This is a genomic window from Agrobacterium sp. T29, from assembly GCF_006970545.1.
Taxonomy (GTDB): domain Bacteria; phylum Pseudomonadota; class Alphaproteobacteria; order Rhizobiales; family Rhizobiaceae; genus Agrobacterium; species Agrobacterium leguminum.
This window is the reverse complement of the sequence record NZ_CP040641.1, coordinates 969665-1027335: the sequence shown is the minus strand read 5'-3', so window position 1 is coordinate 1027335 and position 57671 is coordinate 969665. Positions and strand designations below refer to the sequence as shown.

Genomic DNA, 57671 nt, shown 5'->3' with positions numbered 1-57671 from the left:
AGATGCCTTCACGCCGCTCGCAAACCAGATCGGCGGCGATCTGGCGCTGACAGTCAACAAGGTATCGCCGATCAAGACCGCCAGGGAATTCGTGGAGGCGGCCAAGGGGAACCCGGTCGTCGTCGGCGTGACGGGTATCGGCCATCCAAGCCAGATCACCGCTTTGCTGTTTGAAGAGGCGGCGGGCGTGAAGCTCAATTTCGTGCCCTTCAATGGTGGCGGGCCGGCACGGCTTGCCATGCTCGGCAACCACGTGACGCTCGGTTTCATGAACCTCAACGAGGTCTTTGCCGACAATCGTTCCGGCGCGCTGCGTGTGCTTGCGACCTCCGGTGCCGAGCGTTCGCCGCTTTCGCCTGATGTGCCGACCTTCAAGGAAGCCGGCTACAATGTTCAGTTCAGCCTGCTGGCGGGCTTCGGCGCGCCGAAGGGCTTGCCGGCGGATGTGGAGGCGAGGCTGGTCGATGCCTTCCAGAAGGCGCTGAAGGACCCCGACTATCTTGCCGAGGCCAAAAAGCGCGAGCTGACGATGCTGCCGCTGACACAGGCCGAATTTGCCGAGGCGCTCAAGAAGGGCAACGCCAATCTGGCCGAGCTTTGGAAAAGCAAGCCCTGGACAAAATAAGCGGCCGGTACCGACCGCTTTTCTCACCCTTAACCAAAATGACGCCTGGGCCGGCCTGCGGCCCGGCTATGACCCACTGTTGAAAGGAATCCGGCCAATGGCCCATGTCATCCGCAATTTCCAGCGCCCTTCCAGAGCCGATATCGAGGCGATCAGCAAATTCAGCCCTGCCACCATTCACGAGGCGCAGGGCAAGCTCGGCGCTCTCGATTATCGCATCAAGCCGATCAAGCCCGGCCTGAAAATCTGCGGCCCGGCAATCACCGCGAAATGCCATATCGGCGATAATCTGATGATCTTCGAGGCCATCAATCTGGCAAAGCCCGGCGATGTGCTGGTCATCGATGGCGGTGACAATCCCAATCAGGGCGGCTTCGGCGATGTGCTGGCTGCCGCCTGCATCGGCAAGGGCATTGTCGGTTTCGTGGTCAGTGCCGCCGTGCGTGATGGCAAGGGGTTGCGCGAGATTGGTTTCCCGGTGTTCTCGCTCGGCCTTTGCATGAAGGGCACCTCCAAGGACACACTCGGCACCATCAACCATCCGGTCGTGGTGGGCGGTGAACTGATCAGCCCCGGCGATATCGTCTGCGGCGATGATGACGGCGTTGTCGTCGTTCGCGAGAAGGATATCCCGAAGCTCGTCAAGGCCTGCCAGGAGCGCGACGATCACGAGAACCACATGATGGAACTGCACCGTCAGGGCAAGATGGATATCGAGGATCGCTATGAAATGATGCGCTCGAAAGGATGTGTCTGGGCCGATTGAGCCAGTGATCAAACGTTGGATACGCCGTGTCGGGAGGCGCGGCGTATTTCCGATGAGGAGGGGAGATAATCATGGCCGAAAACGGCTCGAAACTAACGGCGAATATTCTGTCCGGGGCTTTCTTTCTGGTGGCCGCCGCCGGGCTTTATTATGGTGCGCGGCCGCTGAGCATGGGCACCAATTTCCAGCCCGGGCCCGGCTATATGCCGACGGTCATCGCAGCCTTGATGTTTACACTGGGTATCGCGCTGCTCTTGCAGGATCTGCTGGGAAAGACACCGTCCGAAGCCTGGGTGGCGCCGAAAATGCGTCCGTTTCTGGCGGTCGCCGGCATTGCCGGTTTTGCGCTGCTGATCGAGCCATTGGGCTTTATCGCCGCTGCCTTCGTGCTCATCGTGCTCGCCTGCATCGCTTATGGCAGGATTCGGCCGGTTGAGGTTCTGCTGCTTTCCGCCGTGCTCATCTTCGCCTGCATCCTCATTTTCGTTGTCGGCCTCGGACAGAGGATACCGCTGCTGCCATGACCGATCTTCTTTCCAATATCGTTCTCGGTTTTGGCGTGGCCGTCACACCCGTCAATCTTTTCTATTGCCTGCTTGGCGTCACGCTCGGCACGATGATCGGTATCCTGCCGGGCATCGGCCCTTCCGCCACCGTCGCGCTGCTTCTGCCCATCACTTATACGATGCCGGATACGGCGGCGCTGATCATGCTCGCAGGCATTTTTTATGGCGCGCAGTATGGCGGCTCGACCACGGCGATCCTCGTCAATCTGCCGGGTGAATCCTCATCCGTCGTCACCTGCATCGATGGATATGCCATGGCCCGGCAGGGCAGGGCGGGTGTGGCGCTGGCCACGGCGGCGCTCGGGTCGTTTTTTGCCGGCACGGTGGCGACCGTTCTGATCGTCGTTGTCGCAAAGCCGCTTTCGGCCATTGTGCTCGCTTTCGGCCCGGCCGATTATTTCAGTCTGGTGATCTTCGGGCTGCTATTTGCCGTGTTCCTGTCCAGCGGATCGCCGGTCAAGGCGGTCGGCATGGTCGCCTTCGGTATCGCGCTCAGCCTCGTCGGCATCGATCCGACATCGGGTGAGCAGCGCTTCACATTTGGCATGGCGGAACTGTTCGACGGTATCGATTTCGTCGTTCTCGCCATCGGGCTTCTCGGCGTCAGCGAAATCCTCTTCAATCTGCAGCAGGGCGTGGAGCGCGATGCGGGAGCGGTAAAGACCGGATCGCTGATGCCGACCCGGCAGGATTTCAAACAGGCCTTTCCGGCCGTGCTGCGCGGCACGGCGCTCGGCTCTTTCCTCGGCGTGCTGCCCGGCGGCGGTGCGATTATGAGTTCTTTCGCGAGCTACGCGCTGGAGCGCAAGATCGCCAAGGATCCATCCCGTTTCGGCAAGGGCGCAATCGAAGGGCTGGTGGGGCCGGAAAGCGCCAACAATGCCGGCGCGCAGACCTCCTTCATCCCGCTTCTGACGCTCGGTATTCCCGCCAACGGCCTGATGGCGCTGATGGTCGGGGCGATGATGATACAGGGCGTTACACCGGGACCGGAAGTCATGCAGTCGCGGCCCGATCTCTTCTGGGGGCTGATCGCCAGCATGTGGGTGGGCAATCTTTTGCTCCTGGTGCTGAACCTGCCGCTGATCGGCATCTGGGTCCGTCTTCTTGGCATTCCCTATCGCTTCTTGTGCCCCGCCATTCTGATGTTCTGCGCCATCGGGGCCTATGGCCTGTCCTACAGCGTCGTCGACGTTCTGTTCTGCGCGGTCTTCGGCATTGTCGGCTTCTTCCTGCGCAAGATCGGCTGCGAGCCGGCACCGCTGGTGCTGGGCTTCGTTCTCGGTCCGCTTCTGGAGCAGAACATGCGTCTCGGGCTGCTGATTTCGCAGGGCAAATTTTCGACATTCGTCACCCATCCGATCAGCGCCACCCTGCTCGCCTTGTCCGGCATGGTCGTTATCATGATGGCGATGCCGGCGATCATGCGCCGTCGCGAGGTGGTGTTTCAGGGTGACGACGACTGACGATCAATCGAGCCGGCGCGATCGGCCAAACAAAGGTGAAACAATGCATATTCTGATAATCGGCGCGGCCGGAATGATCGGCCGCAAATTGACGCAACGTCTCGCTTCTGACGGAGCGCTTGGCGGTGTGAAGATCACCGAAATGACGCTGACGGATGTTTTCGAGCCGGCCGCGCCGAAAGGCTTCGGCGGCGCAGTGACCGTCGAGCGCAGCGATCTTTCGAATGCCGGCGTCGCCGAAAAGCTGATCGCCAAGCGACCGGATGTGATCTTCAACCTCGCCGCTGTGGTTTCGGGCGAGGCGGAGGCCGATTTTGAGAAAGGTTATCGCATCAATCTCGATGGCGGGCGTTCGCTGTTCGAGGCTATTCGTCTGGAGCATCAGAAGGATGGATACCGGCCGCGTGTGGTCTTTTGCTCGTCGCTCGCGGTTTTCGGATCGCCATTCCCCAAGGTGATCGGCGACGAGTTCCTGCCGGCGCCGTTGACCAGCTACGGCACGCAGAAGGCGATCGTGGAGCTGTTGCTTGCGGATTATAGCCGTCGCGGTTTCTTCGATGGCGTCAGCATCCGCCTGCCCACCATCTGCATCCGCCCCGGCAAGCCGAATGCGGCCGCCTCCGGCTTCTTCTCCAATATCCTGCGCGAACCGCTGGTGGGCCAGGAGGCGGTGCTACCCGTCGCCGATACCGTACGCCACTGGTTCGCCAGCCCGCGCTCGGCCGTCGCCTTCCTGTTGCGCGCCGCGAGTGTTGATCTCTCCGGGCTTGGCGTTCGCCGCAATCTCATCATGCCGGGACTTTCTGCCACGGTGGCCGATGAAATCGAGGCCCTGCGCGCCTTTGCCGGGGAAAAGGCTGTGGCGCTTATCAAGCGCGTTCCCGACGAGCGGATCATCCGGATCGTCGATGGCTGGGCCGAGGATTACGATCCGCAACTGGCTCTGTCGCTCGGCTTCCGGGCGGAAACGTCCTTTGCCGAAATCATTCAGGCGCATGTGGAAGATGAACTGGAGGGGAAAGCAGCATGAGTGATGGAAAGATCGCGCTCGTTACGGGCGGAGGAACAGGAGTCGGCAAGGCGATTGCCAAAGCGCTTCTTGAAGATGGTTACAGCGTTGCTATCACCGGGCGGCGGCGTGAGGTTCTGGACGCCGCCATCGGCGAATGGCGCGAACATCGAGACCGTGTTCTGGCCGTCGCGGCCGATATTTCCGTTCCGGCCGATGTCGAACGGCTGTTTGCGGAGGCCACCGGACGTTTCGGCCGTCTCGACCTTCTGGTCAACAATGCCGGCGTGTCGGCGCCGGCTGTCCATATCGAAGATGTGCCGTTCGAAACCTGGAACGCGGTGGTCGGGGCCAATCTCACGGGCGCCTTCCTCTGCACCCAGGCGGCATTTCGCCAGATGAAGGCGCAATCGCCGCAGGGCGGGCGCATCATCAATAACGGCTCGATTTCGGCCACCACGCCGCGGCCGCGTTCAGCGCCCTATACCGCGACCAAACACGCGATCACCGGCCTTACCAAGTCGGCCGCGCTGGATGGCCGAGCGTTCAACATTGCCTGCGGGCAGATCGATATCGGCAATGCCAGCACGGAAATGACGCGCGCCATGGCAACCGGTGTGCTGCAGGCGGATGGCAGCACCGCCATCGAACCCACCATCGATGCCAGCATCGTTGCCAAAGCCGTGGTGCATATGGCCTCGCTGCCGCTGGAAGCGAATGTGCTGACCATGACGGTGATGGCGAGCGGCATGCCTTTCGTCGGTCGCGGCTAAGGAGCGCGCATGAAGCCCGATCTTCTGCAAACCTACCCGCTTCAGCCACAGATAGAAGCCGAACTGCAAAAGCGCTTCCGGGTCCATCGCTGGCACGAAATATCCGACAAACAGGCGTTTCTGCAGGCGGAGGCGGCTTCGATAAAGGCTGTCGTCACCGGTGGCCATATCGGCCTCGCCTCCGATCTCGCCGCCTGCCTGCCCGCTCTCGAAATCGTCGCCATCAACGGCGTCGGTTTCGACAAGGTCGATCTCGATCAGGCCCGCGCGCGTGGCTTCAGGGTGACGAACACACCGGACGTGCTGACCGAGGATGTCGCCGATCTCGCCATCGGCCTTTCCATCATGCTGCTGCGCCAGCTTGTCAGCGCGGATCACCATGTCCGCTCGGGGGAGTGGAAAAAAGCCGAGATGCCGCTTGGCAACAAGGCCTCGCGGCGGCGTTACGGGATTTACGGGCTTGGCCGTATAGGCCGCGCCATCGCGGCGCGGCTGGAAGCCTTCGATGCGGAGATTTCCTATTTCAGCCGGCGGAAACAGGACGTGGCCTATGGCTATCATTCAACGGCAGTGTCGCTCGCAAGCGCCTGCGATGTCCTGATCGTCGCGGCGGCGGCGACGCCGGAGACCACACACGTGATCAACCGCGAGGTGCTGGCGGCGCTGGGGCCGGACGGCGTGCTCGTCAACGTCGCCAGAGGATCGCTGGTGGATGAAAAGGCGCTGGTTGATATTCTTCTGGTAGGCGGGCTGAAGGGTGCGGCGCTCGATGTTTTCGAGAACGAGCCGCATGTTCCCGAGGCCTTGATCGGCATGCGCAATGTCGTTCTCGCTCCGCATATCGGCGCTGCGACCCATGAGACGCGGCTTCAGATGGGCGCTCTGGTTCTCGCCAATCTGGATGCGCATTTCGCAGGACAGGACCTGCCGACGGCGGTGGTCTAGAATGTACCTGTGGCCGGCACGGGGAACATATGCCCTGCCGGCCGGATTGCCGCATCGCTTAAAGTGGTGCAATCGCCATCCATACAAGTTGCTTATTACTCCAAAAAAAATCGGTCTTAGGCAAGCGATGAAAGCTTCACTAATGTTTGCTCAACGATAGGGGACAAACATGCCATTCTCAGACTACAAGACCGCACTCGTAACCGGCGCATCTTCCGGAATTGGCGCTGCCGTCGTCGAGCGCCTTTGCCGCGAAGGGCTGGAAGTGCATGCGGTTGCCAGAAGCGCGGACGCTCTCAACAAGCTGGCGAAGCGCACGGGCTGCTTCGCACATGCCATCGATGTGACGAACCGGCCGGCGCTTGCAAAGCTGACGAGCGAAGTTGCGTTCGATGTCCTCGTTAACAATGCCGGCGTTGACCGCCCGAAGAAGTTTCTGGAAGCGGATGAGAGCGATATCGATCTCCTGATCGACGTCAACCTGCGCGCCGTGCTGCATCTGTGCCGCATGGTGGTGCCGGGCATGGTGGCGCGCGATCGCGGCCACGTCATCAACATCTCCTCCATTGCCGGCAATTATAATTTCGGCGGCAATTCCACCTATCATGCCAGCAAGGCCGGCGTGGCGATGCTGTCCAACCAGCTGCGCATCGATGCTTTCGGCAAACGCGTGCGGGTGACGGAAATCTGCCCCGGCCGCGTCGCGACCGATATTTTCAACCATGTGCATGGCGATGATCCGAGCATTCGCGAACGTTTCATCGATGGTTTCGAATTGCCGCAGGCATCCGATATCGCCGATGCGATTGCCTTTGCCATCGCCGCACCCGTGGCCATGAATATCGGCCACATGGAAATCACCCCGACGCTTCAGGTCATGGGCGGGCTGCAGACGGCCAAGCCCCAAACGGTTGAAAATCGGCCGGCTGAAAAGGTCGCGGCGGGCGGAGCCGGAGGAAAAGTCGCGTGAGCGGTTTTGACCTCGGCGCAATTTTGAACAATGCGGACTACGTCTCGATGCTTTTGCATGGCATCCAGATGACGTTCATCATCTATGCCGGCTCGTGGCTGCTCGCCATGTCGCTCGCCATCGTGCTTCTCGCCATCCGCCTCTCGCCCTTCCGCTTCGGCGATCCGCTGGTGGCGGCCTATGTGTCCTATCACCGCAACGTGCCGACGCTGGTGCAGCTGATGCTCTGGTATTTCGGCGTCTTCACGCTGCTGCCGAGCGGGCTGGCCAGCTGGCTTTCCAGCCATAATGCGGAAGCGATCTTCGCCATTATCGGCCTCGGTCTTTGTCAGGCGGCCTATTTCAGCGAGGATCTGCGTTCGGGCGTTCGCTCCATCAATCCCGGCCAGATGGAGGCCGCACGTGCACTCGGGCATAGCTATGTCTCGGCCATGCGGTTCGTCATCATGCCGCAGGGCGTTCGCAACGCGCTGCCGCCGCTCATCAACCACAGCACCTCGCTGTTCAAGAACAGCAGTCTCGGCGTTCTGATCGGCGCACCGGAACTGACCCATGCGGTCAAGGAAGTCGAAAATCTGAGTTTCCGGACGTTTGAGGTCTATCTGGTCGCCACCGTGCTTTATCTGTTCTTCTCGCTGCTGATCATGGGTCTTGGAGCCTATATCTCCATGCGTGCCGATCCTCTGCGGAGGGCGCGGGCATGATCCACGACATGATCGCAATCATCCAGGATTACTGGCTGCTGCTCCTGATCGGCCAATATCCCAACGGTCCGCTCGGCGGCCTTGCCAACACGCTCATCCTGTCGGCGCTCAGTATTGCGCTCGCCTTTCCCGTCAGCATTCTGATGGCGCTGGCGCGGCTGTCGAAATGGCGAGCCCTGCGCTGGCCGGTGACCGCGGTGGTCTATTTCACCCGTGGCGTGCCGCTGCTGATGCTCATTCTCTGGAGCTATTTTCTCGTTCCGCTCTGGACCGGCGCCGATGTGCCGAGCTTCGTCACCATGCTCACCACGCTCGTCATCTATCAGGGCGCTTTCATGAGCGAAGTCGTCCGTGCCGGCATCGTATCGCTGGGCACGGGGCAGATGGATGCGGCACGGGCGCTCGGCCACGGTTATTTCGGCGCGATGCGCTATGTCATCCTGCCGCAGGCGCTCTACAACATGATCCCGAGCCTGATCTCGACTTTCGTATCCACCATCAAGGATACGACGCTCGGTTACGTCATCAATGTGCCGGACCTGACCTTTGCGGCAAACCAGGTGAACAACCAGCTCCTGACCCAGCCCTTCCAGGTCTTCCTCATTCTGGCGCTGGTTTATTACATCATCTGCTGGTCGCTCACCCATGTCGCCAATCTTCTCGAGCGGCGTATCGCCCGCCGCCGGGCCGGCCCGCGCGGCAAGCTTGCCGCAGACACGGCACCGGCCCCCGCCAATATCGCTACGGAGCAGCTATGACCGCGCCAGTTTCCGCCACTCAGGACGCCTATACCATCACGCTTTCGCAGGTCTGCAAAAGCTATGGCGATTATCAGGTGCTCAAGGATGTCAACGAAAACGTCACCCGTGGCGAAGTCGTGGTCATCTGTGGGCCGTCGGGTTCCGGCAAGTCCACCCTCATCCGCACGATCAACCGGCTGGAAGAGATCAGCAGTGGTTCGATCATGCTGGATGGCAAGAACATCCATGCCCAGATGCGCGCCAGGGAACTGAACGCGCTGCGCAGCCGGGTGGGTTTCGTCTTCCAGAGCTTCAACCTTTTCCCGCATCTTTCGGTGGTGGAGAATGTCTCGATGTCGCCGATCCGCGTGAAGGGTGTTTCCCCGGCGGTTGCGCATGACAAGGCGCTGAAACTTCTGGATCGCGTCGGCCTTGCCGACAAGGCCAATTCTTATCCGGCCCAGCTTTCCGGCGGCCAGCAGCAGCGCGTGGCGATTGCGCGAGCGCTTGCCATGGAGCCGCCCGTCATGCTGTTCGACGAGCCGACCTCCGCCCTTGACCCCGAAATGGTCGGTGAGGTGCTCGCCGTCATGAAAAGTCTCGCCGCTGAAGGCATGACCATGCTCTGCGTCACCCATGAAATGGGTTTTGCCCGCGAAGTGGCCGACCGCATCTGGTTCATCGATGCCGGGCGCATACTCGAAACGGCAAAACCGGACGAGTTTTTCAAAAATCCGCAACATCCGCGTGCCCAGCGGTTTCTTGCCGATCTTAGACACTAGGACCCAACCTCTATAATAACAGGGAGAACTGAAATGAACTGGAAGTGCATTACTCTTACCGCCATATTGGCGACCTCGGCTGCGGTCATTCCGGCCAAGGCGGACCAACTCGATACGATCATTGCGAACAAGACGCTGCGTTGTGCGACATTCGCAGACGTGCCGCCTTTTGCCTCGCCGGATCCGAAGACGCGCGAAATGGCCGGCTTCGACGTCGATCTGTGCGGCGCCATCGCCAAGGAACTGGGCGTCAAGGCCGAGATCAAGCCGGTGTCGGTCGAAGCGCGCGTTCCCGAAGTCAAGCTCGGCCGCGTCGATCTCTCAGTTGCCAACCTCGCTTACACCCAGAGCCGCGCCGAACAGATCCAGTTCAGCGATCCATATTATCTGGCTAAGGAAATGCTGATCGTTCCCGTTGATGACCCCGGCACCAAGAAGTCCGATTTCGTCGGTCAGCGCATCGCGTCCAGCAAGGGCTCGACATCGGAACTCTCCGTCAAGCTCAACAAGTCCGAGCCGCTGACATTCCAGGATACGGCATCCGCCTATCTCGCCGTGCAGCAGGGCAAGGCGCGCGGCATTGTCGGCAACACCATGACGATGACCAAGTTCGTCAACGAATCCAAGACCAAGGGCAAGCCGATGCGCATGATCGAAGAGCCGATGCTCTTCCAGCCCATCGGCATCGGCATGGCCAAGGACAACCCGGCGCTGACCGCGAAGATTAACGAAATCCTGCGCAAGCTCGATGCGGATGGCGAAATCAACCGCATCTGGGACAAGTGGCTTGGCCCGAACACCGAATACAAGATGACACGCACCGACAAGGTCGTGCCTCTGTCCGAACTGAAGTTCGACCCGATCCCCTGAGCTTCGGCTCAGCCTCGGCAATTTCCAACTCTTCAACACTATCGGTCGGCGAGACGCTCTCGCCGACAGCTTCAACGTGGGAGGTTTTCATGATCCACATTAAAGATATCGCGCAGCGTCCGGCCAAGGCGGATGTCGACGCCCTTGCCAAATTCTCTCCCGCCACGATCCATGAGGCGCAGGGACGCCGCGGCGCATTGTCCTCGCGGCTGAAGCCGGTCGATTATCGCATGAAGCTCTGCGGCCCGGCCTTCACGGTCAAATGCGCGCCGCGCGACAACATCATGCTGCAGCTTGCCATCAACTATGCCAAGCCGGGTGACATCATCGTCGTTTCCGCCGGCGAATATGAAGAAGCCGGTTCCTTCGGCGACGTTCTCGCCAATGCCTGCCTCGCAAAAGGCATCGGCGGCCTGGTGACGGATACCGGCGTGCGCGACACGCTGCAACTGCGGGACCTCGGCTTCCCGGTCTTCTCGCTCAGCGTCTGCATCAAGGGCACGGTCAAGGAGACCATTGCCGCGGTCAACGATCAGGTGATCGTCGGCGGCGAGATCATCAATCCGGGCGATATCATCGTTGGTGATGCCGACGGTCTCGTCGTCGTCAGGCGCGAGGAAGCGCAGGAAGCGGCCAAGCTTTCGCAGGCCCGCGAAGATGCCGAGGCCGGCTACATCGAAGCCTACAAGCAGGGCAAGTCGGTGATCGAGGTCAGCAAGCTGGAGCCGGTTCTGAAAGCCAAGGGCCTCGTGGTCGATATCTGAGACAAGTCCGGGGACAATGGGCAACGGCGGCGACTGCCGCCGTGTGAGCCTTATGGGAGGAGAGACTATGAAAGCGGTTGTCATCCACGCGGCGAAGGATCTGCGGATCGAGGAACGGGAGACCGAGCAGCCCGGTCCGGGGCAGGTCGAGGTCGCCATCGAAGCGGGTGGCATCTGCGGCTCCGACCTGCATTATTACAATCATGGCGGCTTCGGCACCGTGCGGGTGCGGGAGCCGATGATTCTCGGCCATGAGGTGGCCGGCACCATCAAGGCTTTGGGAGAGGGTGTCTCCGGTCTCGCCGTTGGCGACCGCGTTGCCGTATCGCCCAGCCGGCCCTGCAACCATTGCGAATTCTGCCTGAAGGGCCAGCAGAACCAGTGCCTGAACATGCGCTTTTATGGCTCCGCCATGCCCATGCCGCATATTCAGGGCGCGTTTCGTCAGCGTCTCGTCGCCGAGGCGTATCAGTGCCACAAGGTGCGGGATGGCATCTCCATTCATGAAGCGGCCATGGCCGAACCCTTCGCGGTAACGCTGCATGGCGTCAACCGTGCCGGCGCATTGACCGACAAACGCGTTCTGGTCACCGGCTGTGGGCCGATCGGTGCGTTGGCGATCATCGCCGCCCGCGCCCATGGCGCCCGGGAAATCGTCGCGACTGATGTCATGGATGCGGTTCTGCAAAAGGCGCTCGCCATCGGCGCCGACCGTGTCATCAATGTCGCCGATGACCCGGATGCGCTCTCCTCCTATTCGGCAAACAAGGGTTATTTCGATGTGCAATTCGAGGCGTCCGGCAATGAAAGAGCCGTCCGTTCTGGTCTTGAAGCGCTGAAACCGCGTTCCACGGTGGTTCAGCTCGGTCTTGGCGGCGATGTGTCCATTCCGCAGAATATGGTGGTTGCCAAGGAAATCGAGATGAAGGGTACCTTCCGGTTCCATGAGGAATTCGGACTTGCCGTCGATTTCATCAATCAGCGCCGTGTCGACCTGAAGCCCCTTTTGACCGGAACCTTTCCGCTAGAAGAGGCGGTTGCGGCATTCGAAGCCGCCGGCGACCGAAGCAGGTCGATGAAGGTTCAACTCGCCTTTTAACGGGTGCCGGCACCTGATTTCGAAACGGCCGCAGGACGATTCCGATTGCGGCCGTTTATATGTGGTTGAAAGATCATTCGGGCCTTGGCCGGACAAAGCGCTGTTCCAGAACCTGGCTTCCCCACTGGCTGCCCGGATGTTCCTCGACGCATTTGAAGCCATGGGCTTCGTAAAGGTGCCGTGCGGCCAAGAGGCCGTTGAATGTCCAGAGATGGGTTTCGGCAAAGCCTTTTTCATCGACGAAGGCCAGTGCGGTTTCCAGCAGTCTGCGTCCGACACCGCCACCGCGCACGCCGTCATCAACGATGAACCAGCGCAGATGCGCAATATCCGCGCCGAGATCTTCGCCATCGATAGCGACGGAGCCGATGATCTCCTGTCCGCGCATTGCGACCCAGATCGCATTCTTCGGGCTTTCGAGCCGGTTGCAAAAAGCCGCGAGGCCTTCGGCCACGACGGATTCGAAACGCTGGCCGAAGCCGGATGTCCGGGCGTAATAGAGCGCATGCATCTGCGTGATCCGGGCAATGATGCCGGGCCTATATCCCTCCAGGATCTCTATGGAGGGAGCAACGGCATCGGTCCTGTCTCCCAGCGCATCGGCGTAAAGACGAAGCCCCTGGAGGATCGTGTGGGCATCCGCTGACGTAAGCTGCGTCAGGGCGTCGGAGACCTGCCGGTTCGCGAAGCCATGAATGGCGCCCACCTGTTCTTGTCCCTGACCCGTCAGACGCAGCCGCTTGATGCGGCTGTCCCCTTCATCCGTTTCTTCGCGAACATCGCCCGACAGGACGAGCTTGCGTAGCATGCGGCTGACACTCGATTTTTCAAGCCGCAGAAGTTTTCCCAGATCCCGCGCCGTGATGTCGGGGCGCGCCTCAATCTCGATCAGGGCATGCACGGCGGAGGGCGGCAGATCGGTGCCGGCAAAGTCTCCCCCCATGAAGCCGAGTTCGCGGACGAGCCGGCGGGAGGTGGAACGGATATCGTTTATGGGGAAGGGCTGTTGGGGCACGTTCAATCCATTATGGTTGCATCGTGCAACCATAATCATATTCAGCCTGACTTGCCAAGATCGCCCCCGACGTAAAAGGCTGGCTTTCTCAGCAAAAGCGGGCAATCTGCTCTTCCGGTCGCCGACAATGGCGGCTAAACCGATATTATCGGCAAGATGGATATTCGCTCAGATCGCGCGGCGGGACTTTACCTGCGCCGTTTGCGGCAGTTGATTATCCGGCTATGGAGCAGGCATGCCCGACACGCCCCGATTTTTCCGTTACGCGGTTTTAGCGGCCATGTTTCCCGTGGCCGTCCTCGGTCTGGTGGCAACCCCGAATGAATATCGCGCCATCGGCGTCGAGGCCGTCGATTGCGATGGCCCCATATCCGTTCTGATTGCCGCCGTGCCGGCGCTTGCGGCCTATGCAATTATCGGCTGGATGTTTCTCTCCGGAGCCAAACGCCATCGCTCGCTGATTTCAGCCTGTTTTTGCGGGCTTGTTTGCTTGGCGCTCGTCTGGAATATCGGCATGGCGCTTCAGGAGCAGCGACGAAACGCTGCTGAAATGGCATGCGGTTTCAGTAGTCGATTGTGACCGCGCTCCGCTCAAGTCCTTCTGTAACCGTCCTGTCGGCTCAACGGAACCGAAGGTTTCGGCGTGTAAGCTGATCGACGGAGGTGCAGCCCATCAGCTTCATGCCGCGCTCGATTTCGATACGCATCAGCTCGAGCGCCCGTTCCACGCCCGGCTGCCCGGCGGCGGCAAGGGGGAAAAGGTAATACCGGCCGAGCCCCACGGCTTTTGCACCGAGGGACAGTGCTTTCAGAACATGGGTGCCGCGCTGCACGCCGCCATCCATCATCACATCGATCCGGTCGCCAACCGCATCGACGATCTCGGCCAGTTGATCGAAGGCGCTGCGGGAGCCATCCAGCTGGCGCCCGCCGTGATTGGAAAGCACGATGCCGCTGCAGCCGATTTCCACGGCGCGTCTGGCGTCATCCACCGACATGATGCCTTTAAGGCAGAACGGCCCGCCCCATTCGCGTACCATCTGCGCCACATCGTCCCAGTTCATCGAAGGGTCGAGCATGTCGGTGAAATAGCGGCTGATGGAAAGAGCGCCGCCGTCCATTTTAATATGGTCGTCGAGCTGCGGCAGGCTGAAGCGCTCATGCGTCAGGTAATTGATGCCCCAGGCCGGCTTGATGGCGAATTGCGCGATGCCGGAAAGATTGAGCTTGAACGGAATGGCAAAGCCGGTGCGTTTGTCGCGCTCGCGGTTGCCGCCCGTAATACTGTCCACCGTCAGCATCATCGTCTCGACACCGGCGCTCTTGGCGCGCGCCATCATATCGCGGTTGAGGCCGCGGTCCTTGTGGAAATAGAACTGATAGACCTGTGGGCCGCCGCTGATCCGACGCGCTTCTTCAAGGCTCGTGGTGCCGAGCGAGGAGACGCCGAACATCGTACCGTATTTCCCCGCCGCTGCCGCAACCGCCCGTTCCCCCTGATGGTGGAAGAGGCGTTGCAGCGCCGTCGGCGAACAATACACCGGCATGGACAGCTTCTGCCCCATGACGGTGACCGACATATCCACATCGGCCACGCCACGCAGCACATCGGGAACGAGATCGCATTTTTCGAAGGCGGCCGTGTTTCGCCGATACGTCACCTCGTCATCGGCGGCGCCGTCTATATAATTGAAGATCGGTCCGGGCAGACGCTGTTTGGCCATGCGGCGAAAATCGTGGAAATTATAGCAGTCTTTGAGTTGCATCTTTTACTCGACCGGTCCGGTTTGAAAGCTTTCAAAAGAGTGTCGGAAACCTATACCGGAGATTTAGAGCGGGCAATCAGGCCACGGACGATTTCCGCAGGCTCGAAGCGATGGATGCCGCGAGGTCGGAACGGCAGGAGATGTTCCGCACCGAGAAGCTTCGCTGAAAGCCAGAGAACCGACATCCACATTTCCGTGCCCTGTAGCCCGGCCGGATGCCCATCCGCGAAGGCAAATCCCCTGTTTCTTTGCCAGCGCCCCTCATTTCGGCGCAGGATTTCGCGGGCGATTTCCTTCGCCTCGTCTTGCCGGTGATCCGTCTGTTTCAGGCACAGAAGAAGCGGATGGATCGTATCGAGCAGGTTGCAGGCATTAAAATCCTCGCCATGGAAACCGCCATAGGCACGATAGTTGGCGATAACGGAGTCTATTGCTGCTTCCGGATGGGGAAGGGGCAGGCCGAACTGTGCGTAAGAGCCGCGGGTAAGCCGGTAAAAACCGTTGACCGGTTGCAGCAGGCCCTGCGCGGCAGTCGGCTCACCCCAAAGCCCGGTGGTTTTATCCACATTCATCGCCAGCCAGCCGAAGAGAATGGTGAGGTTGTCGCCGGATGTGAAATAGCGCCTGTTGAAATAAAGCGCGGTGGCGATGGCGTCTATGGTGGCGCCGCAATGCCATGCCCGGCTTTGCCACGGCAATTCTTCCAGCAGGAGGATGAGTTCTTCGGCGCGCAGACACTCCACGAAAGCGATTGGCTGTTTCGGCGCAGCACCGAAACATTCAAGCGCATATCCGACAGCCAGAATAGTATAGAGGACGGCAGGGTCCTTCTCGGGAGGCGTCGAGGGGCGGTGGTGACGGTTAAGAAACAGCCCCGTTTCCCGATCCTGCAGGGCCTGAAGAGTGGCCACGGTTTTTACGGCATCGAAAGCGATCTTTTCCTGTCCGAAGGCTGCTGCGATCTCGATGGCATCGCATAGATGCCTGACGCTTACGACCTCACGTCCGGATGCATCGGCGGAACGATAGATGCCATCCTCGCCATAGGAGCGGATGGCGGCAAGCCAGTCGTCGGCAATCTCCTTGCCGAGTTCTTGCAGCAGGCCATCGGGTTCCATCAGCGTCGGCGCGGACGCTTTTTCTCCGCGATATCGCAGAACCCGGGCGGGAACGCCGCCGGCAATGGCCATGGCGGGAATGTCCTTCGCCACCACCGCGCCTGCGGCAATAATTGCGCCGCGCCCAATCTTCACGCCATCCAGCACAACCGCATTGGCGCCGATCCAGACGTCGTCACCGATCTCTATCCCGAGCGAGGTCAGCGGTTGGCGATAGATCGGAGTTTCAATGTCGTCGAAGCCATGGTTGAAGCCGACGATGCTGACATGTGAGGCGATGCGCACGCCATTGCCGATTGTCACCTTTCCGGAAAGACAGGCATAGGGGTTGATCGAGACATTTTCGCCGAGTTCGATATCGCCGCGCACGATTGCGTAACCGGCGATCCAGGACTGCGCACCCATAAGGAGTCTATCCGTATGCACCTCGGCCCTGGCGGCGATGTAGACGCCCTGCCCGAAAACGGCGTTTCCAGAGCGCTCGAGGCCACGCAGCCGCGCCTGATGGTCGGGGCTGTCGATATCCTCCCCTCTCCGCTCCCAGGTCAGGATGTTCAGCCTATCCGACCTTTGGGAAAAGCTCGATACTTCGTCGGTCATCTCCGTCAGCCTGCGCGGTTTTCATCGAGAGCATAGGCGGGAACGCGCCGCCCCTCCCGTTTGAACATCTCTTCCAGCCTCGGGAGATCGGGACTTTCGGGGAGGGCAGCCAATGCGGCCTCTGCCTCTTTGCCGGCCGGCAGTGCCATGGCCGCCGTCACCAGCAGCGTTTCGCCGGAGGCGATGGCGCCGCGCAATTGCGGAACAAGGGTTCTGGCGTGAATGAGGTTGGTATTGGCGATTGCCTGATGGCACACGCCTTCGCGCTGAATGCCAGCCGAAAGATCGACGATGAGGCTGGTGTCAGTCTGCCCGTAACAGACGGCGCGACCTTCTACTGCCTCGGTGCGGTCGCTGTTGAAATCGGCGCGTTCTATGGCAAATCCGCCTTCTGATGTTTGCAGCGGGCGCGGTGTGCGGATGCGGTGCAGCCTTATGTGCCACGGGTTTTGCGGCACGAGCCAGGTCTCGATCTCGACATCCGCCCATGGCCGCCAGCGGGAATAGAGGCAATCCTCGGCGATCAACGCCTCTTCCATCGTCTCGCGGGTACGGAAGTGCACGCCGTCGTCGGAAAGGCCGAGCATGCCATCGAAACTCGCGGCGGCGAAATGCCGGTCATCCGCCTCGATATTGAAGGCATAACGGGTGGAATAGACGAATTTCGAATATTTTTCCTGCGCGCCGCGCATCCTGTCGTGCTGCTGCCCGGAGGACAGGACCACGATATTGCCCGGCGTATGAAAGGCCACCATGCCAGGCTCCGCCAAGGGAACCGGTTCGGCAAATTCCTGCGGTTCGGCTTCTTCAGCGGCCCAGAACGGGTGATCGGCGGGCAGCGCCAGCGGCAGGAAAAATTTGAGCGCCCAGTAGGGAGAGCAGGGAGAATTGTAGCTCTCGCTCATCAGAAGGTTTGGATAGGCGTATCCGACCGACAGGACGCCGTCGCGGTCCGCGATAGGCCGCTTCGACCACCAGCGGATATGGCGCATGTAATAGCCCTTGATCTCCGGCCACGGCAGCGCTTCCAGACCGGAAAAGGAAAGAGCGCCCCAGAAACCGCCAGCCGCAAAACGGTAGGTCTGGCTGCGCCCGAAGGCGAGCGACGCCCCGTCAGGCCCGAACCAGTGGCGTATGTCACGCGCGAAAATGCGGGAGCGTTCGAGCAAGCGTGTCTTTCGCGTGTCGTCACCTTTTGCCAGCACCGTATAGATCAGGCCGTAAAAATGCATGGCGAAGGGAATATAATGGTCGACCCGGCGCACCGGCCCGTCGCGATACCAGCCGTTGCCGATATCGAAAGCCTCGAGTTCATCGAGATAGGTTTGGGTCTTGGTCCGGTCGAATTCCACGCCGACCCGCTCCAGCCCAAGATCGATCAGAACGCGGAAGAATTTCCAGTTATTGTCTACGAATTCCCGCTCGCGGGCGGCGAGAAGATAGGCGGCGACAGCCTGCCTGTCCGTTTCGGCAAGCGGCTCCCAGATAAGTTCGGGAACCATGGCGAGCGCAAATCCTATCGCCGCCAGTTCGACCAGCCGCTGGTGCCGATCAGCCGTATCGCCCCAATATTCGGGGTGGGCGGGGTTGGCGCCATTGGCCAGTCCACGTCTGTAGAGATCCCAGTGGGGAAAGTCATAACCGCCGGCGGCAAGTGGAACGATGCCCCATAATGGCCGGGCAAAACCTTCCAGTTCCGCCGCAGGAAAATCGAAAATCGCCCCCGTTGCTCCGAGCTGGACACGCGCGCCGCCCGGTGAAAAACAGGCAAGCAGCGGGTTGAAGAGATCGATCACCGCCTTTGCGAGATCGTCCCTGCCGAGAAGCGGATTGTGAAAGAGCGGATTGGCTGTGGCGGTCTCGTGAGGCACGGGTGCAAATGTCCGGAATTTATGATCAAAGGAAAGGGCCGCAAGCTTCCCGCCCGCGGCCCTGTGGCAATTATTTGATGGCCTTGACGCCGTCATTCATGTCCTTGATGCCGTCATCGATGGAGATATTGTCGGTCATCAGCGCGTCATGCACGCGGTTCAGAACGACTTCGATCTTGGCCGCATTCGGGTTGACCGCCATTTCCAGATAGGCTTTGCCCGCCTGCAGCGCGTCCTTGCTGTTCTGGTCCTGCGGGAAGCCCGGCAGCGCCGCGATCTTCTCGGCCACATCATCGGTTCTGAGTGCAGGGAAAGTGCCGGTGGAGGCGATGATCGCCGCCCCCTCAGGTCCGGTAACGAAGTGGATGAAGTCCAGCGCGGCTTCCTTGTGGCCGGAATTGGCATTGACCGACAATCCGGCGATCTGCGCGGCCGTCGCGCCTGCCGCCACACCATCCGGATGGGGGAATTTCACGATGCCCCAATTGACGCTTTTCGACTCGCCGGATTTCACCTTGGCGATCTGGGTGCCGACAAACCATGTTCCCATGGGCAGCATGCCGATCGTTCCGTTGAAGAACAGAGCGGAATAATGGGTGTTCGAGGTTTTCAGCGAGGCATAGGACGGTATCGCGCCGCTCTTCTGCAGGGCAAGCGCACGCTCATACCAGGGTTTCAGGAATTCATAATTGCCGTCCACCAGCGTATGCTTGCCGTCCTGAATACCGGGCAGCTGCACCGTCGAACGCCAGGTGTGCAGCAGCGCGCCATAGGTGCGGTTGGCGCCCATGCCGCCCTTCAGCTTGCCGGCGATCTCATCGAACTGCGCCCAGCTCATGTCGTTGGTGGGGTAAGGCACGCCGGCCTTGTCGAAAATATCCTTGTTGTAATAGACCACCCAGAAATCCGAGCGGAACGGCAGGGCGTAAATCTTGCCGTCGATGGTCAGCTCCTCAATCAGGCCGCCATAGGGTGCCGTTTCGATCTTCTGGTCCTTGATGAAGCCGCTGAGATCGGTGATGTTGCCGGCGCGTACCAGATTGGCGTAGCCGGGCACATCCTTGATGGTGACGACATCGATATCCTTGGAGCCGCCGGTGAGCTGCGTGGATATCATTTGCGTATAATCCTGCGAGCCGAGGTCGACCACCTCGAACGTCACATTCGGATGCTTCTGCTTGTAGGCCTCCATCAAGGGCTTGAAATATGCGCCCTTGTCCAGATCCCACAGCGCCCATTTCAGCGTGACGGGCGCATCGCCCGCAGCGAACGCCGTTCCTCCCATGCCCATGGCAATGCCGAGACCGGCGGTTGCGAGAGCGAATGCACGTCTGGTTGTCTTAAACTCCATAGCCCGTTTCTCCTTCCCTGACTGATGTCGTTTTGATTTCGGTCTGTTTTAGGCGCCGCTCCCTGCCGGTTCGGGCATCCGCGCGCGTGTTTTCGCAGTAGCGTTTCTCGCTGCGAAACAGAGGGCGAACATGCCGAGCGAAAAATTGATGGTGACCGGCATGAACACCGACACCGGATAAAAGAGGATATGCGCAATCCAGAGCGCTGCGATGAAGCCGAGCGCCGCAAGCATCGGCAATGGCCTGGTGAGCGCCAGAAACGCCGCCTGCCGCAGGGTGTCCGAAAGCGGCAGGTCCCGCTTGGCCAGAACAACGCTGGCATAGGCGCTGAGGAGGATGAGGAATATTGTTACTGCAAGGCTGATCGCAAAAGGCAGGCTATAGACGAGCTGAAGCCGGGCGGCCCCGGCATAGCTGACAGCCGCGTAAACACCGGCGCTCACCAGCAGAGCGCTTAAAACCACAAGCGCGGTGCCGCGCAGGGCGAATTTCCGCAAGGCCTCGAGAAAGTCGCGCAGCAGATAGGTATTCTCGTCATTTGCGAAGGAAACAGAGACACGGGCCATGGCCAGCATCGCCGCCGGCATCGTCACCACCGGCAGGCTGGCGATGATGAAGAGGAGGTTGAGCTTCACCATCTCCCACCATTCGCGCTTGATGATATCGAGGAAAAGGGCAAGGCCGGTCAGCGGCGGGGCGTTCTTGTCGATCCCGGCCCCTTCCTTTGTCCATAACCCTTCCAGCCATTGCATCGCGTTTCTCCCCGTCGCCTCAATAAAGGATCGATCGCTCGGTTGCGGGATCGAAAAGCTGCGCATTCGTCAGATCGGCCACCAGTTCGATGGGATCGCCGATCTTCGCCCTGAAACGCGGTGAGACGCGCGCAACAAGGTTTCTACCGCCGGAGACGAGGTTGAGATGCACCTCCGATCCCATCGGCTCCGCCAGTTCCACCGTCGCCCGGAAGGGTGCGACATTCGCGGCATCGATATCCGCCGGGGCGAATTCGTGGAAATTTTCCGGCCTGATGCCGAGAACGATGTCCTTTCCTTCATGGGGGAGCAGGCGTGCGGTATCGATGCCTGCCGGCAGAGGCAACGGATTGCCATCGAACAGGGCGGTGAAGCGGTCGCCGTCGCGGCGCAGCGTGACTGGCAGCATGTTCATCTGCGGCGCGCCGATGAAACCCGCAACGAACATGTTGATCGGCCGGTCGTAAAGATTCTGCGGCGTATCCACCTGCTGGATATGGCCGTCCTTCATCACCACGATGCGGTCCGCCATGGTCATGGCTTCCACCTGATCGTGGGTGACATAAATGAAGGTGGCGTCCAGCCGCTTGTGCAACTTGGAGATTTCCGAACGCATCGTGCCGCGCAGCTTGGCGTCGAGATTGGAAAGCGGCTCATCGAGCAGGAAGACTTCCGGGTTGCGCACCATGGCCCGGCCGAGCGCGACACGCTGGCGCTGGCCGCCGGAGAGCGCTTTCGGCTTGCGGTTCAAGAGATGGGTGATGTCGAGAATTTTCGCCGCATCCTTGACCTTGGTGTCGATGAGATCGCGCGGCGCCTTTCTGAGTTCCAGACCGAAGGCCATGTTCTTGTAAACCGTCATGTGCGGATAAAGCGCATAGTTCTGGAACACCATGGCGATGTCGCGATCCTTGGAGGGCACATCGTTCATCACGTCCTCGCCGATGCGCAATTCGCCGCCGGAGATTTCCTCCAGCCCGGCGATCATCCTGAGCGTCGTGGATTTTCCGCATCCGGAAGGGCCGACCAGAATGATGAATTCCTTGTCGGCAATATCCAGATCGATATCGTGAACGACCTTGAGCGCGCCGAAGGTCTTGTTGAGTTTTTTCAGGGAAATGCTAGCCATCTGCTCCTCGCGCTCACCAATAGGAAGACCAGTTGCGCGAAAGCCGGATCAGCGCTTCCAGATAATAATAATCGCCCCAGGAGACGCACTCGTCGACGCCTTCGCCCCGGCAGGTATTATGGGGCGTCTTCTTGGAATAGGTGCCGTGCAGAAGCTGCCCGTTGGAGATCGCGGGATCGCGAACCGAATAGATATCGGCGAGGCTTTTCACCATGCGCCTTGCCAGATCGCGATATTCCGACGCCTTTTCCGGCGTCTCCAGCTCCGCCATTTCCAGGAGGCCGCAGGCGACGATGGCCGCCGCCGAGCTGTCGCGCGGTTCGCCATCGCCATCCGCAAAAATCAGATCCCAATAGGGTACGAGATCGTCGGGCAGGCGTTTGAGATAGAAGGCGAGAAGTCGCTCGAAGGTGTCGCGATAGGCGGGCAGGCGCTCATATCGATAGGAAATGGCCATGCCGGCAATGCCCCAGGCCTGTCCGCGGGCCCAGTAGCTCTCATCGCTGTAACCCTGTTTTGTGACGCCGCGCACCGGCGCGCCGGTCTGCGGGTCCATGTAAAATGTATGATAGGTGGAATCGTCAGGCCGGACGGAGTGGGCAAGCGTGGTGCGGGCATGGGCAAGCGCCACGGTGCGGTAGTCTTCCCGGCCCGTTTCGCGGCTTGCCCAATAAAGCAGCGGCAGGTTCAAAAGGCAGTCGATGATATAGCGATATTCGTTGGGATTATCCCTGCGGCCCCAGGCCTGGATGAATTGCCCGACTGGCTGGAACCGCTCCATCAACTGGTCCGCCGCCATCAGCGCCGCGCGTCTTCCATCCTCATCGCCCACCAGTTTCCATGCGGCGATGCAGGAGGGCGAGTAGAGAAAGCCCATATCGTGATGATCGGTCTCGATGCGGTTTTCGATACGGTGCAGGAAACTCTGCACCTGAATTTGCGCCGCGTGTTGGAAGGTCCTGTCGCCGGTGTGCTCGAAGGCGAGCCATATCTGGCCGGGCCAGAAACCGGCGGTCCATTGGTCGTTGGCGACTGCCGGGTAAAAGTTCTTCACGCTCGAATGGTTCTGCGCCGCATAGGTAAATTGCGGCAGGTTGCGCCTGACCTGCGCGACGGCCACAGCCAGCGCAGCATCGATTTCGGCGTCTGTGATCGCGGTTGGGAGGGACGTGGTCAAATCGAGCATGAAATCAACCCTTGAGGCCGGTGGAGGCGACGCCTTCGACGAAGAAGCGCTGCAACGCCAGGAAAACAACGAGAACCGGGACAAGCGCCACGACCGAGGCGGCCATGATCAATCCGTATTCAGCCGAATATTGCGAAATGAACATGCGCAGGCCGATCTGGATGGTCTTCAGCTCGGTCTTGGTGAGATAGATCATCGGACCCATGAAGTCGTTCCAGGTCGTGACGAAGGTGAAGATCGTCAAGGTGGAGAGCGCCGGTTTGGAAAGCGGCAGCATGATCTTCGCCCAGATCTGGTATTCGTTCATGCCGTCGATGCGCGCCGCCTCGCAGAGCTCGTTCGGGATCGACATGTAGAACTGTCGCATCAGGAAAACGCCGAAGGCGGTGAAGGCCTGCAGGAAAATCAGGGCGAGATGGGTATTGTTGAGCCCGAATTCGCGCATCAACAGAAACTGCGGCACCATATAGACCTGCCAGGGCATGGCGATGGTGGCGATATAGCCGAGAAACAGCGTGTTCTTGTAGGGAAAATGCAGCTTGGCGAAGGCATAGGCCGCAAAGCTTGAGGTCAGCAATTGCAGCAGTGTGACGATGATCGTCAGCTTCGACGTGTTGTAGATGAATAGCGCCAGCGGGATTTTAGTCCAGATTTCCACGTAGTTTTCCCAGCGCGGCTGCGAGGGGATCCATTCGATAGGAAACGCGAAGACATCGCGGCTGAGTTTCAGCGATGCCGACAGCATCCATGCGAAGGGCAACAGCATGACGATGGTGACGACGATGACCGTCAGATAGATGCCGATCGTGGCGGCGGGGATTTTGCGGCCCATGATGCGCATGGATCAATCCTCCCGCTGCCGTTTGAACTGAACGATGGTGACCATCAGGACGAGGAAGAAAAGGACGAGCGCGATCATGCTGGAATAGCCGAGATCCCAGGAGATGAAGGCCTCATTGTAGATGTGATAGACGAGAACCAGCGTCGAAGTGCCGGGACCGCCCTGCGTGATCATATAGACCTGATCGAAAACCTTGAAGGACTGGATCGTCAGCATGACGGTGACGAAAAAGGTCGTCGGCGCAAGCTGCGGCAGGGTGACGTGGATGAATTTCTGCCAGGCATTGGCGCCATCCAGCCCCGCGGCTTCATAAAGCTCCGAATTGATGCCCTGCAGCCCGGCGAGATAGATGACCATGTAATAACCCATGCTCTTCCACACGCCGAAGAGAATGACCGTGACCATGGCCCAGTGCCGGTCCGCCGCCCATCCCGGCATGTCGGCGGGATCGAGGCCGAGCGTATAGAGCAGCATGTTGACCGGACCCATCTCCGGATTGAAAATCATGTTCCAGACGACGGCCACGGCGACCAGCGATGCGACATAGGGAAAGAACATGGCCGTGCGGAAGAAGTTGCGGCCGAGGATTTTCTGGTTGAGCAGGATCGCAAGCCCGAGTGCGCAGGCGAGCGTGGCCGGCACCGACGCGACGGTGTAGATGACCGTGTTCCAGAACGCCGCGATGAAGGCCCTATCCTCGAAAAGCCGCCAGAAATTATCGAGACCGGCAAAACGCATGGCATTGGAGCCGTCCCAATGCATGAAGGCCAGCGCAAAGGCAAAGAGGATCGGTCCGAGCGTGAAAATCGCAAAGCCGAGAAAATTGGGCGCAATGAAGGAATAGGCGACGAGCGCATTTTCTATTCTGCGCCGCCGTTTGGAGACGATGCGGAGTTTTTTCCTGCGATACGGAGTCGCCTGCTTGTCGGACATGGTCGCGGTTGCGATTGCCACAGCATATCTCCCATTGCCGCCGTTTCACTGTTTCATCGGTGCCGGCTGCCTGCATTTTCCATTGCGGTCCGGGTCTTCGCCCTGCCGCCTCCCGCGCTCTGGATAACACAATATCGATATTGGTCAAACAACTTTGCATAAAGTCAGACAAATTTTCTGGTTTTTCAAAAATACGTATGATAGGAGGCCCATATCGGATTGCGGAACGCGCGGGAGGTTTGAGGGCGTGTTTGTCGAAATGATGCGGCTTCTGCCCGAACGGTTCGCCGATTTCGGCGCGGAACTGACGGCGCAGAAAATACGGTCTTCAGCACCGGGCGCGGTTTCCCGTAGTCTCATCGAGGCGGCGGAACAGACGCTTGACGAGCCTTGGCCCACAATTCTGGCGGGCGACTACCAGGAATATAGCCGCACCGGCAATCGCGATCGTTTCGAGGCGCTTTATTTTTCCCGACGACTGAAGCTGAACGCGCTGGTTCTTGGGGAATGCGCCGAGGGGCAGGGCCGCTTTCTCGATGCCATCATCGATGGTCTTTTGCTGATATGCGAGGAGAGCGGCTGGCAATTGCCCGCCCATAATTCCCATATTCGCGGCGGCCCACGAGATCCTCTGCCCGATCCACAGAACCCGGTGATCGACCTGTTCGCCGCCGAAACGGGCGCCAATCTCGCTTTGTGCCTGCATTTGCTGGCACGGGAGCTGGAAAGGGCAAATGCAAACCTCGTTTCCCGCATCCGCGCCGAGATCGACCGGCGCATTACGAGGCCTTATCTCGCCCGGCATTTCTGGTGGATGGGGAATGGCCACGAGCGGATGAACAACTGGACGGCCTGGATCACCCAGAACATCCTTCTCTCGACCCTGCTATTGCCCACCGACCAGTCGACGAGGCGTTCGGTCGTGGAAAAGGCGCTCAAGAGTCTCGATGTGTTTCAGAAGGATTATGCGGAAGACGGCGCCTGCGAAGAGGGCGTTCTTTATTATGGCCATGCGGCACTTTGCCTGTTCGGGGCGATGAGCATTCTCGAAGCCTCAGCGCCCGGCTCCATGGTGCCGCTCTTTCATGCGCCGAAGCTGCGCAGCATGGCCGAATTCATTCTCAACATGCACGTGGCGGAAGACCGGTTCTTCAACTTCGCCGATGCGCCGGCGAAGGTCGAGACATCCGGCGTGCGGGAATATCTTTTCAGCAAGGCCGTTTCTTCGCCGCCGCTGCAGGCTTTCGCTGCCGCCTGCTGGAACCGCTCACCGGACCGGCTGATGTGCAAGGAGTGGAACCTCTGGTATCGGGTCCAGGCGGTGCTTGCCGTCCCGGAATTTTCCGCGCTTATTCTAGCGGAACCGGCAAAGACCGATATCGCCTATCCCGGTATCGGTCTTGCGATTGCCCGCGATGGGGTCTTCGATCTTGCCGTGAAGGCGGGCAATAATGGCGAGAGCCACAACCACAACGATGTCGGCAGTTTCACGCTTTATAAGAACGGCCGGCCGTTCATCATCGATGTCGGGGTGGAAACTTACACCGCAAAAACCTTCTCGCCGCAACGCTACGACATCTGGACGATGCAATCGGCTTTCCACAATCTGCCGACTTTCGGCGGCGTCATGCAGGCAGCCGGGGCAGAGTTTGCGGCGAGAGATCTTGTGACCGAATTCTCTGAAGCTCAGGCGGAAGTCTCTTTCGATATAGCCGGGGCCTATCCCGCCGTGGCGCGTGTTGAGCACTATCGCCGCCGCGTCCGACTGCTGCGTGGCAGCCATGTGGAAGTCCTTGACGACTATCAGGGCGGGCAGGAGGCGGTTCTGTCGCTGATGGTCGCCGAGAAGCCCGTCGTCACGCGGGGCGGCCTGATCTTTGCGGGGCTGGGAGACATAGCCTGCGAAGGGGCAGGAGAACCCGCCATCGAAGCCATAACAATCAACGATGCCCGCCTTCGCCAGTCCTGGCCGCCGGTGATCTATCGCATTCTCATCCCCATCGCAGCCCAGCGTCTGTGCCTGACGATCAGTTAAGGAAGTGCCGATGAAACTTACACTCAAGGTCGTCAATGCGGTGGGTGATGTTTTGGCGAAAGCCGGAGCGGAGGACGAAGCTTTGCTCGTCTATCGCGCAGAATATTGCGAGGGCGACAGGCTTGTCGTCGAGGTTTCGCAGCCCGGTCATATCTGGCTTGCGCTCGACGCCGGCATGCCGCCGACGCTGGTTTTCCTGCACGGAAACGAATTCATCCTGCCCATTCCTTCCGCGGCGAAACGCAAATCCTATCCGCCGCAGGCTTTCAGCGGTAACCTTCACCGGATCGCTGCGCGCCGCACACTTGCCGGTGAAATCGGAGTTCGCAGGAATCTGGCCCTCAACCCGTTTGACGATCATGAGAACACCTCGCTGTTTCCGCACGTTTATGCGAGCACGGAAACGCGCGGGGAGGCGGCCTTCGCAGCCCGCAATGTCATCGATGGTGAAAAGGCGAGCGCGGGCCACGGCTTCTGGCCCTATACAAGCTGGGGCATCAACCGCGATCCCGAAGCTTCGCTGACGCTTGTATTCGGCCGCGCGGTCCTCATCGACCAGCTGACTTTTTACCTGCGGGCGGACTTTCCCCATGATGCCTGGTGGGAAAAAGCGAGCGTCACTTTTTCCGACGGCGAAAGCGCAAGCTTTTCCCTGCAAAAAACCGGAGCTGCCCAGAGTTTCCCGGTCGCACCGCGCCAGGTGGAATGGATCCGTCTGCATGATCTAAAAAAAGCCGACGATCCTTCGCCTTTTCCCGCGCTGACGCAGATCGAGGTCTGGGGAGCGGATCTGCGGGAAGCGCCGTAGTTCCAGATCGCCCCTTTCGGAGCACAGAGCTACGACCCGGTTTTGCTGGAAGTCCTTTAGCTGTGCGCGATGCCGCGCAGGTCGCGCATCATGTCGCGGTAGCGGTGCTGGCTGCCGCGCAGATGCGCCTGCATCGCCAGCTTCGCGGCCTGTTCGTTCCGGTCCGATATGGCGATGACGATGGCTTCATGTTCCTTGTGGATCAATCGCCGGTAAGCTGTCTGGTCGTTCTCGCCGGTTTCGGAAACCACGCGCGATTGTGGAATCACGGCCTGACCGTGCAGCTCGAGGAACTGTGTGAAGAGTGGATTGTTGGTGGCGGCCGCAATGGCGAGATGCAGCGCCAGATCCGCCTCGCGAATGGAGCGGTTCTCTTCGATACATTGCAGAAGCCGGGCGTGACAGTCGAAAATCGCTTCCTCCTGCGAAGGCGAACGGCGGAGGGCGGCGAGCCCTGCCGCTTCGATTTCGAGCGGCGTCCTGATTTCCAGCACCTCCAGATCGGAAGAGAGCCGGGCGCGGTCGATACCGGGTGTGGGTGACGCGTCTTTTTCACGCTTCAGCACGAAAATGCCCGCCCCCTGACGTACCTCCACCAGCCCGTCGCAGCGTAGCGCCGTCACCGCCTCGCGCACCACGGTGCGGCTGACGCCATGGGTTTCCGTCATCTCGATTTCGCTGGGCAGGCGGTCGCCGGGTCCATATTGCCCGGAGGCAATCGCATTTCTCAGGCTGAGGCTAACTCTGCTGACCAGAGAACCGGAGGATTTGCTGCGCTGTTTTTGCTGTTCAGGCACGTCGGTCACCATGCATTAAAATCGAGGCAGGCGTGAAGCCTGTCAAATATGTATGATGAATTTCAGTAAAACTCAATGATCATACCAATTTTACCCGCCTTCGTGCAGAGGACGCGCAGAATGGTATTAAAAATCTCCGGCTTCTGACCGGAGTCACTAGGCCGGGCCGGCAAACTGCTCCGTGGAAACGGCATGTAGCGCCCTGCCGGTCCTGAAAAAGCTTTCGATATTGCCGATCGTGGTGTCCGCGATGTTCCTGAGGGCCTCCTGCGTGAAGAAACCCTGATGGCCGGTGACCAGAACATTGGGAAAGGTCAGCAGCCGAGCGAAAACATCGTCGCGCAGCACGTCGTTGGAAAGATCCTCGAAAAAGAGATCGGCCTCTTCTTCATAAACATCGATGCCGAGACTGCCGATTGTGCCGTCTTTCAGACCCGCAATCGCCGCCTGCGTGTCGATGATGGCGCCGCGGCTGGTATTGACGAGCATCACGCCCTTTTTCAAAAGCGGCAGCGTCTCCCGGCGAATGAGGTGACGGGTCTCCGGTGTAAGCGGGCACATCAGCGCCAGAATGTCCGATGTCCGAAACAGTTCCTCGCGCGTGACGTAGACCATGCCCAGTGCTTCGCAATCCGGATTTGGCCGTACGTCATGGCCAACGAGACGGCAGCCGAAGCCGGCCGCAATGCGCGCGAAAATCGCCCCGATCTTGCCCGTGCCGATAATGCCGACCGTCTTGCCGTGAAGGTCGAAGCCAAGCAGGCCATCGACGGCGAAGTTTCCTTCGCGGACACGGTTATAGGCGCGATGGATCTTGCGGTTGAGCGACAGGATGAGCGCCATGGTGTGTTCGGCGACCGCATAGGGTGAATAGGCCGGCACGCGCGCAACGGTCAGGCCGAGCTTTTCGGCCGTGGCTAGATCGACCTGATTGAAACCGGCGCAGCGCAGGGCGATGAGCCGAACACCCATTTTCGCAAGCTTTTCAAGCACTGGCCGCGACAGGTCGTCATTTACAAAGGCGCAGATGGCCGCCGCTCCCTCCGCCAGCGCCACTGTCTCGAGAGACAGGCGTGCTTCGCAATATCGCATCCGCATGCCAGCATGGGCGGCAGCGTCAAGGAACTGCCTGTCATAGGGTTTGGCGCTGTAGACCACGATCCGCATCTGTTTCTCCAGTCTCCAAACAAAAGCTGCCGTTACAGTGCGACGCGTCCGGCAGGTGGCTTAGCTACGAAGGCCCGGTGCTTCCTGTCCCGTGCTTTCCACATATTCGGTATAGCCGCCGCCATATTGGTGGATGCCATCGGGCGTCAGTTCCAGCACCCGGTTGGAAAGCGCGGCGAGGAAATGGCGGTCGTGCGAAACGAACAGCATCGTGCCCTCATAATCCGACAGGGCCTTGATCAGCATTTCCTTGGTGTCGAGATCGAGATGGTTGGTCGGCTCGTCCAGCACGAGGAAGTTCGGCGGATCGAACAGCATGGCGGCCATGACGAGACGGGCCTTTTCGCCGCCGGAAAGAACACGGCAGCGTTTTTCCACGTCGTCGCCGGAAAAGCCGAAACAGCCGGCAAGGGCGCGCAACGGCGCCTGCCCCGCCTTCGGAAAACGCTCCTCCAGCCATTCGAGAATGGTGCTGTCGCCATCCAGAACATCCATGGCGTGCTGGGCGAAATAGCCGAGCTTGACGCTGGCGCCGAGCGTGACATTGCCGGAATCCGGTTCCGTCGTGCCGGTCACCAGCTTCAGCAGCGTCGATTTTCCAGCGCCGTTGACGCCCATGATGCACCAGCGTTCCTTGCGCCGCACCATGAAATCGAGCTCGCCATAGATCGTGCGGCTGCCATAGGCCTTGTTTACCTTCTTCAGCGCCACGACATCCTCGCCCGACCGGGGCGCCGGCGCGAATTCGAAAGCCACCGTCTGACGCCGTTTTGGCGGCTCGACGCGGTCGATCTTCTCGAGTTTCTTCACGCGGCTCTGCACCTGCGAGGCGTGCGAAGCGCGGGCCTTGAAACGTTCGATGAACTTGATTTCCTTGGCGAGCATGGCCTGCTGGCGTTCGAACTGCGCCTGCTGCTGCTTTTCGTTCTGTGCGCGCTGCTGTTCGTAAAAGCCGTAGTCACCGGAATAGGTGGTGAGATTGCCGGCATCGATTTCGATGATCTTGGTGACGATGCGGTTCATGAATTCGCGGTCATGCGACGTCATCAGCAAAGCGCCGTCGTAGTTTTTCAGGAAATCCTCGAGCCAGATCAGGCTTTCGAGATCGAGATGGTTCGACGGTTCGTCGAGGAGCATCACGTCCGGGCGCATCAACAGGATACGCGCAAGCGCCACGCGCATCTTCCAGCCGCCGGAAAGCTTGGAAACATCGCCGTCCATCATCTCCTGGCTGAAGCTCAACCCGTCCAGCACTTCGCGCGCACGGCCTTCCAGCGCGTAGCCGTCCAGTTCCTCATAACGCGCCTGCACTTCGCCGTAACGTTCGATGATGGCGTCCATCTCGTCCATCCGGTCGGGATCGGACATGGCGGCTTCCAGTTCCCGAAGTTCGGCCGCCACTTCGCTGACGGGGCCTGCGCCTTCCATGACTTCCGCGACGGCCGAGCGGCCGGACATTTCACCGACATCCTGATCGAAATAACCGACCGTCATGCCCTTTTCGACGACGACCTGGCCCTCGTCGGGCTGTTCTTCGCCGGTGATCATCCGGAACAGTGTCGTCTTGCCGGCACCGTTCGGACCGACAAGGCCGATCTTCTCGCCGCGATTGAGCGCGGCGGAGGCCTCGATATAGAGAATACGGTGACTGTTCGACTTGCTGATGTTTTCGATGCGGATCATGACAGGGCCTGTGAATGGGAGCGGCCCTCCTATGCCACGGGCCGTCGCCGCTGTCACCTGCCGCACACGTCTTGTCAGCCATGCAGCCGACAAGACGCTCCGGAAACAGATCAGTTGGTGAGCGTGGCTATGCTGCCGGCAGCCTTGCGGGCGATTTCGCCAAAGGCTGTGACGATCTGCTCCATGTTTTCCGGCGCGTAATAATTGTCGAGGCTCGATGCGCAATATTGCAACAGCGACTTGCCCTTGTCCGGCGCCATGAAGGCGACGCTGAAAATCTTGATCCCGTCTTTCTTGGCGGTCTCGCAGGTGGTGCGCACGGACTGGTCGATGCTGGAGTTCCACGAGGCGCTGTTGCCCGTCATTTCACCGTCGGTCATGAGAACAATATAGCGCTCGAAGGATTCGTTCCCCTGCGCTTTATGTGCTTTCGCTTCATCGGTGTTGGCTTTTTTTAGGGCGTTATAGGCGGCGGTCAGGCTGCTGCGGGCATCGGTGCCGCCGGTAGGGAATTCCGGGATTTGCTTGTCCACGTAGCTGACAACGCTGCTCGTACCCCAGCTGATGGGCTGAGCCGGATAGGTCTCATGTGTATAGACCGAGGCACCTGTGCGAACGAGCTCGGAACCGCCGCTCGCGGTATAGGTCGGATCAGCTTTGTTCAATGTTGCGACGAGGAACCCGACGGCCGTTTTGAGCGAGGTGGCCTTGTTGACATAGCAGGGACTGGACGTGACCTGCGCTTCGCTCTTGCCCCAATTGCTGGAAGTGTAGTTCGGGCACGATTTTTTCGCGGTATTGATGGTATCCGTCTTGAATGACATCGAACCGGAACGATCAAGCGCCAGATACATGGAGATCGGTGCGCCCTTGTTGACGGTGCTCTTTGCGGTGCCGGTTACCGAAAGGTCGAGTGTTTTTGCGCCAATGAACCCGAGCAGCGGATTGAGCTGCACTCGGTGGTTGATCGTGGTCTCGACGGTGTAGGTCTTGCCGCGGGCATTTTCGCTTGTTGTAATATTGGTTGGAGAATTCTGCTCCAGTTCCTTTTTCTCTTCCTCGGTCAGGTTCTTTTCCATCTGGGCCGCGATGAAGTTCTTGGCGATTTCCTTGATCTGCTCGTCCGTCAGGTCCCCCATTTTCAAACGGGCTTCGGTGGCCGCCGCAAGGGCTGCAGAATCCGCGGTATTCTGCATATCCGCTTTCACCTGCATCACATTTGCCAACTCCATGCCGGCGCCGGCAAAACCCAGCAACACCGGCAGCAGAATGGCCGTCATCATGCCGAAATTGCCGCTGGTATCGGCAAGAAAACGGCGCTTCGGTTTTTGATGTGCAGAGGCGGTCATGACGGGCTCACGGATTAGAATATTCGACTGAGCACAGAGAAGCCGCAAACGATGTAAAATCCGCTAACGTGATCGGTTCAATTTTACGCAGCGATCAAATTGGAGCAGTTTTCGAAGTATTTTCAAGAATTGTTGGCGCGATGGCCGCAATAATACACATCGTGTCATTATTGGACGGGGATGACGTCGACGGCCTGTTTTATCTGCTGGTTGCCATAGCTCTTCAAGACACCGATCACGGGGGCGACATCGGAATAGTCCCGGCCGTAACCGACGACGATATGGTCGCTTCCGGCGACGATATCATTGGTGGGATCGAGTTCCAGATAACCGGCGGCTTCTCCGCACCAGACGCGAACCCAGGCATGCATTGCATCGGCGCCTTCAAGCCGTTCCTTGCCCGGTGGCGGAATGGTGCGCAGGAAACCGCTGACATAACCGGCGGGAATGCCGAGGCTGCGCAGCGCCATGATCATGATGTGCGAAAAATCCTGGCACACGCCGCGCTTCAGCTTGAAAGCTTCCGATGGCGTCGTATCGACGGTCGTCGCCTCGCCGTCATAGGTAAAGTCCTTGTGGATGCGTTTGCACAGAGAGAGCGCGATTTCGCGAATGGTCATTCCCGGTTTCAGCAATTCCCGGGCATAGGCGGATATCGCCGCATCCATTCCGATCCTCGGGCTCGCACCGATGAAGTGGTGCGGCGACTGGAAATCGAGCGACCAGACATCGGCCAGGTCCTGCGGCAGGCGGGAAAGCTCGGGCGAAAAATCCGCCGTCAGCGCCGGCGCCTCCACCATCACGCGGGCCTGCATGCGGATATCCAGCTTTTCATGCGGCGCGCGCAGATGCACTGACGTTGCCGATTGATGAAAGAAGTCCTCGAAGGTGGCACGTTCTTCCGGCACCGGCGAAACATCGATGGAGCCGGCGACAAGCCGCTGCCGGCCTGGGATGGAGAGCGGCAGGACACGGATGATGTGGCGCGCGCCGTGGGCCAGCGTGTCGTAGGTGTAACCCATATGCAGGGAAAGATCGTAAAGCATAGGATTATCCGAGATAGGTCCGGGCCAGAACATCGGAGAGATGTTCCATGTCGGTTTCGAGCTGGCGATAGATCGCGCCGTTCATGTTTTCCGGCGTCATGACCGCAAGCCCGGAATGCAGACGCATCGCCTCGCGGTAGAAGGGCGACATCTGGCCGTTCACGAAGGCGTTCGGAAGCTGTTCCACCTCGGTGCGGATCTCGTTCAGCTGGAACAGGATCGAGCGGGGATTGAGCGGGTCGAGCGCCAGAAGATCGGTCACGGTCAGGCCGGCCGTATTGACGTTGTAGCGCCGGCGATGGGTCATGACGCTGTCGCCTATTTCGAGCAGCATGTCATAGGAACCGTCAGGCGCATCCGGGCCGGTCATATGGCCGAGAAGACGTGTCATATGCAGGCCGCGCTCCAGGTAACGACCGATCGACAGGAAACGCCAGCCGGTGAAGCGATACATGTTTTCGTGCACGAGACCGGCAAAGCCCGCAAGTTTGCGCAGCAGGATCGTCATGGCATGGGTGGCGTCGTCGCCGGGGGCCACTTTCGCGTGGAAACGGCGGGCGGTCTTGGCAAGGTCGTTCAGCGCCAGCCACCCGTCAGGCGAAAAGCGGTCGCGGATATTGCTGGCGGAATAAAGCGCGCTGTTGATGTTGTTCAGCAGGCTTTCCGGCACGGCATCGTTCATCTCCACATCGAGCGCTTCGAGATAGCGTGTCACATGCGCGAGCAGAGGCTGGCGCGGATCAGCGGATTCGGCATAACGCCCGTGCCAGGCGCGCAGGATGCGCAGGGCGCCTTCCGAACGCTCGATATAACGGCCGAGCCAGAAGAGATTGTCGGCTGCGCGGCTCGGCAGGCTGCCCGGCATATTGCGGGTAAAGCTTTCTTCCGCCGGCAGTAGCGTGGTGCGTTCCACCGGCTTGTCGCTGACGATCCATACATCCGCAGCGCTTCCGCCCGATTGCATTGCGATGGCGGAGACATCGTTGCTGCTGCCGATACGGGCAAAGCCGCCGGGCATGATCTGCCAGCCATCCTGGGTGCGCGCGGCAAAAACGCGAAGGCTCATCGGGCGCGGCACGAGCTTGTTGTCGATATAGGCCGGGGTTGTCGAAAGCGTCACCACTTCCTGTCCCACCAGCCTGTGGCCGTCGGAGGCGAGCCAGTCGCTGATCGATTCCTTCGCCGTTTCGCGCAGCGACGAGCCGAGCACGGACTGACCGTTATCGTCGAAGAAGGGAAGCCTTGAGTAAGCCGGGCCGATGACCATGCCTTCGATATTGCCGGCGACATGGCGACGTTCCGATTCCTGCCCGCACCACCAGGTGGCAATCGATGGCAGTTTCAGCTCCTCGCCCAGAATGTGGCGGCAGATGCGCGGCATGAAGGCGAGCAGCGCCCGCGTCTCGAGAATGCCGCTGCCGAGCGCATTGACGACGGTGAGCGCTTCATTGCGCAGCGCCTGCACCATGCCCGGCGTGCCGATATGGGATTGCTGGTTCAGTTCCAGCGGATCCGAGTAGGAGGCGTCGAGACGCCGCCAGAGAACGCCGACCGGTTTCAGTCCCGCTACGGTTCTGACCATGACGCGGCCGTTGACGACGGTGAGGTCTTCGCCTTCCAGCAGCATGAAGCCGAGATAACGGGCGATATAGGCGTGTTCGAAATAGGTTTCGTTGGCGGGGCCGGGCGTCAACACGGCGATCCGGTCGTCGGGGTGCTTTCTTTGCGCCTGCAACGTGTCGCGGAAAGCGCCGAAAAACGAGGCCAGACGATGCACATGGGTTTCGGCATAGATATCGGAAAGTGCACGGGTGGTGGCCACCCGGTTTTCGAGCGCGAAACCCGCACCGGAAGGCGCCTGTGTCCTGTCGGCCAGCACCCACCAGTTGCCGTCAGGTCCGCGCCCGATCTCGAAGGAACAGAAATGCAGATAATGGCCGCTTGCCGGTTTCACGCCGACCATGGGCCGCAGATATTCCGGATTGGAGGCGATCAGGGCCGGGGGTACGAAACCTTCTTTGACCAGCCGGTTTTCGCCGTAAAAATCGGCCACCATGGCTTCCAGAAGATTGGCGCGCTGTTTCAGCCCTTCGGAGAGAACCGCCCATTCCCTGTCGTCGATCAGCACCGGAATATGGGAGATCGGCCAGTTTCTTTCGCTGCTGCCCTTGCCGTAATCGCGGTAGAACACGCCGGCATCCCGCAGATAGCGGTCGGTGCGGGCAAAGCGCTCGTGCAATTCCCGTTCCGACATGCGCGACAGGGCGTCGAGCAGGGTCTTCCAGACCGGCCTGACCTTGCCGTTGGTATCGAGCATTTCGTCGGCAACGCCCGGCAAGGGGGAATATTCAAGCCCACGCGGTTGCGCGCTCGTTTCCGTCTTGCGTTCCGTTGCCGGGGCTTTGGACAATTTACACTCCGTAAGGCCGACGCAGATCGAGCGTCAGCGGAAATTCTGGCGACACGGTTTCCGCTTGTAGCGGATATTGCCCTGCCGTATGCCCCCATGGTTCGAAACGGGCGAGGCGGCGTGCCTCGGCCTCATTGCCGTTGACGGGAAACGTCTCGTAATTGCGCCCGCCCGGATGAGCAACATGGTAGATGCATCCGCCGATCGATCGCCTCGACCATGTATCATAAATGTCAAAGGTCAAGGGTGAATTGACGGGCAGAACGGGATGCAGGCCGGAAGCGGGCTGCCATGCCTTGAAGCGAACGCCGGCGACCGCGACGCTGCGGTTTTCCGTCGGGGTCAGCGGCACGGCGCGGCCGTTGCAGGCCACCGCGTAACGGGCGGAATTGGAGGTTTCCAGCCGCACCTGCAGGCGCTCGACGGAGCTGTCGACATAACGCACGGTTCCGCCGATGGCGCCCTGTTCGCCCATCACATGCCAGGGCTCCAGCGCCTGGCGCAGTTCCAGCTTCGCGCCCTCATATTCCACTTCCCCGAAGAAGGGGAAACGGAATTCCTGCTGGGCAGTGAACCATTCCGGCTTGAGGTCGAAACCATTTTCCCTGAGGTCGGCAAGCACGTCGAGGAAATCCGCCCAGATATAATGCGGCAGCATGAAGCGGTCGGCGAGCGCTGTACCCCAGCGCACGAATTTGCCGGCGGCCGGATTTTTCCAGAAGCGGGCGATGAGGGCGCGCACCAGCAATTGCTGGGCGAGCGACATGCGCGCGTTGGGCGGCATTTCGAAACCACGGAATTCCACCAGCCCAAGGCGGCCGGTCGGCCCGTCAGGCGAAAACAGCTTGTCGATGCAGATTTCGGCGCGGTGGGTATTGCCCGTCACATCCGTCAGAAGATTGCGGAACAGCCGGTCGACCAGCCATGGCAGCGGCGGCACGCCTTCTCCGGGGGCAGGCACCTGCGCAAGCGCGATCTCCAGCTCGTAGAGACTGTCGTGGCGGGCTTCGTCGATACGCGGCGCCTGGCTCGTCGGGCCGATGAAGAGACCTGAGAAAAGGTAGGAGAGCGAGGGATGCCGCTGCCAGTGCAGAACGAGGCTTTTGAGAAGATCGGGCCGGCGCAGGAAGGGGCTGTCATTGGGGTTGGCGCCGCCCACGACCACATGGTTGCCGCCGCCGGTGCCGGTGTGGCGGCCATCGATCATGAACTTGTCGGCGCCGAGACGCGACTGACGCGCTTCCTCATAAACAGCCGTGGTGATGTCGACGCAATCCTTCCAGCCCGCGGCGGGGTGGATGTTGACCTCGATGACGCCGGGATCGGGTGCGACGCGGATGACATTGACGCGCTCGTCATGCGGCGGCGCATAACCCTCGATATGGACGGGCAAACCAAGATCGGCGGCTGCCGCTTCCGCTGCTGCAATCAGTTCGAGATAGTCCTCGATGCGCTCGACCGGCGGCATGAAGACGCAGAGCCTTCCGTCACGCGGTTCCACCGACATGGCGGTGCGCACCGCGCCGCCGATTTCGCCGAGCGTCTGTTCGATGCGCTCCTGCCCCGGGGCCTCGCTGGCATGGAAGGAGGCTTCGGGCATGGCGCGGCCCGATGGCGTCAGGACATCGGGAAGCGGACCACGGGGGATCGAAGGATCGGCCTCATGAATATAGGGATAGGCGGATGGCGGCACATAGGGCAGGGTGCCAAGCGGCAGACGGTAACCCACCGGGCTGTCACCCGGAACGAGGAATATTTTTCCGCGCCGCGTCTTCCATTTTTCGCTGATCCAGCGCTTGCCGGCGGCGCGCGCATTCCACGCCTGAACGGGAAGAATATAGCCGGTCGGTGTCGTCAGTCCCCGCTCGAAGACGCGGGCCATGCGGTTTCGCTCCTCCGGGTCTTTCAGCTTGGAATTGGACGGGTCGACATTGTCGGGAAGGCTGCCTTCCTTGATGATCCATTCGGCCGGATCCTCATAGGCCGGCAGCACCAGCTCAGGCTCGATGCCAAGATGGGCGGCTATGCCGCCCAGCAGTTTCTGCGCATCTTCCGCCTTGACGCCCGTATTTGCGCCCTCCTCGGCGATCAGCGCCGGGTTCTGCCAGATCGGCAGGCCGTCCTTGCGCCAATAGAGCGAGAAGGTCCAGCGCGGCAGGCTTTCGCCTGGATACCATTTCCCCTGCCCGTAATGCAGAAAGCCGCCCGGTGCGAAACGCTCACGCAGGCGGCGGATCAGGGCATCGGCCTTTTCACGCTTTGTCGGCCCGACCGCGCCGGTGTTCCATTCGTCGGATTCGAAATCGTCGATGGAAACGAAGGTCGGTTCGCCGCCCATGGTCAACCGGACGTCATGGCTGTTCAGAACGTCATCGACCTCCTGGCCGAGCGCATTGAGTTCCTCCCAGCTTTCATCCGAAAAGGGTTTGGTGATGCGCGGCGTTTCGGCAACCCGCCGGACCTGCATATCGAAGGCGAATTCCGTATTGGCATGGCCGTAATAACCGCCGGAAATCGGCGCCGCATTGCGGTAATGCGGCGTTGCCGCCAGCGGAATATGGCTCTCGCCCGTCAGAAGTCCCGAGGTGGGGTCGAGGCCGATCCAGCCGGCGCCGGGCATATAGACTTCGGCCCAGGCGTGCAGATCGGTGAAGTCCACTTCGGTGCCGGATGGGCCATCCAGCGCCTTGAGATCGGGGGTGAGCTGAATGAGATATCCCGATACGAAACGGGCAGCGAGGCCAAGATGCCGTAGAACCTGCACCAGCAGCCAGCTGGTATCGCGGCAGGACCCCTTGCCGGAAGCGAGCGTTTCCTCCGGCGTCTGGACGCCCGGTTCCATGCGGATGACGTAACCGATCTCCTGTTGCAGGCGGGCATTGAGGCCAACGACCATGTCCACCGTCTGCTGCCCCGGCGTGCGGTCGACGGTGGCCATGAAGGCGGCGAGCAGCGGGCCTGTCGGCTCCGGCTTCATGTAGATGGAAAGGTCGTCGCGCAATTCCTGCGGATAGTCGAAGGGCCACTTTGTCGCCTCTTCCTCCACAAAGAAATCGAACGGATTGTAAACCGTCATATCGGCGACAAGATCGACCTCGATCTTAAATTCCGTCGCCGGCTCGGGAAAAACGAAGCGGGCGAGGTAATTGCCGTAGGGATCCTGCTGAAGGTTCACGAAGTGATTAGAGGGCGAAACCTTGAGCGAATGGCTGATGACGCGGGTTCTGGAGTGCGAGGCGGGCTTTAATCTTATGATCTGTGGTCCAAGGCGAACCGGATTGTCGTATTTATAATGCGTCAGATGATAGATGCTCGCTTTGATCGCCATTAATCTGCCTTGCCCGGTTTTCCGGCTTATGCGGTTTGTCCGCCCCTCTGAAATTATTCGGATTTTGTGCAATGCAGGAAAAGAAAGCAAGGATCATTTCCGGGGGCAACCGCATTGTTGGTCGAGGCCGCGATATTTGCCCGCGGTAAGAATTGTCCGGGCTTTTCAATCATCGCCGCTGAGATTTCGCCGGGATTGTGGACAAGGTCGAACGGCGTGTTATTGCTTGGCAACGAGAGGCGCAGAATCGCGACCCGCTTTCTTTGCCGACTGACGTTTCGGAATGGAATGAATGGCAACAACGGTGACCGACGATCAGCGCAAAAGCGCGGCTAATCTTTCGGGTTTCGATCTCGATTTCCCGGCGCAGCTGCGCATGATGGGGCGTGCCTTCTGGACCTCGCCAGTGCGCACCCGGCTGATCTTGCTGTCGATAGCGCTGCTCACGGTGATATTGCTCACCGCCTATGGGCAGATAAGGCTCAATGAATGGAACGCGCCGTTTTACAACGCGCTGGAGCGGCGCGATCTTGCCGCCTTCATTCACCAGCTGGAGGTCTTCGCCATCATCGCGGGGCTGTTGCTTCTCCTCAACGTCATCCAGACCTGGCTGAACCAGATGACGGCGCTGAACATGCGCGAGGGCCTTGCCAAGGATATGGTGGATCAATGGCTGAAACCGGGGCGTGCCGCCCGTCTTGCCGGTTTCGGCACCATTGCGATCAACCCCGACCAGCGCCTGCATGACGATGTCCGCAACCTTGCTGAAAGCAGCACGGCGCTTTCCATCGGTCTCGTCAATGCGACGATCCTGCTCGTCAGCTTTATCGGCGTCCTCTGGTCGCTCTCGGCCGGCTTTGCCATCACCATCGGCGGCGATACCTATGCGATCCCCGGTTATATGGTCTGGGCGGCGATCCTTTACGCCGGTTCGGCTTCCCTGCTCAGCAATCTCGTCGGTTATCGGCTGGTGGGGCTGAATGCTGAGCGTTATTCCAAAGAGGCGGAACTTCGCTTCTCACTGATGCGGGCCAGTGAAAATCTTGCCGCCATTGCCCTTGCACGCGGCGAAAAGAACGAAAGGCGGCGGATAGGCATCGATATTGATGCGGTGCTCGGCGTCATTCGCGGGCTCGCCATGGCGCTGACGCATCTGACGTGGGTTTCGGCAGGATATGGCTGGCTGGCGGTGGTGGCGCCGATCCTGATCGCGGCTCCGGTTTATTTCTCCGGCAACCTCACCTTCGGCGGGCTGATGATGGCCGTCGGTGCGTTCAACCAGGTCAACACGGCGCTGCGCTGGTACATCGACAATTTCGGGCCGATCGCCAGCTGGAAAGCGACGTTGCAGCGCGTTTCGGTGTTCCGTAACGCGCTTATCCAGATGGACAGCGTCGAACAGCACGGCCTGGCGATCGATCTGCAACGCAGCGCGGAGAATGAAAAAATCCGCCTCCAGTCGGTAGTGATCTGCCGCGATGCGGGTGGGCAGGATCTGGATCGCGGCTTCCAGCTGCGCGAGAGCGAAGTCGAGATCGGGCCGGGCGAACGGCTGATGATCAATGGCGAGCAGGGCGTGAACCGAAGGCTGCTGTTTGCGGCCATGGCGGGCCTGTGGCCATGGGGGCAGGGCAGAATACAGATGCCCGAGCAGTCGGACACGCTTTTCATCGCTCAGCACGGCTATCTGCCGGCGGGATCGCTGCGTGAAATCCTCGCCTATCCGCGCGCGCCCCAGCGTTTTGCCGACACGGATTATGTCTCGGCGCTCACTGCCTGCGGGCTCGGCGAGATGGCATCCCGTCTCGAGGAAAACATTCGCTGGGACAAAAAACTGGATTCGGATGAGCAGGCCAGCATCCGGGTGGCCAATGCCCTGCTGCTGAAGCCGAAATTCGTCGTTATCGACGATTTGCTCGAAGGGCTGGAAAAACAGACGCAGGATACGCTGGCGGACGTTCTGAACGGGATCGAAGGTGCGGCGATCATCTATATCGGCCGGTCGGAAACATTCCTTTCGGTTCTCGCTCCGGCTGTGGCGCATCTCGACCATACCACGCAGAAGGAAAATATCTCCAGGGCCGGGAGCGCTCCGGAATAGGTCATCGGGCCATTCGGCTGTTCGGAGCGGACTAGAGCCGCAAATGCCATTTGTCCGAATCGAGCCGCTGCTGTTTGGCAAGGCTTATGGTGGTGTCCGGCTCCACCTGCGAACGCAGGGCAAGGGTGCCGGTCGCCAGGCTGATGGCGACGACGCTGGCGACCGCCAGGACGATACGGTCGTAGCGCTGCTGTATTGTGTTGTTTCCACTCCAGTCATAGGCCATTCGCACGCCCTCGCGTTTTTTGGAATCGTGCCTCATCATGGTTAACCGAAGCTTACGATGGCTCTGTGATTCCTTGCTGTTTTGGAAGGGCTGCCGCGACAAATCGGCTATTGGCGGATGGTGTGCGGTTGTTTAAGTCCGGCAGCGGGAGGCTTGTGAAAGGACTTTGAGACATGGACCAGCAACCGCCCGCCGATATGGAACTCACGCTCAGAACGCTTGCGATGCCCGCCGATGCCAACCCGGCCGGCGATATTTTCGGCGGCTGGGTCATGTCGCAGATGGACCTTGCCGCTTTCGTCCGCGCCAATGATGTGGCCGGCGGCCGCACCGTCACCGTCGCAGTCAACGAGATCGTCTTCAAGAAGCCGGTCAAGATCGGCGATACATTGTGTGTCTACACCAAAATCGAAAAGATCGGCCGCACCTCTGTCACGTTGAAAATCGAGGCCTGGACCCGCAGGCACTATCAGGATTCACGCGAAAAGGTGACGGAGGCCGTTTTCATCATGGTCGCGGTGGACGACAACGGCGATCCGCGTCCTGTCCGCAAGGAGGCGTGAGGCGGCTTCCGCTTTTTCTTTTTAAAGCAATTCCGAAGCGCCTGCGAAAGATTAAAAGCATCGGCGTTTCGGATTTTTCGCAATTCGATATCCGTCCGCTCAATACTTTAGAAATATCCAATTTATTTATCAATTTTTGCGATCAAGATATGGAATAGGACGGGGATCAGGCTTTGACCATTCCAGGTGTTGTTATTGTCGGCGGCGCTCACGGCACGCTCGCCCTTGCCCGAAGCCTCGGCGCCCTGAATGTGCCTGTTTATTACCTCACCCACGATTCCCCTTTGCCGGGTTGGTCGCGTTTCGTGCGGGAAACAATCCGCTGGGCCGGCCCGCATGATGCCGGGGCACTGCCGTTCCTGCGTCAAATGGCCGACAAGCATGGTTTGAAGGGCTGTCTGCTGGTGCCGTCCGGCGACGGAGAGGTCCAGCTCGTTGCGCAGCATCGTGAGGAACTGTCCTCGCTCTACAAAATCATCCTGCCTGATTGGACCGCGCTGCAATGGCTCTGCGAAAAACCGCTGCTTTATCAGCGCGCCGCAGAACTTGGCGTCAATATTCCGCGAACCTATGCGCTGGCATCGGCCGCTGATATCGATACGCTGGACATATTGTTTCCCGTCATTCTCAAGCCGAATATGGGCGGTGGCGATACCACCATCGCCAGGGCGAAAGTCATTCGCGCCGATGACCGACATGCTCTGAAAACGGCTTTTGCCGATGCGAGTGGAGAGATCGGCGCCGGCAATGTCGTCGTGCAGGAACTCATTCCGGGTGGGGGAGAAAGCCAGTTCTCCTACGCGGCGCTGTGGCTGAATGGAGAGCCGGTAGCGGAATTCACTGCCCGGCGCGCCCGGCAATATCCTGTCGATTTCGGCTATACCAGCACCCGCGTCGAGGTCGTCGACAACGGGCAAGCGGTGGATGCGGCCCGAAAAATACTGAAATCGGCCGGCCATAGCGGGCTGGTCGAGGCGGAATTCAAGCTCGACGGCCGGGACGGCAAGCTCAAGCTTCTCGATGTCAATCCACGCCCATGGTCATGGTTTGGCCTTTGCTCGGCGGCGGGCATCGACCTTGGCGCCCTGCTATGGCGGGTCGCCAATGGCGAGCCGGTCGGCCAGCCCGGCAATGTGCGGCAGGACGTTTCCTGGTCCTATCTTGTCCGCGATGCCGTTGCCGCCTTCACATTAGCCCGGAGGGGGCAGGCGAAAATCCGCGACTATTTCGCGTCTCTGGGCAATATCCGCAGCTGGGCCGCCTTTGCGCCGAACGATCCCTTGCCGGGTCTGATCGATCTGCCGCTGACGGTCTCGAGAGTCGTGAGAAAACGCCTTCTTCCCGGCCTGACATCAGGACAATCGGGGAGGATGTTTTTTCAGCCGATAAAACGCCTTGTGAAATATGGAGCCATAAGGGCGGGGCTGGAGGTGAGTTCTCTCTCGGCCGTCCGTTCGGCATTTCCGTCTTTCGCCGGGCGCGGTGTGATCTTCACGCTTCATCATGTGCGCCCCGGAGGGGTTGTTTCGGTTTTCGCACCCAATGTGCAATTGTCCGTCACGCCGCAATTTCTGGAAGAGGCGATACAGGCCGCACTCGAATGCGGTCTTGTTCCAGTCCATCTGCACGATCTGCCGGCTCTGCTTGCCGATAATCACGAGGGCCGGTCGTTCTGCGCCTTCACGCTTGATGACGGCTATCGAAACAATGCCGACTATGCCGCGCCGATCTTCCGTAAATATGCCGTTCCCTACACGATTTTCATCACGCCGGGTTTTGTGGAGCGAACACGCAGCCTCTGGTGGGAGACCGCTGCTCTCCTGACGCAGAAAGCCGCGTCGTTCGAATTCGATTTCGGGGCGGGGCCGGAACAGGTGGCATGCGCCAGCCCTTCGCAGAAAGCGGAGGCATTCACGCGGCTTGAAGATTTCGTCCAGAACTTTTCGGAAGACGAGGCGGTGGAAAGGATCGATCGTGTCGCGAGGCAGCATGGCGTCGACCCCATCGCGATCGTGGACGAACTTGTCATGGATGAAGATGAGCTCAGGGCGCTGGCGAAGGACCCTCTGGTGCATTTCGGCGCGCATACCATGACGCATGTGAATATGCGTAAGGTGGATGCCGCGCGTCTGGCCTATGAGATTGCGGAATCGACGCGCCGTGTGGAAGCTTATGCCGGCCATCGGCCACGGTCCTTTTCCTATCCCTATGGCTGGGTAAAGGCCGTGGGAGAACGTGAAGCGAAAGCGGTTCACGATGCAGGATTTTCCGCAGCCGTGACCACGCAGGCTGGCGTTATCGGTCCCCGCAGCCTTGAAAAGCCGACGCAGTTGCCGCGTGTATCGCTGAATGGACGCTTTCAGAAAAAGCGCTTCGTCAAGGCGCTCATCTCGGGCCTGCCTTTCCGGTTCATCTAGCGACGTTGTTCGTTCGCCATCGCTCGGCCGTCTCGCCATATATGGCTGCGGCCCGCGTTTGGCGTTCTCTTTTGCCGTTTCCGATTTCTTCTCTCGTTTTTTGAGCCTCTCTGCGGCTGATTGGCCAGCCCGAAAATCTGCGCCATAATTTTTGTTATTCACATCCATTTATCTATTGATTATAAATAAATTTATCGACCTAAAACATTACAACTTTTATGAAGGCCTCGCCCGTGCTGCTGATTTTTGCCGATGATCTGACCGGAGCGCTCGACGCCGCCGCCCCCTTTGCCGGGCGCGGGCTGGCGACCGAGGTTGCGATAGGGCTTGACGGTGTGCGTGCGGCGCTCGCGGATGCGCCTGCCGTCCTCAGCGTCAATCTCGGTTGCCGCGATGGCGAGGCGGATGAAGCCGGGCGTCGCACGCAGGAACTGCTGGGGCTGGTTCCGGCCGATACCATCCTTTTCAAGAAGATCGATTCCCGCCTGAAAGGGCATATTGCGGCGGAAATGGATGCGATTTCCTATCGGTACGCGCTTGTCGCGCCCGCCATTCCGGATTTCGGACGTGTCGTTATTGGCGGAGCCGTTTCCGGCTTTGGCGTCGAAGCTGCCATTCCGGTTCATGAAAGACTGGGCGGACATGCCGGCCGCTGCACGATACCCGACACGCGATCAAAGGGCGATATCAGGGACGCTCTCGCCGCCGCGCAGGCGGAAGGGGCCGATCTTCTGGTTGGCGCGCGTGGACTTGCCGAGGTGCTGGCTGAAGCGATGACGGCGCAGGCTGTTCCTGAAGCGGCGTTCATTCCACCCGGCAGGGGGCTTTTTGTCATCGGGTCTCGCGACCCGATCACGTTGCAGCAGATTGATGTTCTCAAAAGCGTCGGGCCTGTCTCGATCGTGGAGGCGCCGAATGGCGTCATGCCCCGCCACACCGATGACGGCGCCGGTCTGACGTTGGTTCAAGCGACGCAGGGTAAGGAAAATCTGTCGCCGCTTGCGGTTTCAGACCGGTTGGCGGAAGGCGTCGTGCCGCATTTTACCGCCAGGGCGGCAAGGCTGCTGTTATCGGGCGGAGCCACGGCAGAGGCCGTGCTGCGGACCATGGGCGTTTCGCGCCTGCGTCTTGACGGCGAATGCCTGCCGGGTCTTGGGGTAGGCTGGTCCGGCGATCAATGCATCATTGCGAAGTCCGGCGGTTTTGGGCAAGCTGACACGTTGAAACGGATCGCGAAAATGATGCTTGGCGACAATGACGCTGGAGAGAGCTGACCAGATGGGGCTGATGAAAGAAACGGCGCGCAAGGCACTTCCGGACATTATTTTCGAGAGAATGCACCGGGCGATCAAATCCGGCGCCTACAAGCCGGATGAGCGGCTGCCGACCGAGCATGAACTCGCCATGGAATTCGAAGTGTCGCGACCCGTCGTGCGCGAGGCGTTGCGGCGGCTGCGCGAGCAGGGGTTCATTTATTCCCGCAGAGGCTCCGGTAGCTATGTCAGGGCTTTTGGCCTGCGCGAGCCGCTTGGCTTCGGGCAGCTTGAAAACGTTGCTGATCTTCTCAACTGTTACGAATTCAGGCTGACGCTGGAGCCGGCTGCGGCGGCTGCGGCGGCCTTGCGGCACGATGGCGAGAGGCTTGCGGCGATCCGGAAGGCTCTCGAACTGATGCGGGATGCGACCAATCGCCAGTCCCACCGCGAGGATGCCGATTATCAGTTCCACCTCGCCATCGCGCGGGCGGCGCGAAACAGCTATTTCTCCACCGCGATGGAAGCGCTCAAGGACCATATTGCAATGGGAATGAAGTTCCACGGCATGTCGGTGAAGCGGGAGGCATCCGGTCTGACGCGTGTTTTCGCCGAGCATGAGGCAATCGCAAAGGCGATTGCCGATGGGGACGCAGAGGCGGCGCGCCAGTTGATGCTCCAGCATCTGACGGGATCGCGCGACCGCCTGTTCGAGTCTTCGCACACGGATTAAGCGGGTGACTGAAGACCGATGCGCGTGTCCGCGCACCGGGTTCTCTCAGAAGGCGTGGCGGTAAATGCCGAGCACGTCCTCGACGCTCATGTCGACGGGATTATTGTCCATCAGCCGGCGGATGGCATGCGCATCCTCGGCATATCGGGGAAGATCGGCCTCAGTCGCGCCATGCCGTGCGAGCGACATTTCGATACCGAGCCCGGCGCAGAAATCCGTCGCCGCCTTGCGTAGATCGTCTGGCGAAAGGTGCTCGCGAAGCCCGAGCGCTCCCGCCACTTCCGCCGTCTTCGCCGAAACCGCAGGCTGGTTGAAGGCCAGAACATGCGGAAAGACGATGGCGTTTGCCAGCCCGTGCGGCAGGTTGAGAAGCGTGCCGAGCGGATAGGCGATGGCGTGGCCGGCCGCCGTGTTGACCGGGCCGAGGCAGATGCCGCCATAATAGGAGGCAAGCATCATGCCTTCCCGCGCTTCAGTATCCGCACCGTCGCGAACGGCGCGCGCCAGATATTTGCCGACCAGCGCAAAACCCATGCGCGCGAAACCGTCGATCATCGGATGGGCCTTGCGGTTGGTGAAGGCTTCAACGCAATGGGCCATGGCATCCACCCCGGTTGCCGCCGTCACGGCCGATGGCACGGAATAGGTGAGTTCCGGATCGAGCACGGCGAAATCCGCGATCAGATAAGGGCTTTCGACCGCGATCTTGTTGCCTTTTACCGGGTCTGTGATGAGTGAACGGATGCCGGCTTCCGAGCCGGTGCCGGCGGTGGTGGCGATCTGCACCAGCCGTGTGTCGCGCCCGGCAACCCTGTTCGGCCCTGCCACATTCGCAAGCGTCTGGCCGGAATTCCAGAGCGCCGCGACCAGCTTCGCCACATCCATTACCGAACCACCGCCGAGGCCGATGACGAGATCCGGCTTGGCGGCACGTGCTGCGGCAAGGGCGGCTTCCAGCGTTGCGGTGTCGGGTTCCCCGGGAATGGCGTCGAAGATTGTGAAAGGGCCCTGCAATTGCAGCCGTTCGGCAAATTTTGCCGTCAACGGTGTGGCGATAATCAGGGTCGATGCGGTTTTTCCCGCCCAGGCGCCGACCTGTGAAATGGTACCGGCGCCAACGGAGAGCCGTCGTGGCTGGTGGATGAGAATGGGAGCTGTCGACATGGTGCTCATTCCTTCCGCTCCTTGCCCGCCACCAGCTTGCGCGCATAGGCGATGGCCGCATTCATGTTGCCGTGATTGGCGATGCCCTTGCCGGCGATATCGAAAGCCGTGCCGTGGTCGACGGAGGTGCGGTCTATCGGCAGATCGACGGAGACATTGACAGCGGTGTCGAAAGCGACAAGTTTGATCGGGATATGGCCCTGATCGTGATATTGCGCGACGACGAGATCGAAAGCACCGGAATAAGCCCGGTGGAACACGGTATCGGCGGAAATCGGTCCCTGCACCTCAATGCCTTCGGCGCGGGCGGCGGCGACCGCCGGTGCGATCTGGTCGTCATCCTCGGTGCCGAACAGGCCGTTTTCACCGCAATGCGGGTTGATGCCGGCAACCGCGATGCGCGGCCGATCGTAACCGATGCGTTTCAGATGCGCGTTGCCGGCGCGGATGGTCGCCAGAACCCGCTCCGTCGTCGCCCGGCGAATGGCCTCCTGCAGGGAGACGTGGGTGGAAACGTGAATGACCTTCAGCCGTTCGGAGGCGAGCAGCATATAGGCGGCCGAGGAGCCGGTGAGGCTTCGCAACATGCCGGTGTGCCCGTCATAATGATGACCGGCGAGATTCAAGGCTTCCTTGTTGATCGGTGCGGTGACGATGCAGCCGATTGCGCCCGCTTCGGCGTCGCGAACGGCCTTTTCGATAAAGCGGAACGCGGCGTCTCCGGCCACTGGCGACAATGTACCCCAGGGCAGCGGCGCCCCCTCCATGGGCAGGTCGACCACGTGCTGAGAAAGGTCGATATCAACGCCGAGCGCATCCCGTGCCGCTTCCAGCGTCGCGAGGTTGCCGTAAATCCGCGTCGCCGCACGATCCGGGGCAGACATTTCTGCGAGCGCCCGCACCGTGATCTCGGGGCCGACGCCGCAGGGGTCGCCCATGGTGATGCCAATGATGTTGCTCATCTCTGTCTCCCGTCGTTCTCGTTAGCCCAGCCGGGCGCCAGCCGGACATATTTGATTGCGCGGCGATGATAGGTGTAGCTCGCATGCAGCGTACCGTCCGGCGCTTCCAGAAGCCACGGATAGGACATTTCCAGATTGCGCCCATCGGTCGAATCGTTCGAAAGGCAGGTGCCCGGTCCGTCTTCGATCAGTATCCGGGTGGTAAAACTGCGCCCGTCATCGTCGGACAGGCAGATAGAAACCGGCGCGCGCGGCACGCCCCAGACCGGTACACAGCCGCCGCTCGGATCGGCATCCGGCCTGTCGTCTTCCTCTCCCAGCTCGTCATAAAGCGAGGCGCGGCGGTCGCTCGACTGCGCGGCGTTGACGGGGTTGCAGATCATAGCCAGCCTGCCATCGTTGAGACTGATCACGGCAATGGAGGAATTATTGTTGGGCACATCGGTCGGCTTTGGCTTTGACCACGAGCGGCCGCCATCGGTGCTTTCGGTGCGATAGACGAAATCGGCCTGACGGCGGCGGAAGAAGGCTGCGTAGCGCCCGTCCGTCACCGCGACCGGGCTCATATGCACGCAGCCGGTCGATTCCTCCAACTCCTGCAATTGCCAAGTCGCGCCATTGTCCGTGGATATGCCGAGCGCTGCCGTATCGTGGCTGCCGTTCCATTTCTGGCCGGGGCGCTGGACGCAGCGGAAGATCGGCAGCAGCCAAGCGCCGCCATCGCGGATGCGCAGCGGTGCGCGGATGAAACAGCCCTGCGGGAGATCGAGAAAACGTCCTTCGTCGGAAATAAGCTTTTCCGGTGCAGTCGCGTCGCGGTGGATGCGCGCCATGCGAATGCGGCATTCATCCTGATTGCCGGAGGGTTGGGCTGTGTGAAACAGCCAGAGAACGCCATCCGGTGCGGTGAAGAGGACCGGGTTCTGTTCGGAATGGGCGGGGTCGTGGCTCAGGCGCTGCGGCGGTCCCCAGTGGGTTGCACCCGCTGTCAGCACGGATGCGAAAATCGAAATATCCGATTTTCCTTCCAGCGTGCCGCCGAACCAGGCGCAGAGCAGGGTGCCGTCATCCAGAAGGTGCAGGAAGCTCGCATGGTTCTGGATCATGGGTGACGGCAGGAACGCTTCCTGCCGGTTTTGCGACACGGCATGGATGGCTCCGGTCATGGCGTGAGCGATGTCATCAGGGGTCATCGTGGTCTCCTCTTGTTCCGATGAAAATGACATATTCGAAAAGTTGTCAAGTTTATTTGATAAAAAAAGAGGATCATATATTTTTGATTTTCTGAATTAAGCAAATGTTTTTAAATGATAAAAATAAGAGATTTGGCTTGAATAAAAATTGTCTTAGAAAAATAAATTGACAAAAAATGCGATAACGTCGATGCTCTGTTTACGGGTGGAGGAGACAATCATCCGCATGTCATGCTCCTCAATGCAGGAGACGGGGATTTTTCAGATGCCCCTTGCGGCGCGCCGCCATGTTGCTGAATTTCTGAATCTGGGAGGAGAACGGAATGAAGAAGTCATTGATTGCGGGCGCCCTTATCTTGGGTTCCCTCAGCGCCGCGGTTTCCCCGGTGCTTGCGGCATCGGGGCCGATCAAGATCGTGCTGGCGGAAGAGGCGGACCTGCTGGAACCCTGCATGGCCACCCGCTCCAATATCGGCCGCATCATCATGGAAAATGTCAGCGAAACGCTGACCGAGCTCGATGTGCGCGGCAAGAAGGGCGTTCAGCCGCGCCTTGCCGAGAAGTGGGAGCAGAATGCCGATGGAAGCTGGCGTTTCCACCTGCGTGAAGGCGTGAAGTTTTCCGACGGCACGGCATTCGATGCCAAGGACGTCAAGCACAGCTTTGAACGCATCATGAGCGACAAGAACGCCTGCGAATCTCGTCGTTATTTCGGTGGCATGACGGTGACCCCGTCGATCGTTGACGACCACACGATAGACTTCAAGACCGAACCGGCGCAGCCCATTCTGCCGCTCTTGATGTCGCTCGTCACCATCGTTCCCGAAGAAACCAAGATGGAATTCATCCGCGAGCCTGTGGGCACCGGGCCTTACAAGCTGACCAACTGGACGCCGGGCCAGCAGATTGTGCTCACCGCACGCGACGATTATTGGGGCGCCAAGCCGCAGGTGACGGAAGCGACCTATCTTTTCCGCGCCGATCCTTCGGTTCGTGCCGCCATGGTGCAGACCGGCGAAGCCGATCTTTCGCCTTCCATTTCGCAGCTCGACGCTACCAATACGAAGACCGACTTTTCCTATCTCGACAGCGAGACGGTCTATATGCGTCTCGATCACAATATTGCGCCGCTGAACGATGTGCGGGTGCGCCGCGCGCTCAACCTTGCCATCGACCGGCAGGCCTTCCTCGGCACGCTGGTTCCGGAAGGTGCCGTGCTGGCCACCGCGCTGGTCCCGCCGACCACGCTTGGCTGGAACCCCGACGTTAAGGTCTTCCCCTATGACCCCGAGGGCGCAAAAAAGCTGCTCGAAGAAGCCAAGGCTGCCGGTGTGAAGGTGGATACGCCGATCACCATCATCGCGCGCACCGCGAATTTCCCCAACGTCACCGAGATCATGGAGGCGATCCAGCAGCAATTGCAGGATGTCGGCTTCAAGATCGACCTGAAATTCGTGGAAGTGGCCGAGCACGAAAGCTATTACTCCAAGCCCTTCAAGGAAGGCCGTGGACCGCAGATCGTCGCAGCCATGCACGACAACTCAAAGGGCGACCCGTCCTTCACCATGTTCTTCAAATATGCCACCAAGGGCACCCAGTCCGGCTTCTCGGACAAGAAGGTGGACGATCTGATCGAACGTGCATCCGCAGCCGTGGGTGACGAGCGCGCCAAACTCTGGTCGGAACTCATCGCCTATCTGCACGACGATGTGGTGGCGGATGTGCTGCTGTTCCACATGGTCGGCTTCTCCCGCGTCTCGGAACGGCTGGACTTCAAGCCCACCATCGCCACCAACTCGATGCTGCAGCTTTCGGAAATCGGCATCAAATAAGACCCCGCGTCTTGTCAACTAAGAAGCGGCGGCGCGGCGAAAGCTTCGCCGCCGCATTGAAAAACCGGAGGCAACCATGCTGAGCTTCATCCGAAAACGTTCCGTTGCAAGCCTGATCTCCCTGATCGGCCTCATCGTCATGGTTTTCTTCCTGTCGCGTCTGACGGGGGACCCGGCAGCGCTGTTTCTGCCGGTCGAGGCTTCGGAAGAGTTGAAGCAGCAGTTTCGGGCGCTGCACGGGCTGAACGATCCGCTGATGGTGCAATTCCTGCGTTATGCGGGCGATGTGATGACGGGTGACCTCGGAGAATCGCTCAGGAAAGCCCGTCCGGCGCTGGATGTGGTGCTGGAGGCTTTCGTCTGGACGCTCTGGCTTGCAGTCATCACCATGTCGCTCGTTACCACCGCCGCCATCGTCATCGGCTCGCTTGCGGCTTTCCGTTCCGGCGGCTTCTTCGACCGCATGGCCTCAAGCATCTCGCTCATCGGTGCATCCGTTCCGGATTTCTGGCTGGCGATCGTTGCCATCGTCGTCTTCTCCGTCAATCTCGCCTGGCTGCCCACGTCAGGAACGGGCTCCGTGCTGCACTGGATATTGCCGATCGCGGTCCTGTTCGTGCGCCCCTTCGGCATTATCGTGCAGGTGGTGCGCGGCTCGATGATCGGCGCTTTGTCCTCGGCTTATGTCAAAACGGCGCGCGCCAAGGGCGTGAAGTCGGGTCCGATCATCTTCATTCACGCTTTGCGAAACGCCATGCTGCCGGTCATCACCGTCATTGGCGACCAGGCGGCAAGCCTTCTCAACGGCGCCGTCATCGTCGAAACGATCTTCGGTTTTCCCGGCGTCGGCAAGCTGATGATCGATTCCATTCTTCAGCGCGATTTCAACGTCGTGCTGGCCGCCATTCTCGTGACCGCGCTGGCGATCTTCCTGATGAATCTTCTGATCGATATCGCCTATGCGCTCCTCGATCCGCGTATCCGGCACTGAGGAGGCCGTTCAGCCATGAGCCTTTCCAGCGCCGACACCGAGATCATCGCCGAGCCGTCCTTCGCAACACGCATGCTGCGCATGTTGTGGGCGGATAAATTCGCGCTCTGCGCCGCGATCTTCCTCATCATCGTCGTTATCTTCGCTTTTGTCGGCCCTGCCTGGCTTGGCGATCTGGCGACGAAACAGAACCTGCGCGGGCGCAACCTCGCCCCGTTCGACTGGCAGCGCGAGTGGTATTTCTGGCTGGGGGCGGATGCGCTCGGCCGTTCGCTTCTCGCGCGCATTGTCGCCGCCACGCAAAATACGATGATGATCGCTGCCGGCGCGGTGCTTCTTTCCGCCATCACCGGCACCGTGCTCGGGCTGATCGCCGGTTTTTCCTCCAACCGTGTCGGCCAGATCATCATGCGGCTCGCGGATGTGATCATGTCGTTCCCGTCGCTGTTGATCGCGGTCATCGTGCTTTATCTGCTCGGCTCCTCCATCCTCAACCTGATGCTGGTTCTCGCCATCACCCGCATTCCCGTTTACATCCGCACAACGAGGGCGGAGGTGCTGGAGGTGCGCGAACGCATGTTCGTGCAGGCAGCAAGGGTCATGGGCGCATCGGGCAAACGCATCCTGTTCCGCCACATCCTGCCCGTCGTGCTGCCGACGCTGACGACGCTCGCCACGCTCGATTTCGCCTATGTGATGCTGGCGGAAAGCGCGCTGTCTTTCCTTGGTATCGGCATTCAGCCGCCGGAAATCACCTGGGGCCTGATGATTTCGCAGGGGCGGCAATATCTTACCAATGCCTGGTGGCTGTCCTTCTGGCCGGGGCTTGCCATCATTCTCACCACCCTGTCGCTCAACCTGCTTTCCAACTGGCTGCGCATCGCGCTTGATCCCGTGCAGCGCTGGCGGCTGGAAATGAAAGGCCGCAAGCATGGCTGACCATCTTCTCGACGTGCGCAACCTTTCCGTGGAGTTCCACACCGCAAGCGGTGTCGTCCATGCGGTGAAGGATGTCTCCTACCATATCGACCGGGGCGAAACGCTGGCCATCCTCGGCGAAAGCGGTTCGGGCAAGTCGGTATCGTCCTCGGCCATCATGAACCTCATCGACATGCCGCCCGGACATATCAGCAGCGGCCAGATATTGCTCGACGGTCAGGACCTTCTGACCATGCCGGCCGAGGCGCGCCGCGAGATCAACGGCCGGCGTATCGCCATGATCTTTCAGGACCCGCTCAGCCACCTCAATCCGGTTTATACCGTCGGCTGGCAGATCCGTGAGGCGATGACCACCCACGGCATGGACAAGGCAAAGGCCGAAGCGGAGGCGAGGCGGCTTGTCGCTCGCGTCGGCATTCCCGACCCGGACGGGGCCTTGAAGAAATATCCGCATGAATTTTCCGGCGGCCAGCGCCAGCGCGTCATGATCGCCATGGCGCTGGCGCTTCGGCCCGATCTCCTGATCGCCGATGAACCGACCACCGCGCTTGACGTGACGGTGCAGGCCGAAGTGCTTTCACTGCTCAAGGAATTGCAGCGGGAAACCGGCATGGCCGTGCTCATCATCACCCATGATCTCGGCGTCGTCGCCGAAATCGCCGATCGCGTGGTGGTGATGGAAAAGGGCGTTCTGGTCGAGGCCGGCACGGTTCGTGAGGTCTATCGCAATCCGCAGAACCCCTATACCCGCAAGCTCATCAGCGCAGCACCCGGCAGGGGCGACATGCACGAGCCGCAAGCGGTAGGTGAAGCGCTGCTCAGCGTGCGCGACGTGCGCAAGCGTTACGGCGCCTTCGAGGCGCTGAAGGGCGTTTCCTTCGACCTCATGGAAGGCGAAACCATTGCGGTCGTCGGCGAAAGCGGTTCCGGCAAATCGACACTGGCGCGTATTCTACTTCGCCTCGACGAGCCGGATGCGGGCAGCGCCTTGTGGAAGGGTCGAGACCTCTTCAAGCTTCCGCCTGCCGAACTCTTTGCGCTCCGGCGCGATTTGCAGATGGTGTTTCAGGATCCCACCCAGTCGCTCAATCCGCGCATGACCGTGTTCCAGCTGATTTCCGAGGCCTGGGTCATCCACCCGGAGATATTGCCCAAGGCAAGATGGCGTGAGCGGGTTGCGGAATTGCTGCATCAGGTGGGTCTCTCGCCGGAACATGTGCGCCGTTATCCGCACCAGTTCTCCGGCGGCCAGCGGCAGAGAATCGCGATCGCCCGCGCATTGGCACTGGAACCGAAGCTCATAATCTGTGACGAGGCGGTCTCGGCGCTCGATGTTTCGGTTCAGGCGCAGGTTATCGCGTTGCTGGACAAGCTGCGCCGTGAAATGGGCCTCTCCTTCATCTTCATCGCGCATGATTTGCCGGTGGTTCGGGATTTTGCCGATCACGTCATGGTCATGCAGCGGGGAGAGGTGGTGGAGTTCGGCACCGTCCGACAGGTGTTCGAGGCGCCGCGCGAGGCCTATACCCGTGCCCTTCTATCCGCGAGCCTCGATCCCGACCCCGATATGCAATCTCAGCGTCATTCGGCCGTTGCCGGCGACGCCATCGGAAATTCAAGCGGAGTTCTTTCATGAGCAAACAAGCTTTCGTCGCGCTCGTCACCTGTTTCAACGAGGACGAAACCATCAATTACGAAGCGACCCGCGCGCAGGTGCGCCGCCAGGTGGCGGCCGGCAACAACATCATGTGCGCCGGCACCAATGGCGATTTCACCGCGCTGACGCATGCGGAAAAAATCCGACTGACCGAAGAGGTGGTGGACGAAGTTGCCGGCCGTGCCAAAGTCATCGTGAATGCCGGCATGCCCGCCACATTCGAAACCCTGCAACTTGCCAAAGCCTTCGACCGCATCGGCGTCGACGGTATCGCCGTCATCACGCCTTTCTTCATCGCCTGCACACAGGATGGCTTGATCCGCCATTTCTCGACGGTGGCCGATGCCGTCGAAACGCCGGTCTATCTCTATGATATTCCCGCCCGCACTCAGAACCACATAGAACCGGAAACCGCCCGCAAACTCGCCACCCATGGCAATATCGCCGGCATCAAGGATTCCGGCGGCGCGCAGCAGACGCTCGAAGCCTATCTTCAGGTGGCAAAGGAGATGCCCGGCTTCGAGGTCTATTCCGGCCCGGATCACCTCGTTCTCTGGTCGTTGCAGAACGGGGCGGCAGGCTGCATTTCCGGCCTCGGCAACGCGCTGCCGGATGTACTTGCCGGCATTCTCAATGCTTTCAACGCCGGCGACATCACCGAGGCCGAACGCCAGCAGGCAATCTACGCCGACTTCCGCACCGATCTATACGCCCTCGGCTTCGCACCGGCCATGGTCAAACGCTCGCTTTATCTCCAGGACCCATCCGTCGGCGCCAGCCGCCAACCTGCCCTTCTGCCGGATAAAGAGCAGGATGAAAAAATCCTGGAAATCTTGCGGCGTTATCAAAGGATCTGACGCTGCTATCGAATGTGACGCGCACCCCTGCGGATCGTGCGCGTCACCTTAAAAATATCTGCGAAAACGGCCAGAAGCCGATGCATTCCCCAGCCTCACCCATGACGAATAATTTGTGACACAAACACGAAATTCCCCTTGTCAGCCCGGCCATTGATGTTTAAGAGGAGCGCGCAACGCAAGCGTTCGCGCATGCGGAGAGGTGGCAGAGTGGTCGAATGCACCGCACTCGAAATGCGGCATACCTGCAAGGGTATCGTGGGTTCGAATCCCACCCTCTCCGCCATAAATTGGAACACTCTTCCCCAATTGCCCGCAAGTCCCTGAGTTAACTGACTTATTCCTGACCGGCTGCCCATGACACAGGGACTTCAGTCATGAATGTATCGCGCGTTGTATCGCTTGATGTACAGTCCGATGTATCGTCGGACGCGGAAATCATTTCCGCGAGGAAACGAAATCGCAAGCTTAAAACGCGATCATCCGGCCTCTATCTGGTAAGAAGCGGCGGAACCTATCTTTTCCAGATCAGACTGCCGAAACGTATCGGGGGCGGCGCAGGCTCTCGACCCATCCGGATAAGTCTGGGTGTCGTCCCGCATCAGGAAGCAAGGGAGCTTGCCGATGCCTTGGCGGCATTGGCTCGCAAGGTGTTCAAGGAGATCGAAAAGATCATGACTGGCGACAACCAACCCGATCTCACGCACTTCATGGGTAGCTCGGCGGATGAGGAAAACCTCGCCGACGACTGGCCGTCCGAATTCGCCACGCTGATATTCAAGGGCGCGCTCTATGATATTCGCGAGCCCGCTCGCTCCCCCACGCCAGAAGAGGCCAGGGGTCTCGAGATGATGCGAGGCCTGGTACGCATCGGCCAGGAGGTTTCGGCCAGACAGGCAGGTAAACCGCATGATGAAATGATCGCCGACAATGCGGAAATTCTGGCCGCTCGCCATCTTGCCAAATTCGATGTGGCGTCAGGTACGGTTTCCGTCCCGAAACAGCTCTACGCCACGGCAGCGCCACCAGTTCCACTCGCCTCTGAACGGCAACCAAACTTGTCTTCACCGGCTCAAGATACAGTCGCCGCGTCGGCAGGCAGGCGTCAACGCCTGATCCACTCCAATGCGACACCTGCCTTCAAGCTCGACCGACGCACCGTCGAGAGACCTGCGTCCACAAAGCCGACTTTCAGCGAGATCGCCAACGAGTACCTTGCAACCAGGCGGTCATCCAAGTCGGAGGACAACAAGGATATAGCCACCGCCGAAACACGTCTCAATCTCTTTGCCGAGCTTATCGGAGACCACCCTGTCGATACCTACACCGCCACCGATCTCCAGGCTTTCCTCGATCTCATCAAGTATTGGCCCAAGGATGCAAAATTCAGGCCCAAACATCTTACCGCTCTCGAGATCATCGACTCGAACCGGGACCACAAATACGAGACCTTGGCGCTGAAAACGCTGGAAGAAGGCTACATCGCCGCCGTCAGGGCGGCCCTCAACAATGGCCAGG

Annotated in this window: 49 protein-coding genes and 1 tRNA gene (2 of these 50 running past the window's edge); 29 read left to right on the top strand and 21 right to left on the bottom strand. The window is 60.0% G+C overall.

Features of this window, described 5'->3' with window-relative positions; genetic code table 11:
* The 14 genes from FGF54_RS19740 to FGF54_RS19675 form a co-directional block, all read left to right on the top strand.
* On the top strand, positions 1-625 hold the 3' portion of the coding sequence (locus FGF54_RS19740; RefSeq protein ID WP_142780852.1) for a tripartite tricarboxylate transporter substrate binding protein. The gene continues 329 nt to the left of window position 1, outside the view; the window shows 625 of its 954 coding nt (coding positions 330-954); the start codon falls outside the window, past its left edge; it ends in the stop codon at positions 623-625.
* Positions 626-722: 97 nt separating this feature from the next.
* Positions 723-1391 carry a 4-carboxy-4-hydroxy-2-oxoadipate aldolase/oxaloacetate decarboxylase gene (locus FGF54_RS19735; RefSeq protein WP_080854161.1) on the top strand — a complete coding sequence of 223 codons (669 nt, stop codon included), beginning with the start codon at positions 723-725 and terminating at the stop codon, positions 1389-1391.
* A gap of 71 nt (positions 1392-1462) precedes the next feature.
* Positions 1463-1915, top strand: a complete 453-nt coding sequence (locus FGF54_RS19730) for a tripartite tricarboxylate transporter TctB family protein (RefSeq protein ID WP_142780851.1) — start codon at positions 1463-1465, stop codon at positions 1913-1915.
* Positions 1912-3423, top strand: a complete 1512-nt coding sequence (locus tag FGF54_RS19725) for a tripartite tricarboxylate transporter permease (RefSeq protein ID WP_142780850.1) — start codon at positions 1912-1914, stop codon at positions 3421-3423. Before FGF54_RS19730 ends, FGF54_RS19725 begins: the two co-directional genes overlap by 4 nt.
* 43 nt (positions 3424-3466) lie before the next feature.
* Positions 3467-4453 (top strand): D-erythronate dehydrogenase, encoded by a 987-nt coding sequence (gene denD / locus FGF54_RS19720; protein ID WP_142780849.1) that lies wholly within the window; start codon positions 3467-3469, stop codon positions 4451-4453.
* On the top strand, positions 4450-5205 hold the full coding sequence (locus FGF54_RS19715) for an SDR family oxidoreductase (RefSeq protein ID WP_142780848.1): 756 nt from the start codon (positions 4450-4452) through the stop codon (positions 5203-5205). Before denD ends, FGF54_RS19715 begins: the two co-directional genes overlap by 4 nt.
* 9 nt (positions 5206-5214) lie before the next feature.
* Positions 5215-6150 carry a 2-hydroxyacid dehydrogenase gene (locus FGF54_RS19710; protein ID WP_142780847.1) on the top strand — a complete coding sequence of 312 codons (936 nt, stop codon included), beginning with the start codon at positions 5215-5217 and terminating at the stop codon, positions 6148-6150.
* Positions 6151-6319: 169 nt separating this feature from the next.
* Positions 6320-7120 carry an SDR family oxidoreductase gene (locus FGF54_RS19705; protein WP_065656616.1) on the top strand — a complete coding sequence of 267 codons (801 nt, stop codon included), beginning with the start codon at positions 6320-6322 and terminating at the stop codon, positions 7118-7120.
* On the top strand, positions 7117-7824 hold the full coding sequence (locus tag FGF54_RS19700; protein WP_003519671.1) for an amino acid ABC transporter permease: 708 nt from the start codon (positions 7117-7119) through the stop codon (positions 7822-7824). The genes FGF54_RS19705 and FGF54_RS19700 overlap by 4 nt, the downstream gene beginning before the upstream one ends.
* A complete protein-coding gene (locus FGF54_RS19695) occupies positions 7821-8582 on the top strand; it encodes an amino acid ABC transporter permease (protein WP_035225052.1) in 762 nt (253 codons plus the stop codon). Before FGF54_RS19700 ends, FGF54_RS19695 begins: the two co-directional genes overlap by 4 nt.
* Positions 8579-9346, top strand: a complete 768-nt coding sequence (locus FGF54_RS19690; protein ID WP_142780846.1) for an amino acid ABC transporter ATP-binding protein — start codon at positions 8579-8581, stop codon at positions 9344-9346. Before FGF54_RS19695 ends, FGF54_RS19690 begins: the two co-directional genes overlap by 4 nt.
* Before the next feature lie 33 nt (positions 9347-9379).
* Positions 9380-10216, top strand: a complete 837-nt coding sequence (locus tag FGF54_RS19685) for an ABC transporter substrate-binding protein (RefSeq protein WP_035225049.1) — start codon at positions 9380-9382, stop codon at positions 10214-10216.
* 89 nt (positions 10217-10305) lie between these two features.
* The gene (locus FGF54_RS19680) at positions 10306-10980 is read left to right on the top strand and encodes a 4-carboxy-4-hydroxy-2-oxoadipate aldolase/oxaloacetate decarboxylase (RefSeq protein WP_003519667.1); all 675 of its coding nucleotides are present in this window, start codon (positions 10306-10308) and stop codon (positions 10978-10980) included.
* Positions 10981-11047: 67 nt separating this feature from the next.
* Entirely contained in the window at positions 11048-12079 is a 1032-nt protein-coding gene (locus FGF54_RS19675) for an L-idonate 5-dehydrogenase (RefSeq protein WP_142780845.1), read from the top strand.
* Positions 12080-12152: 73 nt separating this feature from the next.
* Here the strand turns inward: FGF54_RS19675 and FGF54_RS19670 are convergent, their stop codons facing one another.
* Positions 12153-13094, bottom strand: a complete 942-nt coding sequence (locus tag FGF54_RS19670) for a bifunctional helix-turn-helix transcriptional regulator/GNAT family N-acetyltransferase (protein ID WP_210247440.1) — start codon at positions 13092-13094, stop codon at positions 12153-12155.
* 235 nt (positions 13095-13329) lie between these two features.
* Between FGF54_RS19670 and FGF54_RS19665 the strand changes: the two genes are divergently transcribed.
* Positions 13330-13674 carry a hypothetical protein gene (locus FGF54_RS19665; protein WP_059757900.1) on the top strand — a complete coding sequence of 115 codons (345 nt, stop codon included), beginning with the start codon at positions 13330-13332 and terminating at the stop codon, positions 13672-13674.
* 40 nt (positions 13675-13714) lie between these two features.
* Here the strand turns inward: FGF54_RS19665 and FGF54_RS19660 are convergent, their stop codons facing one another.
* From FGF54_RS19660 to FGF54_RS19620, 9 genes are all read right to left on the bottom strand, one after another.
* Complete coding sequence (locus FGF54_RS19660; RefSeq protein WP_003519654.1) at positions 13715-14860, bottom strand: alpha-hydroxy acid oxidase; 1146 nt, start codon at positions 14858-14860, stop codon at positions 13715-13717.
* Positions 14861-14910: 50 nt separating this feature from the next.
* On the bottom strand, positions 14911-16578 hold the full coding sequence (locus FGF54_RS19655; RefSeq protein WP_142780843.1) for an acyltransferase: 1668 nt from the start codon (positions 16576-16578) through the stop codon (positions 14911-14913).
* Between the two features lie 5 nt (positions 16579-16583).
* On the bottom strand, positions 16584-18449 hold the full coding sequence (locus FGF54_RS19650; protein WP_142780842.1) for a DUF2264 domain-containing protein: 1866 nt from the start codon (positions 18447-18449) through the stop codon (positions 16584-16586).
* Positions 18450-18519: 70 nt separating this feature from the next.
* Positions 18520-19800 (bottom strand): ABC transporter substrate-binding protein, encoded by a 1281-nt coding sequence (locus tag FGF54_RS19645; RefSeq protein WP_003519651.1) that lies wholly within the window; start codon positions 19798-19800, stop codon positions 18520-18522.
* Positions 19801-19848: 48 nt separating this feature from the next.
* On the bottom strand, positions 19849-20553 hold the full coding sequence (locus FGF54_RS19640) for a DUF624 domain-containing protein (RefSeq protein WP_142780841.1): 705 nt from the start codon (positions 20551-20553) through the stop codon (positions 19849-19851).
* Between the two features lie 19 nt (positions 20554-20572).
* The gene (locus tag FGF54_RS19635) at positions 20573-21682 is read right to left on the bottom strand and encodes an ABC transporter ATP-binding protein (RefSeq protein WP_142780840.1); all 1110 of its coding nucleotides are present in this window, start codon (positions 21680-21682) and stop codon (positions 20573-20575) included.
* Positions 21683-21695: 13 nt separating this feature from the next.
* Positions 21696-22868, bottom strand: a complete 1173-nt coding sequence (locus FGF54_RS19630) for a glycoside hydrolase family 88 protein (protein WP_142780839.1) — start codon at positions 22866-22868, stop codon at positions 21696-21698.
* Positions 22869-22872: 4 nt separating this feature from the next.
* Positions 22873-23709 carry a carbohydrate ABC transporter permease gene (locus FGF54_RS19625; protein ID WP_003519646.1) on the bottom strand — a complete coding sequence of 279 codons (837 nt, stop codon included), beginning with the start codon at positions 23707-23709 and terminating at the stop codon, positions 22873-22875.
* Positions 23710-23712: 3 nt separating this feature from the next.
* Positions 23713-24642, bottom strand: a complete 930-nt coding sequence (locus tag FGF54_RS19620) for a carbohydrate ABC transporter permease (RefSeq protein WP_236766955.1) — start codon at positions 24640-24642, stop codon at positions 23713-23715.
* Between the two features lie 247 nt (positions 24643-24889).
* On the opposite strand from FGF54_RS19620, the gene FGF54_RS19615 reads away from it, so the two are divergent.
* On the top strand, positions 24890-26677 hold the full coding sequence (locus FGF54_RS19615; protein ID WP_142780838.1) for a heparinase II/III family protein: 1788 nt from the start codon (positions 24890-24892) through the stop codon (positions 26675-26677).
* Between the two features lie 10 nt (positions 26678-26687).
* Positions 26688-27485: a hypothetical protein gene (locus FGF54_RS19610; RefSeq protein ID WP_003519643.1), complete on the top strand. Its 798-nt coding sequence runs from the start codon at positions 26688-26690 to the stop codon at positions 27483-27485.
* A 56-nt stretch (positions 27486-27541) separates the two neighbouring features.
* Here FGF54_RS19610 and FGF54_RS19605 read toward each other — a convergent pair whose 3' ends face one another.
* The 7 genes from FGF54_RS19605 to FGF54_RS19575 all read right to left on the bottom strand — a co-directional run bounded on the left by FGF54_RS19605 (position 27542) and on the right by FGF54_RS19575 (position 39265).
* Complete coding sequence (locus FGF54_RS19605) at positions 27542-28294, bottom strand: FadR/GntR family transcriptional regulator (protein WP_020808597.1); 753 nt, start codon at positions 28292-28294, stop codon at positions 27542-27544.
* Between the two features lie 144 nt (positions 28295-28438).
* Positions 28439-29449: a 2-hydroxyacid dehydrogenase gene (locus FGF54_RS19600; RefSeq protein ID WP_142780837.1), complete on the bottom strand. Its 1011-nt coding sequence runs from the start codon at positions 29447-29449 to the stop codon at positions 28439-28441.
* Positions 29450-29509: 60 nt separating this feature from the next.
* Positions 29510-31132, bottom strand: a complete 1623-nt coding sequence (locus FGF54_RS19595; RefSeq protein WP_065656597.1) for an ABC-F family ATP-binding cassette domain-containing protein — start codon at positions 31130-31132, stop codon at positions 29510-29512.
* A gap of 110 nt (positions 31133-31242) precedes the next feature.
* Positions 31243-32481 (bottom strand): TadE/TadG family type IV pilus assembly protein, encoded by a 1239-nt coding sequence (locus FGF54_RS19590; RefSeq protein ID WP_142781581.1) that lies wholly within the window; start codon positions 32479-32481, stop codon positions 31243-31245.
* A 167-nt stretch (positions 32482-32648) separates the two neighbouring features.
* Positions 32649-33527, bottom strand: a complete 879-nt coding sequence (locus FGF54_RS19585) for a transglutaminase family protein (protein WP_059757870.1) — start codon at positions 33525-33527, stop codon at positions 32649-32651.
* A gap of 4 nt (positions 33528-33531) precedes the next feature.
* Entirely contained in the window at positions 33532-35937 is a 2406-nt protein-coding gene (locus FGF54_RS19580) for a circularly permuted type 2 ATP-grasp protein (RefSeq protein WP_078052125.1), read from the bottom strand.
* Between the two features lies 1 nt (position 35938).
* On the bottom strand, positions 35939-39265 hold the full coding sequence (locus FGF54_RS19575) for a DUF2126 domain-containing protein (protein WP_142780836.1): 3327 nt from the start codon (positions 39263-39265) through the stop codon (positions 35939-35941).
* A gap of 292 nt (positions 39266-39557) precedes the next feature.
* Between FGF54_RS19575 and FGF54_RS19565 the strand changes: the two genes are divergently transcribed.
* A complete protein-coding gene (locus FGF54_RS19565; protein WP_142780835.1) occupies positions 39558-41366 on the top strand; it encodes an ABC transporter ATP-binding protein/permease in 1809 nt (602 codons plus the stop codon).
* Between the two features lie 31 nt (positions 41367-41397).
* Here FGF54_RS19565 and FGF54_RS19560 read toward each other — a convergent pair whose 3' ends face one another.
* Positions 41398-41631: a hypothetical protein gene (locus FGF54_RS19560; protein ID WP_078052121.1), complete on the bottom strand. Its 234-nt coding sequence runs from the start codon at positions 41629-41631 to the stop codon at positions 41398-41400.
* A 134-nt stretch (positions 41632-41765) separates the two neighbouring features.
* Between FGF54_RS19560 and FGF54_RS19555 the strand changes: the two genes are divergently transcribed.
* The 4 genes from FGF54_RS19555 (at position 41766) to FGF54_RS19540 (ending at position 46558) form a co-directional block, all read left to right on the top strand.
* Entirely contained in the window at positions 41766-42155 is a 390-nt protein-coding gene (locus tag FGF54_RS19555) for an acyl-CoA thioesterase (protein ID WP_035260778.1), read from the top strand.
* Between the two features lie 173 nt (positions 42156-42328).
* Entirely contained in the window at positions 42329-44572 is a 2244-nt protein-coding gene (locus tag FGF54_RS19550) for a polysaccharide deacetylase family protein (protein WP_142780834.1), read from the top strand.
* Positions 44573-44805: 233 nt separating this feature from the next.
* On the top strand, positions 44806-45846 hold the full coding sequence (locus FGF54_RS19545; RefSeq protein WP_142780833.1) for a four-carbon acid sugar kinase family protein: 1041 nt from the start codon (positions 44806-44808) through the stop codon (positions 45844-45846).
* 4 nt (positions 45847-45850) lie between these two features.
* Positions 45851-46558, top strand: coding sequence for a FadR/GntR family transcriptional regulator (locus FGF54_RS19540; RefSeq protein WP_003519630.1), 708 nt, complete (start codon positions 45851-45853; stop codon positions 46556-46558).
* Between the two features lie 45 nt (positions 46559-46603).
* On the opposite strand, the gene FGF54_RS19535 is transcribed toward FGF54_RS19540, so the two are convergent.
* The 3 genes from FGF54_RS19535 to FGF54_RS19525 are packed head-to-tail and all read right to left on the bottom strand — an operon-like array spanning position 46604 to position 49877.
* Positions 46604-47731, bottom strand: a complete 1128-nt coding sequence (locus FGF54_RS19535) for an iron-containing alcohol dehydrogenase (protein WP_142780832.1) — start codon at positions 47729-47731, stop codon at positions 46604-46606.
* Positions 47728-48684, bottom strand: coding sequence for a 4-hydroxythreonine-4-phosphate dehydrogenase PdxA (gene pdxA, locus FGF54_RS19530; RefSeq protein ID WP_142780831.1), 957 nt, complete (start codon positions 48682-48684; stop codon positions 47728-47730). The genes FGF54_RS19535 and pdxA overlap by 4 nt, the downstream gene beginning before the upstream one ends.
* Positions 48681-49877, bottom strand: coding sequence for an exo-alpha-sialidase (locus FGF54_RS19525; RefSeq protein ID WP_142780830.1), 1197 nt, complete (start codon positions 49875-49877; stop codon positions 48681-48683). Before FGF54_RS19525 ends, pdxA begins: the two co-directional genes overlap by 4 nt.
* A gap of 323 nt (positions 49878-50200) precedes the next feature.
* Here FGF54_RS19525 and FGF54_RS19520 point away from each other — a divergent pair, with 323 nt between their 5' ends.
* The 7 genes from FGF54_RS19520 to FGF54_RS19490 all read left to right on the top strand — a co-directional run.
* A complete protein-coding gene (locus FGF54_RS19520) occupies positions 50201-51709 on the top strand; it encodes an ABC transporter substrate-binding protein (RefSeq protein WP_142780829.1) in 1509 nt (502 codons plus the stop codon).
* Positions 51710-51785: 76 nt separating this feature from the next.
* Complete coding sequence (locus tag FGF54_RS19515) at positions 51786-52700, top strand: ABC transporter permease (protein ID WP_035262398.1); 915 nt, start codon at positions 51786-51788, stop codon at positions 52698-52700.
* A 15-nt stretch (positions 52701-52715) separates the two neighbouring features.
* The gene (locus FGF54_RS19510) at positions 52716-53639 is read left to right on the top strand and encodes an ABC transporter permease (RefSeq protein ID WP_142780828.1); all 924 of its coding nucleotides are present in this window, start codon (positions 52716-52718) and stop codon (positions 53637-53639) included.
* Positions 53632-55275, top strand: a complete 1644-nt coding sequence (locus tag FGF54_RS19505) for an ABC transporter ATP-binding protein (RefSeq protein ID WP_142780827.1) — start codon at positions 53632-53634, stop codon at positions 55273-55275. Before FGF54_RS19510 ends, FGF54_RS19505 begins: the two co-directional genes overlap by 8 nt.
* Positions 55272-56153: a dihydrodipicolinate synthase family protein gene (locus FGF54_RS19500; protein ID WP_059757841.1), complete on the top strand. Its 882-nt coding sequence runs from the start codon at positions 55272-55274 to the stop codon at positions 56151-56153. Before FGF54_RS19505 ends, FGF54_RS19500 begins: the two co-directional genes overlap by 4 nt.
* Positions 56154-56349: 196 nt before the next feature.
* Positions 56350-56439 (top strand) — tRNA-Ser (locus FGF54_RS19495).
* 91 nt (positions 56440-56530) lie between these two features.
* Positions 56531-57671 carry the 5' portion of a hypothetical protein gene (locus FGF54_RS19490; protein ID WP_142780826.1) on the top strand. 767 nt of this gene lie beyond the right edge of the window, so only the first 1141 of its 1908 coding nucleotides appear in the window; the start codon lies at positions 56531-56533; its stop codon lies off the right edge, out of view.

Coding starts and splice junctions, on each gene's coding strand:
- FGF54_RS19735 (WP_080854161.1), top strand. CDS start 723: ATGGCCCATGTCATCCGCAATTTCCAGCGCCCTTCCAGAGCCGATATC.
- FGF54_RS19730 (WP_142780851.1), top strand. CDS start 1,463: ATGGCCGAAAACGGCTCGAAACTAACGGCGAATATTCTGTCCGGGGCT.
- FGF54_RS19725 (WP_142780850.1), top strand. CDS start 1,912: ATGACCGATCTTCTTTCCAATATCGTTCTCGGTTTTGGCGTGGCCGTC.
- denD (WP_142780849.1), top strand. CDS start 3,467: ATGCATATTCTGATAATCGGCGCGGCCGGAATGATCGGCCGCAAATTG.
- FGF54_RS19715 (WP_142780848.1), top strand. CDS start 4,450: ATGAGTGATGGAAAGATCGCGCTCGTTACGGGCGGAGGAACAGGAGTC.
- FGF54_RS19710 (WP_142780847.1), top strand. CDS start 5,215: ATGAAGCCCGATCTTCTGCAAACCTACCCGCTTCAGCCACAGATAGAA.
- FGF54_RS19705 (WP_065656616.1), top strand. CDS start 6,320: ATGCCATTCTCAGACTACAAGACCGCACTCGTAACCGGCGCATCTTCC.
- FGF54_RS19695 (WP_035225052.1), top strand. CDS start 7,821: ATGATCCACGACATGATCGCAATCATCCAGGATTACTGGCTGCTGCTC.
- FGF54_RS19690 (WP_142780846.1), top strand. CDS start 8,579: ATGACCGCGCCAGTTTCCGCCACTCAGGACGCCTATACCATCACGCTT.
- FGF54_RS19685 (WP_035225049.1), top strand. CDS start 9,380: ATGAACTGGAAGTGCATTACTCTTACCGCCATATTGGCGACCTCGGCT.
- FGF54_RS19680 (WP_003519667.1), top strand. CDS start 10,306: ATGATCCACATTAAAGATATCGCGCAGCGTCCGGCCAAGGCGGATGTC.
- FGF54_RS19675 (WP_142780845.1), top strand. CDS start 11,048: ATGAAAGCGGTTGTCATCCACGCGGCGAAGGATCTGCGGATCGAGGAA.
- FGF54_RS19665 (WP_059757900.1), top strand. CDS start 13,330: ATGCCCGACACGCCCCGATTTTTCCGTTACGCGGTTTTAGCGGCCATG.
- FGF54_RS19660 (WP_003519654.1), bottom strand. CDS start 14,860: ATGCAACTCAAAGACTGCTATAATTTCCACGATTTTCGCCGCATGGCC.
- FGF54_RS19655 (WP_142780843.1), bottom strand. CDS start 16,578: ATGACCGACGAAGTATCGAGCTTTTCCCAAAGGTCGGATAGGCTGAAC.
- FGF54_RS19645 (WP_003519651.1), bottom strand. CDS start 19,800: ATGGAGTTTAAGACAACCAGACGTGCATTCGCTCTCGCAACCGCCGGT.
- FGF54_RS19640 (WP_142780841.1), bottom strand. CDS start 20,553: ATGCAATGGCTGGAAGGGTTATGGACAAAGGAAGGGGCCGGGATCGAC.
- FGF54_RS19635 (WP_142780840.1), bottom strand. CDS start 21,682: ATGGCTAGCATTTCCCTGAAAAAACTCAACAAGACCTTCGGCGCGCTC.
- FGF54_RS19630 (WP_142780839.1), bottom strand. CDS start 22,868: ATGCTCGATTTGACCACGTCCCTCCCAACCGCGATCACAGACGCCGAA.
- FGF54_RS19625 (WP_003519646.1), bottom strand. CDS start 23,709: ATGCGCATCATGGGCCGCAAAATCCCCGCCGCCACGATCGGCATCTAT.
- FGF54_RS19620 (WP_236766955.1), bottom strand. CDS start 24,642: ATGTCCGACAAGCAGGCGACTCCGTATCGCAGGAAAAAACTCCGCATC.
- FGF54_RS19610 (WP_003519643.1), top strand. CDS start 26,688: ATGAAACTTACACTCAAGGTCGTCAATGCGGTGGGTGATGTTTTGGCG.
- FGF54_RS19605 (WP_020808597.1), bottom strand. CDS start 28,294: ATGGTGACCGACGTGCCTGAACAGCAAAAACAGCGCAGCAAATCCTCC.
- FGF54_RS19600 (WP_142780837.1), bottom strand. CDS start 29,449: ATGCGGATCGTGGTCTACAGCGCCAAACCCTATGACAGGCAGTTCCTT.
- FGF54_RS19595 (WP_065656597.1), bottom strand. CDS start 31,132: ATGATCCGCATCGAAAACATCAGCAAGTCGAACAGTCACCGTATTCTC.
- FGF54_RS19590 (WP_142781581.1), bottom strand. CDS start 32,481: ATGACCGCCTCTGCACATCAAAAACCGAAGCGCCGTTTTCTTGCCGAT.
- FGF54_RS19585 (WP_059757870.1), bottom strand. CDS start 33,527: ATGCTTTACGATCTTTCCCTGCATATGGGTTACACCTACGACACGCTG.
- FGF54_RS19575 (WP_142780836.1), bottom strand. CDS start 39,265: ATGGCGATCAAAGCGAGCATCTATCATCTGACGCATTATAAATACGAC.
- FGF54_RS19565 (WP_142780835.1), top strand. CDS start 39,558: ATGGCAACAACGGTGACCGACGATCAGCGCAAAAGCGCGGCTAATCTT.
- FGF54_RS19560 (WP_078052121.1), bottom strand. CDS start 41,631: ATGATGAGGCACGATTCCAAAAAACGCGAGGGCGTGCGAATGGCCTAT.
- FGF54_RS19555 (WP_035260778.1), top strand. CDS start 41,766: ATGGACCAGCAACCGCCCGCCGATATGGAACTCACGCTCAGAACGCTT.
- FGF54_RS19540 (WP_003519630.1), top strand. CDS start 45,851: ATGGGGCTGATGAAAGAAACGGCGCGCAAGGCACTTCCGGACATTATT.
- FGF54_RS19535 (WP_142780832.1), bottom strand. CDS start 47,731: ATGAGCACCATGTCGACAGCTCCCATTCTCATCCACCAGCCACGACGG.
- pdxA (WP_142780831.1), bottom strand. CDS start 48,684: ATGAGCAACATCATTGGCATCACCATGGGCGACCCCTGCGGCGTCGGC.
- FGF54_RS19525 (WP_142780830.1), bottom strand. CDS start 49,877: ATGACCCCTGATGACATCGCTCACGCCATGACCGGAGCCATCCATGCC.
- FGF54_RS19520 (WP_142780829.1), top strand. CDS start 50,201: ATGAAGAAGTCATTGATTGCGGGCGCCCTTATCTTGGGTTCCCTCAGC.
- FGF54_RS19515 (WP_035262398.1), top strand. CDS start 51,786: ATGCTGAGCTTCATCCGAAAACGTTCCGTTGCAAGCCTGATCTCCCTG.
- FGF54_RS19510 (WP_142780828.1), top strand. CDS start 52,716: ATGAGCCTTTCCAGCGCCGACACCGAGATCATCGCCGAGCCGTCCTTC.
- FGF54_RS19505 (WP_142780827.1), top strand. CDS start 53,632: ATGGCTGACCATCTTCTCGACGTGCGCAACCTTTCCGTGGAGTTCCAC.
- FGF54_RS19500 (WP_059757841.1), top strand. CDS start 55,272: ATGAGCAAACAAGCTTTCGTCGCGCTCGTCACCTGTTTCAACGAGGAC.